Origin of the sequence: Amycolatopsis sp. cmx-4-61, from assembly GCF_046548775.1 — a bacterium.
Lineage (GTDB): Bacteria > Actinomycetota > Actinomycetes > Mycobacteriales > Pseudonocardiaceae > Amycolatopsis.
The window spans coordinates 1-57,671 of record NZ_JAEBEI010000001.1; the positions used below are offsets into that span (position 1 = coordinate 1).

51 protein-coding genes and 1 tRNA gene (1 of these 52 running past the window's edge) are annotated in these 57,671 nt (G+C 70.8%); 29 read left to right on the forward strand and 23 right to left on the reverse strand.

Annotated elements, in window-relative coordinates:
• Nucleotides 1-1,571, reverse strand: a 1,571-nt coding sequence (locus tag ACLJOU_RS00005; protein WP_410561664.1) for a diguanylate cyclase domain-containing protein, incomplete at its 3' end; no start/stop codon positions are given.
• Between the two features lie 286 nt (nt 1,572-1,857).
• On the opposite strand from ACLJOU_RS00005, the gene ACLJOU_RS00010 reads away from it, so the two are divergent.
• The 3 genes from ACLJOU_RS00010 to lon all read left to right on the forward strand — a co-directional run bounded on the left by ACLJOU_RS00010 (nt 1,858) and on the right by lon (nt 6,232).
• Complete coding sequence (locus tag ACLJOU_RS00010) at nt 1,858-2,805, forward strand: GNAT family N-acetyltransferase (protein ID WP_410561665.1); 948 nt, start codon at nt 1,858-1,860, stop codon at nt 2,803-2,805.
• A gap of 72 nt (nt 2,806-2,877) precedes the next feature.
• A complete protein-coding gene (locus ACLJOU_RS00015; protein WP_410561668.1) occupies nt 2,878-3,729 on the forward strand; it encodes an SAM-dependent methyltransferase in 852 nt (283 codons plus the stop codon).
• A gap of 100 nt (nt 3,730-3,829) precedes the next feature.
• Nucleotides 3,830-6,232, forward strand: coding sequence for an endopeptidase La (lon, locus tag ACLJOU_RS00020; RefSeq protein WP_410561671.1), 2,403 nt, complete (start codon nt 3,830-3,832; stop codon nt 6,230-6,232).
• 60 nt (nt 6,233-6,292) lie between these two features.
• Here lon and ACLJOU_RS00025 read toward each other — a convergent pair whose 3' ends face one another.
• A complete protein-coding gene (locus ACLJOU_RS00025; RefSeq protein ID WP_410561674.1) occupies nt 6,293-7,123 on the reverse strand; it encodes a class I SAM-dependent methyltransferase in 831 nt (276 codons plus the stop codon).
• A gap of 410 nt (nt 7,124-7,533) precedes the next feature.
• A tRNA-Tyr gene (locus ACLJOU_RS00030) sits at nt 7,534-7,615 on the reverse strand.
• 129 nt (nt 7,616-7,744) lie between these two features.
• On the opposite strand from ACLJOU_RS00030, the gene ACLJOU_RS00035 reads away from it, so the two are divergent.
• Nucleotides 7,745-8,236 (forward strand): YajQ family cyclic di-GMP-binding protein, encoded by a 492-nt coding sequence (locus tag ACLJOU_RS00035; RefSeq protein ID WP_176173343.1) that lies wholly within the window; start codon nt 7,745-7,747, stop codon nt 8,234-8,236.
• Nucleotides 8,237-8,270: 34 nt separating this feature from the next.
• Here ACLJOU_RS00035 and ACLJOU_RS00040 read toward each other — a convergent pair whose 3' ends face one another.
• Nucleotides 8,271-8,924, reverse strand: coding sequence for a hypothetical protein (locus tag ACLJOU_RS00040; RefSeq protein WP_410564630.1), 654 nt, complete (start codon nt 8,922-8,924; stop codon nt 8,271-8,273).
• 139 nt (nt 8,925-9,063) lie between these two features.
• Here ACLJOU_RS00040 and ACLJOU_RS00045 point away from each other — a divergent pair, with 139 nt between their 5' ends.
• Together ACLJOU_RS00045 and rfbA are read left to right on the forward strand one after the other, a co-directional pair.
• The gene (locus ACLJOU_RS00045) at nt 9,064-10,191 is read left to right on the forward strand and encodes an exo-alpha-sialidase (RefSeq protein ID WP_410564631.1); all 1,128 of its coding nucleotides are present in this window, start codon (nt 9,064-9,066) and stop codon (nt 10,189-10,191) included.
• Between the two features lie 54 nt (nt 10,192-10,245).
• Nucleotides 10,246-11,127, forward strand: a complete 882-nt coding sequence (gene rfbA, locus ACLJOU_RS00050; protein ID WP_410561676.1) for a glucose-1-phosphate thymidylyltransferase RfbA — start codon at nt 10,246-10,248, stop codon at nt 11,125-11,127.
• On the opposite strand, the gene htpX is transcribed toward rfbA, so the two are convergent.
• The gene (gene htpX / locus ACLJOU_RS00055; protein WP_410561679.1) at nt 11,124-11,975 is read right to left on the reverse strand and encodes a zinc metalloprotease HtpX; all 852 of its coding nucleotides are present in this window, start codon (nt 11,973-11,975) and stop codon (nt 11,124-11,126) included. The two genes, rfbA and htpX, sit on opposite strands and share 4 nt — an antisense overlap.
• A gap of 136 nt (nt 11,976-12,111) precedes the next feature.
• Between htpX and ACLJOU_RS00060 the strand changes: the two genes are divergently transcribed.
• Complete coding sequence (locus ACLJOU_RS00060; RefSeq protein WP_410561682.1) at nt 12,112-13,080, forward strand: YncE family protein; 969 nt, start codon at nt 12,112-12,114, stop codon at nt 13,078-13,080.
• Between the two features lie 33 nt (nt 13,081-13,113).
• Entirely contained in the window at nt 13,114-13,989 is an 876-nt protein-coding gene (locus ACLJOU_RS00065) for an LLM class F420-dependent oxidoreductase (RefSeq protein WP_410561684.1), read from the forward strand.
• 54 nt (nt 13,990-14,043) lie between these two features.
• Here ACLJOU_RS00065 and ACLJOU_RS00070 read toward each other — a convergent pair whose 3' ends face one another.
• Entirely contained in the window at nt 14,044-14,412 is a 369-nt protein-coding gene (locus tag ACLJOU_RS00070; RefSeq protein WP_410561687.1) for a YrdB family protein, read from the reverse strand.
• Nucleotides 14,413-14,610: 198 nt separating this feature from the next.
• On the opposite strand from ACLJOU_RS00070, the gene ACLJOU_RS00075 reads away from it, so the two are divergent.
• The 11 genes from ACLJOU_RS00075 (at nt 14,611) to ACLJOU_RS00125 (ending at nt 26,497) form a co-directional block, all read left to right on the forward strand.
• Entirely contained in the window at nt 14,611-15,843 is a 1,233-nt protein-coding gene (locus ACLJOU_RS00075) for a class I SAM-dependent methyltransferase (protein WP_410561688.1), read from the forward strand.
• A gap of 1 nt (nt 15,844) precedes the next feature.
• Nucleotides 15,845-16,639 (forward strand): glucose-1-phosphate cytidylyltransferase, encoded by a 795-nt coding sequence (locus ACLJOU_RS00080; protein ID WP_410561691.1) that lies wholly within the window; start codon nt 15,845-15,847, stop codon nt 16,637-16,639.
• The gene (locus tag ACLJOU_RS00085; RefSeq protein WP_410561693.1) at nt 16,636-17,283 is read left to right on the forward strand and encodes a PIG-L deacetylase family protein; all 648 of its coding nucleotides are present in this window, start codon (nt 16,636-16,638) and stop codon (nt 17,281-17,283) included. The genes ACLJOU_RS00080 and ACLJOU_RS00085 overlap by 4 nt, the downstream gene beginning before the upstream one ends.
• Nucleotides 17,284-17,288: 5 nt before the next feature.
• Nucleotides 17,289-18,308, forward strand: a complete 1,020-nt coding sequence (locus tag ACLJOU_RS00090; protein WP_410561695.1) for an NAD-dependent epimerase/dehydratase family protein — start codon at nt 17,289-17,291, stop codon at nt 18,306-18,308.
• A complete protein-coding gene (locus ACLJOU_RS00095) occupies nt 18,308-19,588 on the forward strand; it encodes a DUF4910 domain-containing protein (protein ID WP_410561698.1) in 1,281 nt (426 codons plus the stop codon). The genes ACLJOU_RS00090 and ACLJOU_RS00095 overlap by 1 nt, the downstream gene beginning before the upstream one ends.
• A 5-nt stretch (nt 19,589-19,593) precedes the next feature.
• Complete coding sequence (locus ACLJOU_RS00100; protein ID WP_410561701.1) at nt 19,594-20,919, forward strand: hypothetical protein; 1,326 nt, start codon at nt 19,594-19,596, stop codon at nt 20,917-20,919.
• A gap of 7 nt (nt 20,920-20,926) precedes the next feature.
• Complete coding sequence (locus ACLJOU_RS00105) at nt 20,927-21,871, forward strand: glycosyltransferase family 2 protein (protein ID WP_410561704.1); 945 nt, start codon at nt 20,927-20,929, stop codon at nt 21,869-21,871.
• On the forward strand, nt 21,868-23,052 hold the full coding sequence (locus tag ACLJOU_RS00110) for a polysaccharide pyruvyl transferase family protein (RefSeq protein ID WP_410561705.1): 1,185 nt from the start codon (nt 21,868-21,870) through the stop codon (nt 23,050-23,052). Before ACLJOU_RS00105 ends, ACLJOU_RS00110 begins: the two co-directional genes overlap by 4 nt.
• On the forward strand, nt 23,049-23,597 hold the full coding sequence (locus tag ACLJOU_RS00115) for a dTDP-4-dehydrorhamnose 3,5-epimerase family protein (RefSeq protein WP_410561707.1): 549 nt from the start codon (nt 23,049-23,051) through the stop codon (nt 23,595-23,597). The genes ACLJOU_RS00110 and ACLJOU_RS00115 overlap by 4 nt, the downstream gene beginning before the upstream one ends.
• A gap of 8 nt (nt 23,598-23,605) precedes the next feature.
• Nucleotides 23,606-24,922, forward strand: a complete 1,317-nt coding sequence (locus ACLJOU_RS00120; RefSeq protein WP_410561709.1) for a glutamate-1-semialdehyde 2,1-aminomutase — start codon at nt 23,606-23,608, stop codon at nt 24,920-24,922.
• 93 nt (nt 24,923-25,015) lie between these two features.
• A complete protein-coding gene (locus ACLJOU_RS00125) occupies nt 25,016-26,497 on the forward strand; it encodes a right-handed parallel beta-helix repeat-containing protein (RefSeq protein WP_410561712.1) in 1,482 nt (493 codons plus the stop codon).
• A 211-nt stretch (nt 26,498-26,708) separates the two neighbouring features.
• On the opposite strand, the gene ACLJOU_RS00130 is transcribed toward ACLJOU_RS00125, so the two are convergent.
• The 14 genes from ACLJOU_RS00130 to ACLJOU_RS00195 all read right to left on the reverse strand — a co-directional run bounded on the left by ACLJOU_RS00130 (nt 26,709) and on the right by ACLJOU_RS00195 (nt 45,998).
• Nucleotides 26,709-27,323: a maleylpyruvate isomerase family mycothiol-dependent enzyme gene (locus ACLJOU_RS00130; RefSeq protein WP_410561714.1), complete on the reverse strand. Its 615-nt coding sequence runs from the start codon at nt 27,321-27,323 to the stop codon at nt 26,709-26,711.
• A 259-nt stretch (nt 27,324-27,582) separates the two neighbouring features.
• A complete protein-coding gene (locus ACLJOU_RS00135) occupies nt 27,583-28,230 on the reverse strand; it encodes a phosphatase PAP2 family protein (protein WP_410561717.1) in 648 nt (215 codons plus the stop codon).
• On the reverse strand, nt 28,227-29,396 hold the full coding sequence (locus tag ACLJOU_RS00140; RefSeq protein ID WP_410561720.1) for a glycosyltransferase family 4 protein: 1,170 nt from the start codon (nt 29,394-29,396) through the stop codon (nt 28,227-28,229). The genes ACLJOU_RS00135 and ACLJOU_RS00140 overlap by 4 nt, the downstream gene beginning before the upstream one ends.
• A complete protein-coding gene (locus ACLJOU_RS00145; RefSeq protein ID WP_410561721.1) occupies nt 29,393-30,661 on the reverse strand; it encodes an O-antigen ligase domain-containing protein in 1,269 nt (422 codons plus the stop codon). Before ACLJOU_RS00145 ends, ACLJOU_RS00140 begins: the two co-directional genes overlap by 4 nt.
• Before the next feature lies 1 nt (nt 30,662).
• On the reverse strand, nt 30,663-32,189 hold the full coding sequence (locus ACLJOU_RS00150) for a right-handed parallel beta-helix repeat-containing protein (protein WP_410561723.1): 1,527 nt from the start codon (nt 32,187-32,189) through the stop codon (nt 30,663-30,665).
• A 9-nt stretch (nt 32,190-32,198) separates the two neighbouring features.
• Nucleotides 32,199-34,433 carry an alginate lyase family protein gene (locus tag ACLJOU_RS00155; RefSeq protein WP_410561726.1) on the reverse strand — a complete coding sequence of 745 codons (2,235 nt, stop codon included), beginning with the start codon at nt 34,431-34,433 and terminating at the stop codon, nt 32,199-32,201.
• Nucleotides 34,434-34,539: 106 nt separating this feature from the next.
• Complete coding sequence (locus ACLJOU_RS00160) at nt 34,540-36,717, reverse strand: bi-domain-containing oxidoreductase (RefSeq protein ID WP_410561728.1); 2,178 nt, start codon at nt 36,715-36,717, stop codon at nt 34,540-34,542.
• Entirely contained in the window at nt 36,714-38,624 is a 1,911-nt protein-coding gene (gene asnB, locus ACLJOU_RS00165; RefSeq protein ID WP_410561731.1) for an asparagine synthase (glutamine-hydrolyzing), read from the reverse strand. Before asnB ends, ACLJOU_RS00160 begins: the two co-directional genes overlap by 4 nt.
• A gap of 40 nt (nt 38,625-38,664) precedes the next feature.
• Nucleotides 38,665-40,527, reverse strand: coding sequence for a Wzz/FepE/Etk N-terminal domain-containing protein (locus ACLJOU_RS00170; RefSeq protein ID WP_410561733.1), 1,863 nt, complete (start codon nt 40,525-40,527; stop codon nt 38,665-38,667).
• On the reverse strand, nt 40,524-41,864 hold the full coding sequence (locus tag ACLJOU_RS00175; protein WP_410561735.1) for an exopolysaccharide biosynthesis protein: 1,341 nt from the start codon (nt 41,862-41,864) through the stop codon (nt 40,524-40,526). The genes ACLJOU_RS00170 and ACLJOU_RS00175 overlap by 4 nt, the downstream gene beginning before the upstream one ends.
• A 123-nt stretch (nt 41,865-41,987) precedes the next feature.
• Entirely contained in the window at nt 41,988-43,169 is a 1,182-nt protein-coding gene (locus ACLJOU_RS00180; protein ID WP_410561737.1) for a glycosyltransferase family 4 protein, read from the reverse strand.
• Entirely contained in the window at nt 43,159-44,475 is a 1,317-nt protein-coding gene (locus tag ACLJOU_RS00185; protein ID WP_410561740.1) for a nucleotide sugar dehydrogenase, read from the reverse strand. Before ACLJOU_RS00185 ends, ACLJOU_RS00180 begins: the two co-directional genes overlap by 11 nt.
• A 194-nt stretch (nt 44,476-44,669) precedes the next feature.
• On the reverse strand, nt 44,670-45,362 hold the full coding sequence (locus ACLJOU_RS00190) for a glycoside hydrolase family 75 protein (protein ID WP_410561743.1): 693 nt from the start codon (nt 45,360-45,362) through the stop codon (nt 44,670-44,672).
• A 189-nt stretch (nt 45,363-45,551) separates the two neighbouring features.
• Entirely contained in the window at nt 45,552-45,998 is a 447-nt protein-coding gene (locus tag ACLJOU_RS00195; protein ID WP_410564633.1) for an Lrp/AsnC family transcriptional regulator, read from the reverse strand.
• Nucleotides 45,999-46,081: 83 nt separating this feature from the next.
• Here ACLJOU_RS00195 and ddaH point away from each other — a divergent pair, with 83 nt between their 5' ends.
• Both ddaH and ACLJOU_RS00205 read left to right on the forward strand, forming a co-directional pair.
• Nucleotides 46,082-46,909, forward strand: a complete 828-nt coding sequence (gene ddaH, locus ACLJOU_RS00200; RefSeq protein ID WP_410564635.1) for a dimethylargininase — start codon at nt 46,082-46,084, stop codon at nt 46,907-46,909.
• Nucleotides 46,910-46,990: 81 nt separating this feature from the next.
• On the forward strand, nt 46,991-47,647 hold the full coding sequence (locus ACLJOU_RS00205) for a polysaccharide deacetylase family protein (RefSeq protein WP_410561746.1): 657 nt from the start codon (nt 46,991-46,993) through the stop codon (nt 47,645-47,647).
• Between the two features lie 26 nt (nt 47,648-47,673).
• Here the strand turns inward: ACLJOU_RS00205 and ACLJOU_RS00210 are convergent, their stop codons facing one another.
• Entirely contained in the window at nt 47,674-48,063 is a 390-nt protein-coding gene (locus ACLJOU_RS00210; protein WP_410561749.1) for a hypothetical protein, read from the reverse strand.
• A gap of 37 nt (nt 48,064-48,100) precedes the next feature.
• Here ACLJOU_RS00210 and ACLJOU_RS00215 point away from each other — a divergent pair, with 37 nt between their 5' ends.
• From ACLJOU_RS00215 to ACLJOU_RS00230, 4 genes are all read left to right on the forward strand, one after another.
• A complete protein-coding gene (locus ACLJOU_RS00215) occupies nt 48,101-48,865 on the forward strand; it encodes an enoyl-CoA hydratase (protein WP_410561750.1) in 765 nt (254 codons plus the stop codon).
• Nucleotides 48,866-49,123: 258 nt separating this feature from the next.
• Nucleotides 49,124-51,049: a 2-oxoacid:acceptor oxidoreductase subunit alpha gene (locus ACLJOU_RS00220; RefSeq protein ID WP_410561752.1), complete on the forward strand. Its 1,926-nt coding sequence runs from the start codon at nt 49,124-49,126 to the stop codon at nt 51,047-51,049.
• Nucleotides 51,046-52,110 carry a 2-oxoacid:ferredoxin oxidoreductase subunit beta gene (locus ACLJOU_RS00225; RefSeq protein WP_410561753.1) on the forward strand — a complete coding sequence of 355 codons (1,065 nt, stop codon included), beginning with the start codon at nt 51,046-51,048 and terminating at the stop codon, nt 52,108-52,110. The genes ACLJOU_RS00220 and ACLJOU_RS00225 overlap by 4 nt, the downstream gene beginning before the upstream one ends.
• 97 nt (nt 52,111-52,207) lie before the next feature.
• On the forward strand, nt 52,208-52,546 hold the full coding sequence (locus ACLJOU_RS00230; protein WP_410561756.1) for a VOC family protein: 339 nt from the start codon (nt 52,208-52,210) through the stop codon (nt 52,544-52,546).
• 53 nt (nt 52,547-52,599) lie between these two features.
• On the opposite strand, the gene ACLJOU_RS00235 is transcribed toward ACLJOU_RS00230, so the two are convergent.
• Complete coding sequence (locus tag ACLJOU_RS00235; RefSeq protein WP_410561758.1) at nt 52,600-53,838, reverse strand: hypothetical protein; 1,239 nt, start codon at nt 53,836-53,838, stop codon at nt 52,600-52,602.
• A 23-nt stretch (nt 53,839-53,861) separates the two neighbouring features.
• Complete coding sequence (locus ACLJOU_RS00240; RefSeq protein WP_410564636.1) at nt 53,862-54,914, reverse strand: polyprenyl synthetase family protein; 1,053 nt, start codon at nt 54,912-54,914, stop codon at nt 53,862-53,864.
• Between the two features lie 570 nt (nt 54,915-55,484).
• Between ACLJOU_RS00240 and ACLJOU_RS00245 the strand changes: the two genes are divergently transcribed.
• The 4 genes in view from ACLJOU_RS00245 to ACLJOU_RS00260 are tightly spaced (each overlapping or abutting the next) and all read left to right on the forward strand, a layout consistent with a single transcriptional unit that may run on beyond the window.
• Nucleotides 55,485-55,757, forward strand: coding sequence for a hypothetical protein (locus tag ACLJOU_RS00245; protein ID WP_410561760.1), 273 nt, complete (start codon nt 55,485-55,487; stop codon nt 55,755-55,757).
• Nucleotides 55,757-56,383, forward strand: coding sequence for a DUF3558 domain-containing protein (locus tag ACLJOU_RS00250; protein WP_410561762.1), 627 nt, complete (start codon nt 55,757-55,759; stop codon nt 56,381-56,383). The genes ACLJOU_RS00245 and ACLJOU_RS00250 overlap by 1 nt, the downstream gene beginning before the upstream one ends.
• Nucleotides 56,383-57,669: a hypothetical protein gene (locus tag ACLJOU_RS00255; RefSeq protein WP_410561764.1), complete on the forward strand. Its 1,287-nt coding sequence runs from the start codon at nt 56,383-56,385 to the stop codon at nt 57,667-57,669. The genes ACLJOU_RS00250 and ACLJOU_RS00255 overlap by 1 nt, the downstream gene beginning before the upstream one ends.
• Nucleotides 57,666-57,671 carry the start of an ESX secretion-associated protein EspG gene (locus ACLJOU_RS00260; protein WP_410561767.1) on the forward strand. It continues 663 nt past the right edge of the window, so 6 of the gene's 669 nt are visible here — the first part of the coding sequence; its start codon is at nt 57,666-57,668; its stop codon lies off the right edge, out of view. Before ACLJOU_RS00255 ends, ACLJOU_RS00260 begins: the two co-directional genes overlap by 4 nt.

The following is a 57,671-nucleotide window of genomic DNA, read 5'->3' on the forward strand; positions in this document are numbered from 1 at the left end:
AGCAGCGCCGCGAAGGACGCGCCTTCGAGCCGGGCGAGCGGGACGTCGGGGCCGAGCGCGTCGCGGATGCGGCGGCCGGCGGCGACGACCATCCGGTCGGCCCAGGCGTAGCCGAGCGCGTCGCTGACCGTCGAGAAGACGTCGAGGTCGATCCGCAGCACCACCGCGTTGGCGAAGTCCCGCAGCGGCTCCTTCGCCACCTGCCGGAAGCCCGGCCGGTTGAGGTGCCCGGTGAGCGGGTCGTGGTAGGCGTCGTGGCGCAGAGTGGCCAGCAGGCGCCGGTTGTCCAGTGACGTCGCGAGGTGGCTGGCCATCGTGCCGAGCAGCTGGACGTCGTACTTGCCGAAGCCGCGCCAGCGGGACAGCCGGTCGTGCGCCTCGACGACGCCGAGCAGCCGGTTCGCGCTGCGCAGCGGCACGACGAGCGCCTCCTGCGCGCCGCGGTCGAGCAGCGCCGCGCGGACGTCGGGGTTGGCCTCGGTGATCCGGAAGTGCCGGACGTGCGCGCCGGGCAGCCGCAGCAGCGGGTCGTCGGCGGCGGGATCCGCGACCGGCAGGTCGTCGCCGGCGACCACGACCCGCATGGTGTCCTTCGGTTCCAGCCGGAGTCTCAGCACGACGCGGCCGGCCGCGAGCTGGTCCTTGATGCGCTCGGCGATCGTGGCCCATTCGCGGACGTCGACGCCGCCGACGAGCTCGTCGGCACGGCTGGCCGGGCGGGCCGCGGCCTGCTGGCCCGAGCGGGCCACCATCAGGCTGACGTCCGAGAGCGCCTCCATGTCCCGCTGCTCGCGCAGCAGGTCGGAGTACGCCCAGTACAGCGCGGTGAGGCCGAGGAAGACGGCGAGCACCAGCGGCCACGCCTTGGGCGTGCTGGAGATGACGAGGTAGCCGGAGAGACCGACCGACGCGTTGACGAAGCCGACGACCAGGATCCGCCCGGTCAGCCGGACGGCGGTGCTGACCCGCATGCGGCGGCGCAGCACCCGGACCGCGGCCAGTGCGAGCAGCGTGCTCACCAGCGGCGCGGTCAGGGTGCCCGCCAGCGCCGCGACCCACGGGATCTTGTCGCCCGTGCCGACCAGGTGCTTCACCAGCCCGGCGACCGCGAAGGCGCCGGTGATCTCGAGCAGGAACGCGCCCGCGTTGTAGAGGACGCGGCCGGCGACCTTGCGCGCGAGCAGCGTGCCGATGCCGGCGACCAGGTGCGCGGCCAGCACCACCTCGAACGGCGCGATGAAGAACCCGATGACGAGCGGGATCTCGGTGAAGGAGATCGTCCACGAGATGCCGCTGCGGACGTCGACGTTGATGCCGAGCTGTTCGGCGAGCAGGAAGGCCACCGCGAGCACGGGCCCGATCCACAGCAGCCGGTCGTTCCACTCGAACGGCAGCCACGAGCCGACCGCGAACGCGGCGACGAGCCCGAGGCTCAGGACGGCGAAGGTGTAGACCCGGAACCGGCGTTCGTCGGTGCGGGCTTCAGCGGAGACGGGCGGTGTCCCGGAAGCGGCTCCCGGCCCGGGCTGCGCCTGCGCGACGGCGTCACCGTGGGCGTTGGTGTCCGGCATCCGACCTTCCCTCCCGGCTTGTCCACCGGTGCTGATCCGTGACTTCGGGTGTGGACAGGGGCCATACCGTACCCCGTAGGGCGTACCCGCGTCCCTTTCGAGACAGTAGGAGATCACCCCAGGGTTAACAATGCCTCGAACGCGCTGACCTGCGTGGACCAAGGGGTGAAACCGTGACACCCGGGGCTCCGCCCCGAGCCGGGGGCTCCGCCACCCGGACCCCCCGAAAGGGGAGGTGTCGTAACTAGCCCGGTTCCCTGCACACAGCGACGCGGGTAGCGCTTCAATGGGCCCCATGCACAGCGACGTGATTGCCACCGAACACGCGGCACGGCTCGCGGCGGTGGATCCCCTGCTCCCCGGTTCGACTCCCTTCGAGGCGGCGGAAAACGCCGTGGTCCTGGAGGTGGCGACGGGCGACTCGGCCGCGTCCGGGCTCGCGTCCCGCGTCCAGGTCGACCGCGACGCCCCCAACGCGCCGTGGCGGGCGCTGACCGAGCACCGGCTCGACCTCCAGCTGGCCGGGCCGCAGCCGGCGGCCGTCCTCGACGCCCTCCTCACCCGATGGGATGAACATCTGCGCGCGGTCGCTGAACCGGGTGACACGGAGACGGCGGCGATCGTGCCGCGCGCGAGCCGCGACGCGGCCGGCGGCCGCGAAATGCTGCACCACGGCTTCGCGCCGCTGCGGGTGATCGCGGTCCGGCCCGCCCAGCGGCTGGTCCCGGCGACCCCGCTCGGCACCCCGGGCGTCAAGATCCGCCGCGCCGAGCCCGGCGACCTGGAGACGGCGGTGGCGCTCGGCATGGAGCTGCACTCCTACGACGCCCAGTACGGCACGGTGAACTGGCGCACCGGCGTCGAGGACATCCTGGCCAAGGACCTCGCCGAGCAGCTGAAGCGGCCGGAGCCGCCGCTGTGGATCGCCGAGCTGTACGGCCGTCCGCTCGGCATGGTGAGCGTCCAGCACCCGGGCGAGACCGGCTGGATCAGCAGCCGCGTCGCCGCCGCGCGCGTCGGGTACCTGTCGTCACTGGCCGTGGCCGAGGCCGCCCGGTCGTCCGGCGTCGGCACGGCGCTGGCGACGCACGCCCACCAGGTCCTCGACGAGGAAGGCGCCGACGTCGTCCTGCTGCACCACGCGGCGGCGAACCCGCTGTCGACGCCGTTCTGGTACGCGCAGGGCTACCGCCCGCTGTGGACGTACTGGCAGCGTCGACCGGCTGTTCGGTGAACTACTGGTGGATTACCCGGGCCGGGCCCGGCTTATAGGCTGGCCCCCGCCGCCAGTGAGGGGAGCCCTGAAGTGACCGACCAGCGGGATTCCGCGCCGAGAGCGCCCGAGGGTGTCGACACCGAGAAGCCGTCCGCGGCCCGGATCTACGACTGGTACCTGGGCGGTACCCAGAACTGGGCCGTGGACCGCGAGTTCGGCCGGCGCATGGAGCAGCAGTGGCCGCTGGTGCGCCCGGGGTCCAAGCAGAACCGCGAGTTCATGAACCGCGCGGTCCGGGCGGCGCTGCGGGCCGGCATCCGGCAGTTCATCGACCTCGGTTCCGGCGTGCCGACGGCCGGCAACGTGCACGAAGTCGTCGAGGCGGAGCTGCCGGAGGACCACGACGCGAAGGTGGTCTACGTCGATTACGAGCCGGTCGCCGTCGCCCACGCGACGCTCATCCTCGAAGAGAGCGTGGCGACCGACTGGGCCGGCATCGTCCAGGCCGACATGCGGGACGCGAAGTCCGTGCTGCGCGCCGAAGAGACGCGGCGGCTGATCGACTTCTCGCAGCCGGTCTGCCTGATCATGGCGGCGGTGCTGCACTTCGTCGGCCCGGACGACGACCCGGAGGGGCTGCTGGCGGCGTACCGCGACGCGCTCGCCCCGGGCAGCTGGCTGGCGATCTCGCAGATGAGCGAAGGCGACGGCGACGGTCCCTACCTGGAGGGGCTGCGCTGGTTCGTCGAGCAGTACCGGAAGACGAGCAACCCGGTCTGGCTCCGCAACCGCGAGGAGATCGAGCCGCTCTTCGGGGACTGGCGGCTCCTCGAGCCCGGGATCGTGCACCTGCCGGACTGGCGGCCGGACCGGAAAATCAACGCCCTCGAGGCGGAGGCGCGTCCCTTCGCGTGGTGCGCCGTCGCGGAAAAACCCGCCTGACCTGCACCTTTGCCGATCGCTGTGGGCGAACGCACCATCGGAAACAAACGCACCCATCGGAGAGTTGAGCTAGGCAGACTCAACTACACGAGGAGTGCACATGTCCGACACCCGCCTCCTGCCCGTGCTCCCGCTCGATGACGACGTCGTGCTGCCGGGCATGGTCGTCCCGCTCGACCTGACCGACACCGAGACGCGGGCAGCGGTGGAGTCCGCCCAGGCCAAGACGCCCACCCCGGCGTCCTTCCCCGGAATCCGCTCTTCCGCGGCCCCGAAGGCCGAAGTCCTCATCGTCCCCCGCGTCCACGGCGAGTACGCCGAGCACGGCACCGTCGCCACGGTCGAGCGCATCGGCCGCGTGCCCGGCGGCAAGGCCGCCGTCCTGCTGCGCGGCACCGCCCGCGCGGTCGTCGGCCGGATCGCCGACGGCCCCGGCGCCGCCCGCTGGGTGCACGCCGAGGACGCCCCCGAGACCACGAACGACCAGACCGCCAAGCTCGCGGCCGAGTACAAGGCCGTCGTCATCTCGATCCTCCAGCAGCGCGGCGGCTGGCAGCTGATCGACGCCGTCCAGCAGGTCGAGGACGCCTCCGCGGTCGCCGACCTCTCCGGCAACGCGCCGTACCTGTCCACCGACCAGAAGCTCGAACTGCTGTCCACTTTGGACGTCACCGCGCGCCTGGAGAAGGCGCTCGAGTGGAGCAAGGAGCACCTGGCCGAGCTCGAGGTCACCGACACGATCCGCAAGGACGTCGCCGAGGGCATGGAGAAGCAGCAGAAGGAGTTCCTGCTGCGCCGCCAGCTCGAGGCCATCCGCAAGGAGCTCGGCGAGCTCGACGGCACCGCCGACGAGACGGACTACCGCGCCCGCGTCGAGGCCGCCGAACTGCCCGACGCCGTCAAGAAGGCCGCACTGGCCGAAGTGGACAAGCTGGACCGCACGTCCGAGCAGTCCCCCGAGGGCGGCTGGATCCGCACCTGGCTGGACACCGTCCTGGAGCTGCCCTGGAACGAGCGCACCGAGGACGTCTACGACATCGCGGCCGCGCGGGCCGTTTTGGACGCCGACCACGCGGGTCTGGACGACGTCAAGGAACGCATCATCGAGTACCTGGCCGTGCGCAAGCGCCGCGCGGAATCGGGCATGGGCCCGGTCGGCGGCCGTCGTTCGGGCGCCGTGCTCGCCCTCGCGGGCCCTCCCGGGGTCGGCAAGACGTCGCTGGGTGAGTCCGTCGCGAAGGCCATGGGCCGCAAGTTCGTCCGGGTCGCGCTGGGCGGCATCCGCGACGAGGCGGAGATCCGCGGGCACCGCCGCACCTACGTCGGCGCGCTGCCCGGCCGGATCGTCCGCGCCATCAAGGAAGCCGGCTCGATGAACCCGGTCGTGCTGCTCGACGAGATCGACAAGGTGGGTGCCGACTACCGCGGCGACCCGACCGCGGCACTGCTCGAAGTGCTGGACCCGGAGCAGAACCACACGTTCCGCGACCACTACCTCGAGGTCGAGCTCGACCTGTCCGACGTCGTGTTCCTGGCCACGGCCAACGCGCTGGAGACCATCCCCGGCCCGCTGCTGGACCGCATGGAGCTCGTCACGCTGGACGGCTACACCGAGCACGAGAAGGTGACCATCGCCCGCGACCACCTGCTCCCCCGCGAGCTGGAGCGCGCCGGCCTTGGCGCTTCGGACGTCGTGCTGACGGACGCCGCTTTCAGCCGGATCGCCGCCGAGTACACCCGCGAGGCGGGCGTGCGCGACGCGAACCGCACGATCGCCAAGGTGCTGCGGAAGGTCGCGACCAAGGTGGCGCTCGACGAGGTGTCGCTGCCGCTCGCGATCGACGCTGCGGACCTCGAGACCTACCTGGGCCGCCCGCGGCACATCCCGGAGTCGTCGCTCCCGGCGTCGACGCAGCGCACGGCGACCCCGGGCGTGGCGACGGGCCTGGCGGTGACCGGCGCCGGCGGTGACGTCCTCTACATCGAGGCGTCGCTGGCCGACGAGGAGTCCGGCGCGTCCGGACTGCAGCTGACCGGCCAGCTCGGCGACGTGATGAAGGAGTCGGTGCAGATCGCGCTGTCCTACCTGCGCTCGCACGGCGCGGAGCTGGAGCTGCCGGTGGGCGACCTGCGCAAGCGCGGTATCCACGTGCACGTCCCGGCGGGCGCGGTCCCGAAGGACGGGCCGTCGGCGGGCGTCACGATGACGACGGCGCTGGCGTCGCTGCTCTCCGGCCGCGTGGTCAAGGCGGACGTCGCGATGACCGGCGAGGTGTCCCTGACCGGGCGCGTCCTGCCGATCGGCGGCGTGAAGCAGAAGCTGCTGGCCGCGCACCGGGCGGGGATGAAGACGGTGATCATCCCGCAGCGCAACGAGCCGGACCTCGACGACGTCCCGGCCGAGGTGCTTTCGCAGCTCGACGTGCACGCGGTGGCGAACGTCCGCGAGGTCCTCGACCTCGCCCTGACCCCGGCTTCGACGCCGGTTTCCCAGGCGGCGTAACCCCGAGCGCCGCCATGGACGGCCGGTTTCCCTCTCCCCCAAGGGAAACCGGCCGTTCCCCTATGCGTCGAGCCGCCGGGAGGCGATGAGGTAGCCGGTGCCCAGCCACCGCTTCGCCCCGCGCGCGACCGTCGACTCCGGACGCTCCCGCCACGAGCGGTCCCGGCGCCGGACCAGCCGGTCGACCGGCGGCACGGACGCGGTGACGTCGTAGGCGACGACCTCCCCCGGCTGCAGGCCGGCGCGCCACAGCAGTTCCCGCAGGCGCCGCGGGGTGAGCGCGACGATCCCGGTGCGCCGGGCACCGTGCCGTCCGGACGGCGGAACGCCGACGAGGCGTTCCAGCGCGCCGAGGGTACGGCGCGCGGGCCAGAAAACGCCCCATTCGAAGAGCCGGTACGGGCTGCGCGGGTTGAGCATGGTCGTCACGACGAGGCCGCCGGGCCGCGTGACGCGGGCGACTTCGTGCAGGGCTTGGGCGGCATCGGCGTACTCGAGGACGCCCATGGCGAGGACGACGTCGAACTGCCGGTCGCCGAACGGCATCTCCTGGATGTCGCCCACGGCCAGCGTGACCCCGTCGCCCGCACGCGCGGCAACGGCCTCGATCATGGCGGGCGACTGGTCGCACGCGGTGATCCGGAAGTCGCCGGGCCGGCTGTCGAGCAGGTGGCGCACCATCATGCCCGGCCCGCACCCGACGTCGAGCAGGTCGCCGCCGGCACACCCGGCGAGCACCTGGTCGATGGCGTAGCGCCGCGAATGGTGGTACCGCGCGGTGGGTCCCCATCCGGCGTGGTCGTCCGCGTAGCCGGCAACGAGCGCGGGCTCGGCGTACTGCACCCGCACCAGCTCCTCGCGGACGGGCCGCGTCGTCACGGGAATGGACATGGTTGTGCCTCCAACGACTCGGTGGAATCCCCGGCAGCCCTGCACCCCGAGACTGGGGTCGAGTCGCTCAAGAAATGCGTTACGAGTGATTCCGGAAACCGATCGAAAGGCGCAGCGTCCGTTGCCCCGAACCGGCGAGCAGGGACCTCCGACGTGCGGCTTTGCCGGGATGACCCGGCGATAACGCCCATCCGGCACATAGCCGACCACCAGGCCTTATTCGGCCGTCCAGATTTCTGGAACCAATTCTCTTCGACCCAGAAAGGCGCGGCAAGGCAGAAGTGACCACGGCCGGGGGTCCAGGGGGCGGAGCCCCTTGGCGGGGGTTTGGGGGTTCGACCCCCAAAAGGCATAACGGGAGAGAGCCTCGACTGCGCTTTTCGCAGTCGAGGCTCTCTCCCGAACGAACGTGGCGGGTGAGGGATTCGAACCCCCGTAGGCAATGCCAACTGGTTTACAGCCAGTCCCCTTTGGCCACTCGGGTAACCCGCCCAGGCCGGTCGTCCCGGCCGGGGAGAAGCTTACCCAACACCCCCGAGCAGGGGTCAACCGGGATACCCGTCCCCCGGCAGGGGCTAGGCTGGGAGGCCCCTGACAAGCGAGTACGAGGTGTGAGGACACGTGGCGGATCCCTCTTTCGACGTCGTGAGCAAGGTCGACCGCCAGGAGGTGGACAACGCGCTCAACCAGGCGAGCAAGGAGCTGGGCACGCGGTTCGACTTCCGCGGCACCGGCACGACGATCAACTGGGCCGGCGAGGAAGCGCTCACGATCGAGTCCGAGACCGAGGAGCGCGCGCTCGCGGCGGTCGAGGTGTTCAAGGAGAAGCTGATCAAGCGCAGCATCTCCCTGAAGGCGTTCGAAGCGGGCGAGCCGGCCCTGTCGGGCAAGATCTACAAGATCTCCGGCAAGATCCTCCAGGGCATCGCCTCGGACAAGGCGAAGCAGATCGCCAAGTTCATCCGCGACGAAGGCCCCAAGGGCGTCCAGGCCCAGATCCAGGGCGACCAGCTGCGGGTGTCGGGCAAGAAGAAGGACCAGCTGCAGGAGGTCATCGCCCTGCTGAAGGGCAAGGACTTCGAGATCGCGCTGCAGTTCACCAACTACCGGTGACGCCGCCGCGGGCACCCGGTCGCCGGGTGCCCGCTCAGGACGGGGTCAGCGTCCAGCTCGCCTCGTAGCCCGCCACCTGCAGCAACGCCGGTCCGTGGACGTCCCGCTCCACCGCCAGGTCGCCGATCTGGTTGACGATCAGGTCGCGGGTCTCCGGCGACAGCACCCACAGCCCCACGTTGCCGCGCGTCCTGGCCGTGAACTTCACCCGCGTCACCCCCGCCGGGAGCTTCAGGACCGCGTCCCCCTTGCCCGGCGCCTCCTGGCCGCTCGCCGCCGTCGGGACGCTTCGGTGGTCCGCGATCGTCGCCGTCCAGGGGGCGTTCGCGTGGACCGTCACCCGCGTCACCGGGCGGCGGGGGTCCGTGTTGAACCACTTCGTGCCCTGGTACGCGCCGATCGCGTTCACCAGGCCGTGGTCGCCGCCGTCGGTGTCGATGATCACGTTGGACGTGCACTTCGGGCACTCGAACGTGAAGAAGCCCAGCTGGTCCGCCGGCCACGTCGTCGCGAACTCGCCGCTTTCCGTGCCCGTGTGCGTCTCGGACGGCACGTCGCGAGGGGCCGCGGGCGCCGTCGGGGGAGCCGCCGCCGCAGGGGACGTCGGATCCGCGACGATCGTCCCGTAGCCCGTCGCCGGCGCGCACGCCGACGCCCACACCAAGACCAGCAGCAACCCCAGCCGCATCTTCACTGTTCCCCCTCGACGGTCCCTCCGGTGACTTTCGGCCCCGACAGCGGCTTCGTTACCCGAACGCGTGAATGCGTCCCGTGCCCTCCGTCCGGCCGTGTTGTAATCGCGCGGTCACCGCGTGGAGGGGGTCTGGTTGCGCCGCTGGCTGGTCTTCGTGCTGACGCTCACCGCCGTCGCTTCGCTGCTGACGCCGGCGCGCGCCGCCGAGCGCAAGCAACTCGTCCCCGGTTTCGGCGCGTACCCGCGGCTGATCCGCCTCGAACACGGCCGCGGGCGGATCATTGCCACCCTGACCAGCGAAGACGCCGACGGCAAGTTCACCCCCGTCCTGGAGAGCACCGACGAGGGCGAGTCGTTCCACCGGATCGGCGCGATCCGCGACCCCGAGGGCCGGACCGGCATGTGCTGCGGCACCGTCTACGAACTGCCGGAGCGCGTCGGCAGGCTCCGCGCGGGCACGCTGCTGTGGGCCGCCTCCTACCGGCAGGACGCCGGCCCGCAGCGCCGCATCGGGATCCGCGTCTGGGCCAGCAAGGACGGCGGCCACTCCTGGAGCTTCCTGTCCGAGGCCGCGCGGTCGCACAACTTCGACGGCATGTGGGAACCCGAGTTCACCGTGGACGCCGGCGGCACCCTCTGGCTCCACTTCGCCGACGAGACGCAGGCGCCGAAGTACGCGCAGGTGCTCAACCGGGTCGCCTCGACCGACGGCGTCACGTGGGGCACCAAGCAGCTCACCGTGGCGATCCCGCCGGACCGCGTCCGCCCGGGCATGCCGATCATCCGGCGGCTGCCGGACGGCCGGTACTACTTCGCCTACGAGATCTGCAACTTCCGCGACCGCTACTGCGACCCGTACTTCAAGATCTCCGACGACGGCGCCAACTGGGGCGACCCCGCCGACCCCGGCACCCGGGTCGAAACCGCCACCGGCAACTACTTCCAGCACGCGCAGACGATCACCCTGTTCCCCGGCGGCCCGAACGGGGTGCGGATCGTCATGGTCGGGCAGATCTACACCGACGCGAAGGGGGTGCCGCAGCCCGGGAACGGCCAGGTGCTGCTGGCCAACGACGACTTCGGCAGCGGCCACTGGTACGAACTGCCCGCTCCCGTCCACATCAGCGGCGTCGCCAACTACTTCTGCCCCAACTACTCCTCGACGCTGCTGCCGGTCGACGACGGCCGGAACGTGCTCGAGATCGCCACCGAGGACGACTCCGGCTGCAAGGCCTACTTCGGTAAGGGATCCGTCCTCTAGGGGCGGCCCGTAGGGTGAGGAGGTCTCAAGCCACGCCGAAAAGGGAGGCCGTCCATGAAGGGCATCGTGCTGGCCGGAGGCAGCGGGACACGCCTGCACCCGATCACCCAGGCGGTGTCCAAACAGCTGCTGCCGGTCTACGACAAACCGATGGTCTACTACCCGATCTCGGTGCTGATGCTGGCCGGGATCCGCGAGATCCTCGTCATCTCCACCCCCACCGACCTGCCGATGTTCCGCAGGCTGCTGGGCAACGGCGACCAGTTCGGCGTCTCCTTCTCCTACGCCGAGCAGCCGAGCCCGAACGGGCTGGCCGAGGCCTTCGTGATCGGCGCGGACTTCATCGGCGACGACGACGTGGCGCTCGTCCTCGGCGACAACATCTTCTACGGCCAGGGCTTCTCCGGCCGCCTGCAGCAGGCCGTGCGCGAACTCGACGGCTGCGTCCTGTTCGGCTACCCGGTCAAGGACCCCGAGCGCTACGGCGTCGGCGAGGTCGACGCGGCGGGCAAGCTGCTCACCATCGAGGAAAAGCCGCTGAAGCCGCGCTCGAACAAGGCGATCACCGGGCTGTACTTCTACGACAACGAGGTCGTCGACATCGCCCGCGCGCTGAAGCCGTCGGCGCGCGGTGAGCTCGAGATCACCGACGTAAACCTGACCTACCTGCGCCGGGACCGCGCCACGCTCGTCGAGCTCAGCCGCGGGTTCGCCTGGCTCGACACCGGCACGCACGACTCGCTGCTCGAAGCCGGCCAGTTCGTGCAGGTGCTGGAGCACCGCACCGGCGTGCGCATCGCCTGTCTCGAGGAGATCGCCCTGCGGATGAACTTCATCGACGCCGACGAGTGCTACGCGCTGGGCGCGAAGCTGGCGAAGTCCGGCTACGGCGACTACGTGAAGGCCGTCGCCGTGGCGGCGGGCGCGTCGGCCTAGAACGGGCGCCGGGCCATCTCCTCGAGCCGCGCGATGCGGTCGGAGATCGGCGGGTGGGTCGAGAACAGCCTGCTCAGGCCCTCGCCGGGGCGGAACGGGTTCGCGATCATCAGGTGCGACTGCGACACCAGCTGGGGCTCGGCGACCAGCGGCCGCGCCCGCGTCCCGGCGTCCAGCTTCCGCAGCGCCGAGGCCAGGCCCAGGGGGTCGCCGGTCAGCTCGGCCCCGGACGCGTCGGCCTGGTACTCCCGCGACCGGCTCACGCCCATCCGGATGACGGCCGCCGCGATCGGCCCGACGAACACCAGCAGCAGGCTGAGCAGGGGGTTCCCGTCGCGGTTGTTGCCGCCGAAGAACAGCGCGATGTTCGCGAGCACGCTGATCAGGCTGGCCAATGCGCCGGCCACGCACGAGATCAGGATGTCGCGGTTGTAGACGTGCGACAGCTCGTGGCCGAGCACGGCCCGCAGCTCCCGCTCGTCGAGCAGGTCGAGGATGCCGGTGGTGCAGCACACCGCCGCGTGCCGGGGGCTGCGGCCGGTCGCGAACGCGTTGGGGGCGACGGTCGGGCTGATGTACAGCTGCGGCATCGGCTGCCGCGCCACCTGCGCGAGCTCGCGCACGATCCGGTACATCGCGGGCTGCTCGACCTCCGACACCGGCCGCGCCCGCATCGCGCGCAGCGCCAGCTTGTCGGAGTTGAAATAGGCGAACGCGTTCATCCCGAGGGCGACGACCAGCCCGATGACCAGTGCGCCGCGGCCGAACAGCCCGCTGATCGCGACGATGATCGCCGACAGCAGGCCGAGCAGCAATGCCGTCTTGAGTCCGTTCTGGTGCCCGTGCACGTGCGCTCGCCTCCGTCCGCTGTCCCGAGTGGGTTTACCCAGTGGAAACAACGCGATCGGGCGACGCGAAGTTCCTTCACGTGGGGCGGGCGACGGTTACGCTCGAACGGCGAAACGATCACGAGCGGAGGCGCCGATGGGAGCTCGCCGGCTACGTCGACGCACCCTGTTCGCGCTGGTCACGGCGGGTTTCGGCACCCTCGTCCTGCCCGGCGCGGCGCGGGCGGAGGGCGTCCGCTCGATCGACGTCGGCGGCAGCCCGGGCGGGATCGCGGTGAACCCGGTCACGGGCCTCGCGTACGTCACCGACGCCGAGGCCGGGACGGTGGCCGTGGTGGATCCGCGCAGCGCGTCGGTCGCCGACGTGATCGACGTCGGGGGCGAACCCGGCGACGTCGCGATCGACCCGAAGGCCGGCCGGGTCTACGTCGCCAACCCGCCGGCGGGCACGGTGGTGGTGCTCGACACGCGGACCCACGACCTGGTGAGCGTGATCGGCGCGGGGGCCGGCGCCTCGGCGCTCGCGGTCGACGAATCGGCCGACCGCGTCTACGCGGCCAGCGGCACCACCGGCACGCTCGCCGTGCTCGACGGCGTGAGCTGCACGCTCGCCGCGCTCGTCCCGGGCCCGAAGCCGGGGTTCGCCGGGATCGGCGTCGACCCCGGCCGCAAGCTGGCCTACTGCGCGAGCCCGGCCACCGATTCGGTCGAGGTGTTCTCGGCCGACAGCGGGACGTTCGTCGCTTCGGTGAAGGTCGGGCGCAGTCCCACCGACGTCGCGGTGCACCACGCGAGCGGAACGGTGTACGTCGCGAACTCCGGCATCCACCACATGTCCATTGTGGACTCCGCGACGCGCACCGAGCGCAAGACCGTGCTGCTGCGCAGCGAATCCTCCGCGCTGGCGGTGCACCAGGGCAGCAACACGGTTTACACCAACGGCGGCCAGAACGGGCTCACCCGCGTCGACGGGACGGCGGGCACGCTGAGCGGCGAGCTGTCGCTCGGCGTGAACCCCGGCGATGTCGCCGTCGACCAGCGAGCGCGCACGGTGTGGGTCACCGACCCCCTCCACGGCCGGGTCTTCTTCGTCCGCGATTTCTGACCCGGTGTCACTCCAGGTATACGGTCGGGAAGCATGAAACTCGGACTGCAGATCCCGGACTTCACCTGGCCGAACGGCGCTTCCGCGCTCGGCGCCGACCTCGCCGCCGTCGTCCGCGCGGGCGACCAGGCGGGCTTCGACTCCATCGCCGTGATGGACCACTTCTTCCAGATCGGCGCCGTCGGCCCGACCGAAAACGACATGCTCGAGGCGTACACCACCCTCGGCTTCATCGCCGCGCACACCGAGCGCGCCAAGCTGCTCACCGTCGTCACCGGTGTCCTCTACCGGCACCCCGGCCTGCTGGCCAAGGCGATCACGACGCTGGACGTGCTGTCCGGCGGCCGTGCGGTCCTCGGCATCGGCGCGGGCTGGAACGAGGAGGAGTCGCGCGGGCTCGGCTTCCCGTTCCCGTCCGTGGCCGAGCGGTTCGAACTGCTGGAGGAAAACCTCCAGTACGTGCTGCAGATGTGGGCCGAGGGCGACGCGCCGTTCAAGAGCAAGCACTTCGACGCCGAACGGCTGCTGAACGTGCCCCAAGCGCTGCAGAAGCCGCGTCCGCTCATCATGATCGGGGGCGGCGGCGAGAAGAAGACGCTGAAGCTCGTCGCGAAGTACGCCGACGCGTGCAACCTCTTCAACGGGCCGGACCTGGAGCGCAAGCTCGACGTGCTGCGGCAGCACTGCGAGAACGAGGGCCGCGACTACGACTCGATCGTCAAGACCGTCTACCACATCCTGGACGTCGGCGAGAACGGCGAAAAGGCCGGCGAGCTGGTGGCCGAACTGGAACGGCTGAACGGGCTCGGCATCCAGGTCGCGCTCGGGATGGTGCCGCACGTCCACCGGCCCGCGGTGCTGGAGAAGTTCGCCACCGAGGTCATCCCGGCGGCGGAGAAGATCGGCTGAACCCCCTTCGGAAGGAGCCCTCTCCGCTGTCCGGCGGGGAGGGCTCCCGTGCGTTCAGCCGTCCTTCGCGACCACCCGGGTCAGGGCCGCTACGCCGATTCCCACGACGGCGAGCGCGATGCCCGCGACCAACCAGCCCAGCAGCGCCAGCACCGCGCCCGCAACCGCGAAGAGCGCGAACTCCAGCAGGAAGCGGGCCGGTTCCGGGAGGCGACGGCGGGCTCGGGGCGCGATGAACAGGCCCCAGAGCGCGGCGGCCGCCACCGGCAGCAGCACCGCGTCCACCACCGCCAGCGCGACGCCGCTGCCGAGCTGGGTGCCCGCCAGGGCCAGGCCGCCGAGCAGCGCCAGCTCGGTCAGGAAGCGGACGGTCAGCACCACGCCCGCGAACCCGCCCAGGCGGGGAGCCGGATCCGGAGTCATCCCGCCAGCCTAGGAGGAGGTCCACTGTGGACGTTACGGGTTCGGCCGGGTACGGTTGGTGATCCCCGCCACAGTTGCTCCGTTCAGGTTGCGGTTCCGAATCGGTCCACTACCCGCTCCCGCGTCGCTGTAACGACCTCCCGGCGCCGGTCGACGTGTCAGGTGCACATCGCGACCGCGAGCCAAGGAGCCTGGTAGATGACCACATGTCGACTCTGCGGTTCGACAAACACGGCCAGTGTCGTGGACCTCGGCGCGACTCCCCCGTGTGAGCGATTTTTGACGGCGGAGCAGCTCGACGAACCGGAGGCCACCTTCCCGCTCCACCTGAAGGTGTGCACCGACTGCTGGCTCGCCCAGATCCCGCCGCTGATCGACCCCGACGACACCTTCACCGAGTACGCGTACTTCTCGTCCTTCTCGACGTCGTGGGTGGAGCACGCGAAGCGCTTCGTCGACGGCGCCGTCGAGCGGCTGGGGCTCGGCGAGAAGTCCTTCGTGGTCGAGGTCGCGAGCAACGACGGGTACCTGCTCAAGCACGTCGTCGGGCACGGCATCCGGTGTCTGGGCGTGGAACCTTCGGTGAACGTCGGGCAGGCGGCGCGCGACGCCGGGGTGCCCACCCTGACGGCCTTCCTCTCCGAGGAAACCGGCCTGAAGGTGCGCGAGGAGCACGGGCCGGCCGACCTCGTGGCCGCGAACAACGTCTACGCGCACATCCCGGACGTCCTCGGCTTCACCAAGGGCCTGCGTGCCCTGGTCGCCGACGACGGCTGGGTGTCCATCGAGGTCCAGCACCTGCTCACGCTGATCGAGAAGAACCAGTACGACACGATCTACCACGAGCACTTCCAGTACTACACGGTCGAATCCGCCCGCCGCGCGCTGGCGACCGGCGGGCTGACCGTGGTCGACGTCGAGCTGCTGCCGACGCACGGCGGATCGATCCGGCTGTGGGCGCGGCCCGCGGAGGTGGCGGGCGAGCCCAGCGAGCGGATGACCGACGTGCTGGAGCGCGAAAAGGCCGCCGGGCTGCACGAGCTGTCCGGCTACACCGAGTTCGCCGAGCGCGTCACCCGCGTGCGGCTGGACCTGCTGAAGTTCCTGATCGAGGCGCGGGGCGAAGGCAAGACCGTCGTCGGCTACGGCGCCCCGGGCAAGGGCAACACCCTGCTGAACCACTGCGGCATCCGGACGGACCTGCTGCAGTACACGGTCGACCGCAATCCGTACAAGCACGGCCGGTACACGCCGGGCACGCGCATCCCGGTGCTGCCGCCGGAACGGATCGAAGCGGACCGGCCCGACTACGTGCTCGTCCTCCCGTGGAACCTCCGGGAGGAACTGACCGGGCAGCTCTCCCACATCGGGTCGTGGGGCGGCAAGCTCGTGTTCCCGATTCCCCACTTGGAAATCGTCGAGGTGCAGTGACGTGAAGGTCGTTCTCTTCTGCGGTGGCTACGGGATGCGGATGCGCAACGGCGCGGCCGACGACGTCCCGAAGCCGATGGCGATGGTCGGTCCGAGACCGCTCATCTGGCACGTGATGCGCTACTACGCGCATTTCGGCCACACCGAGTTCATCCTGTGCCTCGGCTACGGCGCGGCGCACATCAAGAACTTCTTCCTGAACTACCAGGAAACCATTTCCAACGATTTCATCCTGCGCAACGGGCAGGCGGAGCTGCTGTCCACCGACATCGCGGACTGGACGATCACCTTCGTGCAGACCGGCATCGAGTCGCCGATCGGCGAGCGGCTGCGCCGCGTGCGCCCGTACCTCGAGGGCGAGGAAATGTTCCTCGCGAACTACGCCGACGTCCTGTCCGACGTCCCGCTGCCCGACATGATCGAGCGGTTCTCGAACTCGGACACGGGCGCGTCGATGATGGTCGTGCCGCCGCAGTCGTCGTTCCACTGCGTGGAAATGGACGAGGGCGGCAAGGTCGGCTCGATCACCGCGGTGAGCGAGATGCCGCTGTGGGAGAACGGCGGCTACTTCGTGCTGCGCCAGGAAGTCTTCGACCACATCCCCGAGAACGGTGACCTGGTCGCCGACGGCTGCGGCGAGCTGGCCAAGCGCGGCCGGCTGCTGGCCTACCCGTACCGCGGCTTCTGGAAGCCGACCGACACGGTCAAGGAGCGGGCGGCACTGGACTACGCCTACAGCCACGGCGAGCGGCCGTGGGCGCTGTGGGAGAAGCAGCCCGCGGCGAGCATCGCGTGATCGGGCTCCGACCGGGCCGGCTCGGCAGCGTCGTCGCCCTCGGCGCGCACTGCGACGACATCGCGATCGGCGCCGGCGGCACCCTGCTGACGCTGTGCGAGTCGCGGCCGGGCCTGCGGGTCGACGCCCTGGTCCTCTCCGGCGGCGGCACGCCCCGCGAGGACGAGGAGCGGGCGGCGCTGGCCGCGTTCTGCCCGGGCGCCGAGGTCGACGTCACGGTGCTGAAGCTGCCGGACGGGCGCTTCCCAGCCCACTGGGAAGAGGCCAAGAACGCCCTGGAAGAGCTGCGGCGGCGGACCGACCCGGACGTCATCCTGGCCCCGCGCACCGACGACGCGCACCAGGACCACCGCGGCCTCGCGAAGCTGGTCCCGACGGCGTTCCGCGACCACCTGGCGCTCGGCTACGAGATCGTCAAGTGGGACGGCGACCTCGGCAGCCCGGCGGTGTACCAGCCGCTGTCCGACGAGATCGCGGAAGCGAAGGTCCGGCTGCTGCAGGAGCACTACGCCTCGCAGCGGCACCGGCCCTGGTACGACCGCGAGGCCTTCCTCGGGCTGGCCCGCATCCGCGGGATCGAAGCCGCCGCGAAGTACGCCGAAGCGTTTTTCGTCAAGAAACTCACTCTCGATCTGAAGGGCTGAATCCGATGCGGGTGTTGCTGACGGGGCACAAGGGCTACCTGGGGACGGTGATGGCCCCGGTGCTCGCCGCCGCCGGCCACGAAGTCACCGGCCTGGACTCCGGGCTGTTCGAGGACTGCCTGCTCGGGCCCGCCCCCGCCGACCCGGCCGGGCACGCCGTCGACCTGCGGGACGTCACCGCCTCCCACGTCGAAGGCTTCGACGCGGTGATCCACCTGGCCGCGCTGTCGAACGACCCCCTGGGCTCGCTCGCGCCGGAGCTGACCTACGACATCAACCACCACGCGTCGGTGAAGCTCGCGAAGCTGGCGAAGGACGCCGGCGTGCAGCGGTACCTCTACGCGTCGACCTGCTCGGTGTACGGCGCGGGCGGCGACAACCTCGTCGACGAGGACGCCCCCCTGCGGCCGGTGACGCCGTACGCGGAGTCGAAGGTGCGTGTCGAGGCCGACGTCCACGAGCTCGCCGACGACGACTTCACGCCGGTGTACATGCGCAACGCGACGGCGTTCGGCTACTCGCCCCGCCTGCGCGGCGACATCGTGCTGAACAACCTGACCGCGCACGCCCACCTGTCCGGCGAGGTGCTGGTGCTGTCGGACGGCACGCCGTGGCGGCCGCTGGTGCACGCCCAGGACATCGCGCGCGCGTTCACGGCGGCCCTGACGGCGCCGAAGGAAGCCGTGCACAACAAGGCGTTCAACATCGGCACCGAGGACAACAACGTCACCGTGGCCGAGATCGCCCAGGAGGTCGTCGAGGCCGTGCCGGGCTCGACGCTGAACATCACCGGCGAAGCGGGCGCCGACCCGCGCTCCTACCGCGTCGACTTCTCGCGCTTCCGCGAGGCCGTCCCGGGCTTCGCCTGCGAGTGGTCGGTCAAGGACGGTGCCGTCGAGCTCATCGAGGCCTACCGCAGGTTCGGGCTCACCCGGGAGTCGTTCCAGCAGCTGTTCACCCGGCTGGCCTGGCTGAAGAGCGAGGGCGAAGCCGGCCGCGTCGACGACACCCTGCGGCGGCGGTAGTGGCGGCCCCGCAGCTGCGGACCGGGGCGGAACTGCACGCCCTGGTCGAGCGGCTGTACCCGATCTGCCGCAGCATCACCGGCGACGGCGTGCGGCAGACCCTGGACATCATCGGCGAGCACATCGCGCTCGAGCGGCACGAGGTCCCGACCGGGACGGCGGTGCTGGACTGGACCATCCCGCAGGAGTGGAACATCCGGGACGCCTACGTCGCCTCGCCGTCCGGTGAGCGCGTGATCGACTTCCAGGAGCTGAACCTGCACGTCGTCGGGTACAGCGTCCCGGTGTCGCGGCGGATGCCGCTTAGCGAGCTGCGGGAGCACCTGCACACGCTGCCCGACCAGCCGTCGTGGGTGCCCTACCGGACCAGCTACTACGCCCCGGCCTGGGGGTTCTGCCTCGCGCAGGAGAAGCTCGACGCGCTGCCCGACGGCGACTACGACGTCGTCATCGACTCGACCCTGGCCGACGGTTCGCTGACCTACGCCGAGCACGTCGTGCCCGGCCGCGTCACCGACGAGGTCATCGTGTCCTGCCACGTGTGCCACCCGTCGCTGGCGAACGACAACCTGGCCGGCATCGCGGTGGCCGTCTCGCTGGCCCAGCAGCTGGCCCAGACGCAGCCGCACTACACGTACCGGTTCCTGTTCATGCCGGGGACGATCGGCTCGATCACCTGGCTGGCCCGCAACGCTTCCCGGATCGGGAAGGTGCGGCACGGCCTGGTGCTGGCGTGCGCGGGCGACACGGGCGCGTTGACGTACAAGAAGTCCCGCCGGGACGACGCCGAGATCGACCGCGTGATGCAGCACGTGCTGCGCTCGCGGGAACATCGAGTCGTCGACTTCTCGCCGTACGGCTACGACGAGCGCCAGTTCTGCTCGCCGGGCTTCAACCTCGGCGTCGGCTCCCTGACGCGGACGCCGTACGCGGGCTACCCCGAGTACCACACCTCCGCCGACAACCCCGGTTTCGTGTCGCCCGCGGCCATGGAGGACACGCTCGGGACGCTTCTCGACGCCTTCGGCGTCCTGGACCGCAACCGCCGGTACGTCAACCTGAGCCCGTACGGCGAGCCACAGCTCGGCAAGCGCGGGCTGTACGACTCGCTCGGCGGCCGCAGCGACGCCAAGCAGGCCCAGATGGCGATGCTCTGGGTGCTCAACCTCTCCGACGGCTCGCACAGCCTGCTCGACATCGCCGAGCGCGCGGAGCTCCCGTTCGACATCGTCGACGTCGCGGCCCGGGCGCTCCTCGACGCCGGTCTGGTCAAGGAGTGAGCGACGTGGCCGAACATCGCCGTGCACCGCGCTCGATCCTCCGGTCGGGCGCGGTTCGCGCGATGGCCGGACGGCTGAGCTGGGGCCTCGGCGACCAGGCCGTGTCCAGCCTGACCAACTTCGCCGTCGGACTGTACGTGGCCCGCTCGCTCGGCACGTTCGCGTTCGGCATCTTCAGCCTCGCCTGGGTCACCTACGGGGTGGTGCTCAACGTCTCGCGCGGCCTCGCCACCGACCCGCTGATGGTCCGGTTCAGCGCCGTGCCGGAAGACCGGTGGCGCACGGGCGTGGCGAGCGCGTCCGGCACCGCGATCGGCGTCGGCTGCGCGACCGGGCTGATCAGTCTCGTGGCGGGCCTGGCCGCGGGCGGCCCGCTCGGCAACGCCTTCGTCGCCCTCGCCGTCGTCCTGCCGGGCCTGCTGCTGCAGGACGCCTGGCGCTTCGCGTTCTTCGCGCGCGGTCAGGGGAAGAAGGCGTTCCTCAACGACCTCGTGTGCGGCATCGCGCTGGTCCCGGCCCTGTTCGTCGCCGGCCGCGTCGGCACGGTCGTCGCGTTCGTGCTCGCCTGGGGCGTCGCGGCCGCGCTCGCCGCGGTCTACGGCTGGTTCCAGACCGGGATCCTGCCCCACCCGCGCGAACTGGCCGGCTGGCTGCGCTCCCAGCGCGATCTCAGCGTCCGGTACCTCGTCGAGAACGTCAGCAACAGCGGCGCGTCCCAGCTGCGGGCCTACGGCCTCGGCGCCATCACCGGGATCACCGCCGTCGGCGCGGTCCGCGGGGCCGAGCAGCTCCTCGGCCCGTTCCTGGCCCTGCTCATGGGGCTGTCCCTGGTCACCGTCGCCGAGGGCGCGCGGGTGCTCCAACGGGCGCCGCACCGGCTGAAGCACTTCTGCATCATCCTCGGCGGCGGCCAGGCGGGCGCCGCCCTGTGCTGGGGCCTCGGCCTGCTGCTCCTGGTGCCCGACCGCGCCGGCCGGTGGGTGATGGGCTCGGTGTGGGACTCGGCGTCCCCGCTGATCCTGCCGGTGACCCTCGCCGTGGTCGGCGCCAGCTTCGCGACCGGCGCGGCCGCCGGCCTCCGTGCGCTCGGTGCCGCACCGCGCAGCCTGCGTTCGCAGCTGATCGCCTCCCTGTTCTACGTCACCTTCGGCATCGCCGGCGCGTTCCTCGACGGCGCCGCCGGGTCCGCGTGGGGTGTCGCGACGGCGACCCTCAGCGGTTCCGTCGTCTGGTGGCTCCAGCTGCGGCTCGGGCTGCGCGACTACGTGCCGCCGGGTGCCGACGAGCCCACCGTGGTGTTCGAGCCGATCAAAGAGCCGATCAAGGAATGAGGACTCCATGACCACCGTCCCGCGGCTGAGCCTCGGCCTCCCGGTGTACAACGGCGAGGAGTACCTCGCCGAGTCGCTGGACGCCCTGCTCGGCCAGACCTTCGAGGACTTCGAGCTCATCATCTCGGACAACGCCTCGACCGACGGCACCGACGAGATCTGCCGGCGCTACGCCGACAAGGACTCGCGGATCCGCTACGTCCGCCAGCCGAGGAACATCGGCGCGACGCCGAACCACAACTTCGTGTTCGACGTGTCCCGCACCGAGCTCTTCAAGTGGGTCTCCCACGACGACCTGTACGCCCGCGACCTGCTCAAGCGCTGTGTCGAGGCCCTCGACGAGCGCCCGGACATCATCCTCGCCCACTGCGACCAGGCGATCATCGACGGCGACGGCCGCATCGTCCAGCCGCTCGAGTACACGCTGGACACCGGCTCCCGGCACGCGCCGGACCGGTTCCGCAGCATCCTGTTCGAGCCGGGCGGCGACGACTTCTACGGCGTCATCCGCGCCGACGTCCTCCGCCGCGTGAAGCCGCTCGACAGCTACCACCACGCCGACCGGACGTACTCGGCCGAGATGGCCCTGCACGGCCCGTTCTACCAGGTGCCCGAGCTGCTCTACTTCCGCCGCGACCACCCGGGCCGCGCGGAGCGGGCCAACCCGACCATCCGGAGCCGGTGCGCGAATCTTGACCCGCGGCGCGCGAACCGGCTCCGGAACCCCACCGTCCGCCTGCTCGGCGAGTACGTCTACGGGTTCGCGGACCTGATCCGCCGCGCGCCGATCTCGGCCGCCGACAAGCGCGAGTGCTTCGGCCACCTCGGCGCGTGGCTGACCAACCGGGCCCGCTCCGGCCACGGCGAGCGCGTCGAGGACCGCGCGCCGACCGCCTCGGACGTCGCCACGGTCAACGAGATCGTGGCCGGCCGGGAAGGCAGGCTCGCGTGAAGCGTGCGCCACGCGTCGGCGTCTTCGGCCTGCTCGGCTCGGGGAACCTCGGCAACGACGGTTCCCTCGAAGCCGTGCTCGGCTACCTGCGCACCGAGTACCCGGACGCGAAGCTGAGCGCCCTGGTCGGCGGCCCGGAGATCGTCCGCGAACGCTACGGCCTCGACGCGACGCCGCTGCACTGGAACCAGTCCGAGTACGAGACGGCCTCCGGCCTGCGCTCGGTCGCCCTCAAGGGCTTCGGCAAGCTCGTCGACATCGCCCGCACCGCGGCCTGGGTCCGCCAGCAGGACGTCGTCATCGTGCCCGGCATGGGCGTGCTCGAAGCGACGCTTCCGCTGCGTCCCTGGGGTTTCCCGTATTCGCTCTTCCTCCTCTCCGCCACCGGGCGCCTCTTCGGCACCAAGGTGGCGCTCGTCTGCGTCGGCGCCAACGAGATCAGCGCCCGGGCCACGCGGACTTTGGTCCGCTGGTCCGGCCGGCTCGCCACCTACCGCTCCTACCGCGACGACATCTCGCGCGACGCCATGCGCGCCATGGGCGTCGACACGAGTGCCGACCAGGTCTACCCCGACCTGGCGTTCTCCCTTCCCACCCCGGACGCCGACGGTGTGCCGGGCACCGTCGGGGTCGGCGTGATGGCCTACTACGGCGGCAACGACGACCGGGCCGACGCCGACCGCATCTACCGCCACTACGTGGACACGATGAACCGGTTCGTCGCTTGGCTCGTTGACCAGGGCAGACCCGTCCGGCTGTTCATCGGCGACCGGATCGACCGGCAGGTCGTCGGCGAAATCATCGAGAAAACCGCTTCCCCGCTGGTCACGGCGGCTTCGGCGGAGACCCTGGACGAGCTGATGCACGAGATGGCCGCGGTGGACAGCGTGGTGGCCACGCGCTACCACAACGTGCTCTGCGCCCTGAAGGTCGCGAAACCGACCGTCGCGATCGGGTACGCGCCGAAGAACGACGTGCTGATGGCGGAGATGGGCCTCGAGGGCTTCACCCAGCGGGCGAAGACCGTCGCCTTCGACCGGCTCGTCGAACAATTCACCGAACTCGAGAACCGTTCGGCAGAACTTCGCCAAACGCTCCTGGAACGGAACCGGATGAACACGCAACGTCTCAAGGACCAGTTCGCCGCCCTTTCGGCGGCCCTCTTCGGGGGTGGGCGATGAAGGCCCTTCCGGTGCCCGAGATCGACGGCGCGTATTTGTTCGAACCCACTCCGCACGCGGACCAGCGCGGTTTCTTCAGCCGCACGTTCGACCGCGACGTCGTCGCGTCGGTGGGCATCGACCCGGACGGCTTCGCCCAGGACAGCCTTTCCCGCTCCCGCAAGGGAGTCGTCCGCGGCATGCACCTGCGCGGCGGGGCCGGCGAGGCCAAGCTGGTGCGGTGTTCGCACGGCGCGATCTTCGACGTCGTCGTGGATCTCCGACCGGATTCGCCGACATACCGGAATGTGAAAACCTTCGAACTCTCCGGTGATACCCAGGTTTCCGTGTACATCCCCGCGGGGTGCGCGCACGGCTTCCAGTCACTCACCGATCCCTCGGACGTTTCGTACCGTATCGATCGGCCGCACGATCCTGAAGAAGACATTACGATCTCGTACAAAGACCCTGAATTGGACATTCCGTGGCCACTGTCGGTCACAATGGTCAGTGACCGAGACGAACGGGCGCCGTCTCTCCGAGAGGCGTTGAAACCAACGAGGTGAGCCAGGACATGGGAACCAACCTGCCCCGCTCCACGCAGGCGGACGAGCGGCTGCACCGGGCCATCCCCGGCGGTGCGCACACCTACGCCAAAGGCTCGGACCAGTATCCCGAAGGGATGGCCCCGGTCATCTCCCACGGCCGCGGCGGGCACGTCTGGGACGTGGACGGCAACGAGTACGTCGAGTACGGCGCCGGGCTGAGAGCGGTCAGCCTCGGCCACGCCCACCCGCGTGTCCTCGAAGCGGTGCGCGGCGAGCTGGAGAAGGGCAGCAACTTCATCCGCCCGTCGATCATCGAGGCGGAGGCCGCCGAGCGGTTCCTCGAGAACGTGCCGACGGCCGACATGGTGAAGTTCACCAAGAACGGCTCGGACGCGACGACCGCCGCGGTGCGGCTGGCCCGCGCCGCCACCGGCCGCAAGCTCGTCGCCAAGTGCGCCGACCACGCCTTCTTCTCGACCGACGACTGGTTCATCGGCACCACGCCGATGAACGCGGGCATCCCGGACGAGACGACGGAAGCGACGGTGTCCTTCCCGTACGGCGACCTGCCGGCCGCGGAGGAGCTGCTGCAGCGCCACGAGGGCGAGATCGCGTGCATGATCCTGGAGGCGGCCGCGGCGGTGGAACCGCCGCCGGGGTACCTGGAGGGCCTGCGCGAGCTCACCACCCGCCACGGCGTCGTTCTCGTTTTCGACGAGATGATCACCGGCTTCCGGTGGTCCGCCCACGGCGCGCAGGGCCTCTACGGCGTCACCCCCGACCTTTCGACGTTCGGCAAGGCGCTCGGCAACGGCTTCGCCGTCTCGGCGCTGGCGGGCAAGCGGGCGCTGATGGAGATCGGCGGCCTGCGCACCGACCGGGAGCGGGTGTTCCTGCTCTCGACCACGCACGGCGCGGAGACCCACTCGCTGGCCGCCGCGATGGCGGTGATGGACGTCTACCGCGACGAGGACGTCATCGGCCGCCTGCACGCCCTCGGCGACCGGCTCGCCGCCGGCGTCCGCGAGGTGGCGGCCGGGATCGGCGTCGCGGACCACGTGGTGGTCCGCGGCCGGGCCAGCAACCTGGTGTTCGGCACGCTCGACGAGCAGGGCCGCCCGTCGCAGCCGTACCGGACGCTGTTCCTGCGCGAACTGATCAGCGGCGGCGTGCTCGGACCGTCCTTCGTGGTCAGCGCGGCGCTCACCGAAGCGGACATCGACAAGACGATCGACGTCGTCGCCCAGGCCTGCACGGTGTACCGCAAGGCCCTCGACGCCAACGACCCGACGCCGTGGATGGGCGGGCGCCCGGTGCAGCCCGTGTTCCGCAAACACGCCTGATCCCTCCGCAGTCGGGCCGGATTCACCCGTTAGGTCCGACGAGGACACTTGAGGGTGACTGTTTTCCGGCCCGTTCGTGCGTAACTTCCTGCCATGGGCAGATCTCGTGTGGTAGTGGTCGCTGCTTGCTCGCTCCTCATCGCCGTGGCGTGCCCCGGGCTCGCGCGCGGCGCGGACGGGCCGGGGCCGGTGTGCGACCACCAACCCGCGGGGTACGAGTCCCCGCCGTCCGGAGCCGTCGCCGTCGATCCGGCCGTCGACGGCGACCTCTCGGCCAAGACGGCCGCGAACCCGGCCGGCACGACGTTCTGGCTCGGTCCCGGCACCCACACGCTCGGCAAAGACGAGTACGGCCAGGTCGTCCCCAAGGACGGCGACGTCTACCTCGGCGCGCCGGGCGCGGTCGTCGACGGCCGCGGCGTCAACCGCGCGGCCTTCACCCAGCAGGCGAGCAAGGTCGAGATCCGCGGACTCACCATCCGCGGGTTCGCCGCGCTGCAGGACCAGGGCGTGGTCAACCACGACTCGGGCAACGGCTGGCTCATCGAGAACACCACCATCGAGGACAACGCCGGCGCGGGGCTGATGGCCGGCGCGGGCCAGGTCGTGCGGCACAGCTGCCTGCGCGACAACGGCCAGTACGGGCTCAACGCCTACCAGGCGGGCGACGCCATCACCGGGCTCGTGCTCGAGGACAACGAGATCACCGGCAACAACACCGGTGACTGGGAGACCAAGGTGCCGGGCTGCGGGTGCAGCGGCGGCGCCAAGTTCTGGGCCGTCGACGGCGCCGACATCCGCGGCAACTGGGTCCACGGCAACCACGGCGCCGGGCTGTGGGCCGACACGAACAACAACGACTTCCTGGTCGAAGACAACCTGTTCGAGGCCAACGACGCGGAGGCGCTGTTCTACGAGACCAGCTACAACCTCGTGCTGCGCGGCAACACGTTCCGCCGCAACACGCTGGTGCAGGGCCGCGCGTTCGCGGCGCGCGGCGACAACTTCCCGGTGGCGACGGTGTACCTGTCGGAGTCGGGCGGCGATCCGCGCGTGCACGCCCGGACGTCGGCCGTCGACATCAGCGGCAACACCTTCGAAGACAACTGGGCCGGGATCACGTTGTGGGAGAACGCGGACCGCTTCTGCAACAGCCCGGCGAACACGTCGACGGGCTACTGCACCAAGGCGGCGGCCAAGTCTTCGTGCGCCGCGGGCACGATCGAGAAGGCCCCGGCGTACGACGACTGCCGGTGGAAGACGCAGCGGGTGGAGATCCACGGGAACACCTTCCGGTTCGACGCCGGCCGCGTCGGCTGCCAGAACTCGTGCGGGCGGATGGCCCTGCTGTCCAACTTCGGGACGTTCCCCGACTGGTCGCCCTACAAGGGAACGGTGATCGAAGAGGCCATCACCTTCCGCCAGTCGAACCGGTGGCACGACAACTCCTACTCCGGACCGTGGACTTTCGTGGTGCACGACACCTCCCAGACGGTCGACGCTGCGGGCTGGCGGGCAAAGCCGTACTCGCAGGACGAGTGTTCTTCGTTCGGCGGTGGGCCCGCCGGCTGCTGATCACGAGCTTGCCGACGGGGTCCGACAGTTTTCGGCGCACTCCGCACCGCGGTCCGCGATTTCCCCTGTATCACAAGGGAAAAGTCGCGAACGGAGAATTTCGGACGAGGACCGGATCACCCGGTTCAGCGATGGCGCTCGCACACATGTTCGGTACCGTCGAAGACATGATCGCTTCGACGAACCTCGCCGTCCACATCGGACGAATTGCTCAGGCCATGGTGAACCGCGTGCTCGGCGCACCTCGGAGACGCCCGGCGGGCAACCGCCGATTGCACAGGACGAGAAGGAGGTCCTGGGCCGCCCCGGTGAGCGGCGTACCGGTGCCGTACGACCAGTCGAGATCATCGGCACGCAGCGCCACACCGCTCAGCTCGGTCCCGAAGTACTTGACCTGTTTCGGCTTCATCGCGGCGAAGACGACTTCCAGGCGTTCGAGCGGCACCCGGCGATCCAGCTCCAGGGCGGTCGTGATGTCGAGACCGTGGATCACGTCGTGGCTCAGCGCGCCCTCGGCACCGCCACCCGGCGGCCGCCACGGGTGGTCGGCGTTGTCGCGCAGCGAGGCGATGAGCGCCTCGCGGGAGAGCTCGGCAGTCTCACGCCGGGCGACGCGGTCGGCCATGGCGTTGAAGCGCCCGCCCGACTTCGCCAGTTCCCGCACGAACCGCCCGGTGGAGAACCGGAACGGCATGGTCATGTGGGCCACGACTTCGGCCACCCGCCAGCCGGCGCACAGGGTCGGCGCGGTCCACGCGGCGGGCGGCAGGTCATCGAGCACCACGGCCAGCTCTCGCCGCTCGGCGGCGATCAGCTCCTGGATCATGGGGATCTCCTTCACAGGTAGGTCCCCCACCGACGAACGGAACCGACCCGCACCGACACCGCCCCGGAAGCAATCCCTCAGCCGGACCGGATCAGCAGCGAGCCCCAGCCTCCGAGCGGTCGGCGTTCCCTGGTCCGGACCGGCTCAGCGGGGACCCCAGGTCAGTCGCCGCCGCGACGCCGGCGCCCTCACGGCTGGGTCGGCGCCTCGGCCACCGTAGCGAGCAACCCCGCCGAAAGAGAGCGGGCCACCCGCCCGCTCAGAGCCGGTCGGCCACCCGGTCCAGCGTCCAGGCGGTCGCCGGAACCGCGGCCAGCGCGGCGCAGAACCCCCCGACAGCGTCCGTCGGGTAGTGCGCGCCCAACGCGACCTCCGCCCACCCCATCGCCACTCCGGCCACCAACGCCAACCCCAGCGCAAGCGAAACCGCGGCCGCGCGCCCCAGCGCCAGCCGCTCGGTGAGCAGGAAGGCGATGACCAGCGCGAGCGCCGTCGCCATAGCGGTGTGACCGCTCGGGTACGACAGGAACTCGCCGTGGATGGTGCGGCCGACCAGCGGCTTCAACCCCGTCGTCACCGCCACCGTCACGACGACGCCCAGCACCGTCAGCACGGCCGTCCGGACGCGGCGGAGCAACCAGCACACCCCCGAAAGGAGGGCGATCAGGGTCACCGACCCCACCGGCTCGCCGCCGAAGTCGAAGACCAGGGCGACGGACCGCCACGGCGGCCGGACCCCGTCGAGCGAAGGGAGGAGTGCCGCGTCGATGCCGGTCAGGCTCGCGTCACGGAAGTGCAGGATGCCGAGCGCGATCAGCACCGCCGTCGCCAGGGCAGCCGTCATCGCCAGCGGCGAGCGCACCACGGCCGGCAGGGCCGGGGGCGCCGTCCGGACCAGCTGCCTCACGCCCCGATCGCCGCCTCGTACCCGGCGATCAACCGGTCCAGGCCGACGGCCGGGGTGAAGTCCTTCTCGTACCGGACGCGGGCCGCCTCGCCCATGTCGCGGTTGCGGTCGCCGACGACCGCGCGGAGGCGGTCGGCAAGCGAAGCCTCGTCGTTCGGCACGTGCAGGAGGCCGGTGACCCCGTCGTCGACCAGCTCGGGGAACGCCCCGTGCGCGGCGGCGACCGTCGGCACCCCGGCGGCCATCGCCTCGACCACCACCAGGCCGAAGGCCTCCAGCCACGTCGACGGCGCGACCACCGCGACCGCGTCGGAGGTCAGCGCCCGGCACTCCGCCTTGTTCTGGAGACCCACGTACGAGACGTCGGGACGGCCCGCGGCCCAGGCCGCGACCTCGTCCTGCATCGGGCCGGTGCCCGCGATGACCAGCGGGACACCGAGGGCGCCGTCGAGACGCTCCCACGCCCGCATCAGCAGGCCGACGCCCTTCTCCTCGGTGACGCGGCCGAGGAACAGCACGTGCTTGCCGTCGCCGGTCCGCCGGACACCGGGGTCCGTGACGAAGTTGTGCTTCACCGCCATCCGCTCGCCGGGCATGCCGGCCGACACGAGGAGGTCACGTTGGGCCGCCGAAATGCAGAAGAACCGGGAAACGCCCGTCCACCACCGGCGCCGGTTCGCGACCATGCTCGCCGCCATCGGGAGCGTGGCCGCGCGCGAACCGCGGTAGCAGCCGTGCTGCACCGCCGGCAGCGGTGAGCCGCCGACGCACTCGGTGCAGATGCGGCCGTCGCGGTGGAGCGTGCCGGGTGGGCAGACCATCGTGTAGTTGTGCAGCGTCGCGACGGCGGGCACGCCCGCGTCCGCGCACGCGGCGACCACCGACGGCGACAGCAGCGGAAACGTGTTGTGGAGGTGCACGACGTCCGGACGCCATGTGCGCAGCCGGGCGGCGAGTTCCTTCCGCACCACCGGGTTCCACGGCACCATCAGCGGCACCGCGGCCTTGCGGGCCAGCGGCATCGCCGCGATGTCGTCGCTGCGGCGTTCGAACAACGACACCTGGTGACCGCCTTCAGCGAGCAGCGTCACCTCGGCGTCGACGACGTTGTTCTCGCCGCTCGGCTGCTCGGACCGGTAGCGGTTGTGCACCACGAGCACCTTCACGCGCCTGCACCTCGCACGTCTGCTCCCTTCGCCGGGATGAATGCTTGTTCGTCGGACTGCGGCACTCCGCGGGCCAACAGCGACGCGGCGACCGCCAGGTGCAGCAGGTACGGCGACGCGTCGCCGAGCCCCGCTTCGGTGTAGGACGCCGAAACGCAGTAGGTGATCAGGAAGATCGCGCACGCCCTCGCCAGCGAAGGCGGCCGCAGCAGGGCGACCACGATCAGCGTCAGAAGGAACGCGGCGACCAGCGTAATCCCCACGAAACCCTGCTCGTGGTAGATCGCGAGCCAGCTGTTGTCGATCGGGAGGCCGTTGTAGGACTTGTCCGTCAGCCCGACTCCGAAGATGTACTCCAACGTCGTGCGCGGCGCCTCCAGCAGCGCGTCCCACACTTTTGCGCGGCCGGTCAGGCTGGAGAAGTTGTCCGCGCTCTGCCCGCGGAGGAACCAGGTCTGCAGTGCACCGGCGAGGACCACGCCGGCGACCCCGCCGACGCCGACCGTCCACGCGAACACCCGCCGCGCGCGGGCGCTGGTCAGCACCATCGACAGGAAGGCCACCGCCAGGCCGGCGACGAGCCCGAGCGTGGCCGTGCGGGTGTGCGTGAGCATCAGCAGCCCCACCACCGGCACCACGATCGCCAGTGCGCTGCGCCAGGTCGTGCGGCGCCCGAACCAGAGGAGAAGCGTGAGCCCGGCGATGACAGCCGCGTACTGGCCGATCTGCGGCGGGGTCAGCGGCCAGACCACGCCCGACAGCCGTCCGCCGTAGATGTCCGGCATCGCGTTGCCAGGCGAGATCACCAGGCCGATCGCGACCGACGCGAGCACGACCGCGTACGTGCGGATGTGGTACCGGACGAAGCTGAAGCCGCCGTCCCACCAGCGGGTCAGCAACCAGAGCGTGGAGACGAACACCGTGAGCCGGAAGCACCGGAACAACGCGCCGAAGCCCTCTTGCAGGTCGGCGCTGGCGAGGATGCTGGCGCCGAGCAGCGCCGTCAGCAGCACCAGGTACGCGCTCGGGCGGATCCGCAGGTGCTTGTTCAGCGCCAACGCGATCACGAACGCCGTCATCAGCGAGCCCATGGTGACCAGCTGGCTGACCGACCTCGGCAGGGGGATGACCGTCTTCGCGCCGGTCGAGCCGAGCGTGTTGAGGATCAGCAGCGCCCACGCCACGCCCGCCCACTTCGGCGTCGAGGAGGCGGGTTCGGGGGCGGCGTCGCCGCGGATGCCGGCCGGTCCGGTGTGCGCGGCCATGTCAGCCGCCGCCCTGGGCGGTGAAGGTGCTCCCGCTGTCCTGCGAGTACGGCGCACCTTCCCACTCGCCGATTTCGAGGACGCGGTCGGCCGAGTACGCGATGAACGTCCACGGACCGGCGTAGCTGTTGTCGTGCCAGCGGTTGTCCTGCTTGAACGTGATCGCTTCCTGGACGTCGTCGCCGCGGTAGGGCGACCACTCCGGGTAGCTGCCGAAGTTCGACAGCAGGCCCATCCGGCCGCACGAGGCCTGGCAGCCCACGACCGCGGCGTCGAGGACGAACTTGTTGTCGTGGATGTCGACGTGCTGGGTCTTCCACCGGCAGTCGGACAGGAGCGCGCCGCTGGTGATCGCCGGAGCCGAGCACTGCTTGACGCCCGGCACCAGCCGGGTGCAGTCGCCCGAGGAGGTGTTGGCGGGGCTGTTGCAGAACCGGTCGGCGTTTTCCCAGAGCGTGATCCCGGACCAGTTGTTCTCCAGGTAGTTGCGGGAGATTTCGATCTTCGCGGTGCGGGCCTTGATTCGGGGCTCGCCACCGGACTCGGAGATGTAGACCGCCGACGTCGGGAAGTTGTCGCTCTTGTCGGCGTACCGGCGGCCGTCGGCCCAGTTGTTCTTGCGGATCGTGTTGTCGCGGATGACGGCGTTGTAGCTGATCTCGTAGATCAGCGCGGCGCTGTCGTTGTTCTCGATGAGGTTGCCCTCGATGAGGAAGTCGTTGTTGTTCGTGTCGGCCCACAGCCCGGTGCCGTGGTTGTCGTGCACCCAGTTGCCGCGGATGTCGGCGCCGTTGACGGCCCAGAACTTGACGCCGCCGCTGCAGCCGCAGCCTTCGATCTTCGCTTCCCAGTTGCCGGTGTTGTTGCCGGCGATCTCGTTGCCCTCGACGACGAGCGCGGTGATCGGCGTGGCGCCGGAGTAGGCGTTCATCCCGTACTGGCCGTTGCGGCGCAGGCAGTTGCCGCGCACCTGCTGGCGCGCGCCCGCCATGAGGCCGGCGCCGTCGTTGTCCTGGACGGTCGAGTGCTCGATCACCCAGCCGTCGCCGGAGTCGTGGTTGACCACGCCTTCGTCGTGCGGAGCCGCGAAGCCCTGGACGGTCAGGTAGGTGAGCTTGACGTTGGTGGCGTGGCCGGTGAAGGCGTACTGGTTGATCTTCCGGCCGTCGACGACCGCGCCGGGTGCGCCGATGTAGACGTCGCCGTCCTTGGGCGAGACCTGGTCGTACTTGTCGTCGCCGAGGATGTGCTTGCCGGGCTTGAGCCAGAACGTGGTGCCGGGGCCCGCCGAACGCGTCTTCGCCGCCAGGTCCCCCGGCACGGCGGGGTCGACGACGACGGCCCCCGCCGGCGCGGCGGCGGGGCCGGCGGGCTGCTTGTCGCACACGGCGGCGACCGACCCGCTGGCGGCCGGGGTCGCCTGGGCGGCCCCGCCGCCGGTGTCCGGCCCGGTCGAGCACGCCGCGACCGTGAGGAGGACGCCGAGCAACGGAACGGATCGGCGAAGTCGGAAGCGGCGGGCTGTCACTGGCGGGTCCTAACTGAAGCGGAGCAGGGTGGTGAGGTGTCCGGGCGTCCCGGAGCCGACGAGGGTGGTGGCGGGTTCCTTGCGCCCGAATCCCGCGGAGTACCAGCCCAGCGGCGGCTCGGTTTCACCGCGGTGCACGCTCCACGAGAGCCCGGCCGGCAACTCCATGACGGCGGTGCGCACGGCACCGGCCAGCGAACCGGAAACGCGCCCGACGAGCGGATCGGCGGCGGAACCGCCCGCACGCCCGCTGCCGGCGGCGAGATCGGAGAGGGCCGCCCCTCCGGCGCCGGCGGAACCAGCCGCGGCGGCGAGATTCGCGTGACCAGCCCCATCGACGCCAGCGGAACCGGCGCGTCCCGCCCCATCGACGCCAGGGAAACCAGCCATATGCTCACCGTCGGCCGTGAGACCGGGCCGACCCGCCCCCTCCGCAACAGCGGAGCCCTCCGCCGCGACGGCGGGACTGTCGCCGACGGCCGGCGGTTCGAGAGCGGCCGGCCAGCGGAGGCGGGCCGTCGTTCCGTCGAGCATCACCGTCACCGCCGGGCCGAAGTGGAACGCCAAGCGGGCCTCGCCCGACGTCTCCTCGCCCAGCACCTCGTCGACGATCTTCAGCACCGCGCCGTCCAGCTCGACCGTGCGGCGGTGGACCGCCGGGGCGTAGCCGTCGTGGGCGGCCGACCAGCGCGCGGGGCCTTCTTCCGGGGTGTGCACCTCCAGGACCTTCGTCACCGCGTGGCGGGTCCACAGGAACGGGCCACCCGACACCGACTGGTCGCGGCCGGCCAGCTCGAGCGTGTTGTGCCCCCGCGTCGAGCGGAAGTACGACCGCCACTGCGGCTCGCCGTGGTAGCAGAACGTGCCCGGGTCGGCCAGCACGTCGACGCCGTCGTGGCGGACCTCCAGCGAAAGCGCGTCCGCGTGGGCGTGCGCCGCGATCGACAGGAACCCGTGGGGACCCCCGTCGCAGCGGACCCACACCGGGCCCGAACGCAGGATCGTCATGCCCGCGTCACGCAGGTGTGCCGGGCGGCGGCCGGGGCGGACGCCCGACGAACGCGGGGTGCGCGACACCAAGGCCGCCAGCAGCGGGGTCCGCACGTCGTCGCCGGGGACCGGCGGCCACCAGTCCAGGCGGCCGAACAGCGCCTCGCCCGACGCCAGCAGGGACGCCCAGCGGTCGGTCGAAGTGCCGTCGACGATCAGGCCGAAGCCGTCGTCGGCGTCGCCCTGGCGGGGCGGGCGCAGCCGGTGGTCCACAATGGACGCCAACGCGTCGGTCATCCGGAGCAGGACGTCCCACGTCGTGTCCGGCACCGGCGTGCCGGCCGCGTCGGCCTCGATCGCCGCCGCCAGGCCGAGTTCCAGCACCAGGCCGTGGTACTCGGACGCCAGTTCCGCGTTGAGGCCGCTCGCGAACGTGTTGCGTCCGAGCTGGACGTCCAGCGAACGCGTCGCCGCCGCTCGCCAGCCCGCCGACTCCGGGAACCAGCCGAACGCGCACGCCGCAGCCAGCAGCCCGGCGTCCTCGGCGATCACGTGGTTGTTCGCCGACGAACCGTGGCTGCGCAGGGTCGCGAGCCAGTTCTGGTGGTGCCACAGCTGGAGCTGGAAGTCCGGGTTTTCCTCGAACAGCTCCGCCGCACCCGGCCAGCCGTCGAGCAGCCGGCGCGTCCAGACCCACGACAGGAGCCGGATGCCCAGCTCGATGCCGCTCACCCAGTGCGGCCCGCGCAACGGCGGGTTCGCCGCCCACCACGACCGCAGGTGCTCGGCGACGCGCTCGGCGTAGGCCGAAGAGCCGGTCACCGCGTAGGCCGCCGCCAGCACGGTGAGGTGCTGGTGGCGCGACGGCTCCCAGATCTGCTTGATGTCGCCGACCGTGTCCTCCGACCGGTACGGGACGTCGAACGCGTACACGTCCGAGGGCGCCCGGCGCCCGGTCTTCGGGTCGAGGAACCAGTCGGGCGCCGCGAAATCCGTGCGCTCGACCCCGAAGAACTCCGCGCGGCCGGCCAGCAGCTCGTCGGCCGTGGCGAGGAGCCGCGAAACCGCCTCGCCGGACACCTTGCCCAGCACGCCGGCGGGCAGCGTCGCGGTGAAGCGCGGGTGCGCGGGCCAGTCCGGCGGCGTCGGCAGCGCGGACCGCCACTGCCGCTGCACGACGGCGTGCCGCGCACGCCCGACGACCTCCGCCGGCCCCATCCGGGACAGCCGGCGCAGGTACCAGCCGGGCCCCATCACGGCCGGCCTCCTGCCGACGACAGCAGCTGCGGCCGACTGGGGGCGGCGCTCGGCACCGCCGAGCGCCGCAGCAACGCCGGGACCCCCGGCGCAAGCACGCTCGTCATGCCGGGGAACCCGCCTTCTGCGGCAGCTCGATCCGCACCGGGGCCGCGTTCGCGACACTCGCCTGCGCGGCCAGCGTGGCCAGCGTCGTCGCGGCCAGCGAGGCGATCGAGATCGGCATCGGCGAGCCCGTCCGCACCGCCGACAGGAACGCGTCGACCTCCGCCGCCTGGCCCTTGTCGCGGCCCTTCGGGATGCGCGAACTCGCCCACTTCTTGCGGGAGTACACCGACGCCCGGACGAAGTCGTCGAACTTCAGGACCTTGCCGTCGGCCACGAGGTCCAGGGTTTCCTTCGGGAAGCCGGACGAGCCCGTCTCGGTGTAGGTGATCACCGCCGTCGAGCCGTCCGCGTAGCCCAGGGTCGCCTGGAGGTCGCCGGTCGCGAACACCGACACCGGGTCCGCGTCGAGCAGCCAGCTCACCGTGTCGATGAAGTGCCCGCCCTCGCCGACGAACCGGGACCCCTCGGAAGCGGTCTGGTTGTACCAGCTGCCGTGGTCGAGCCGGCCGGCGTTGACCAGGTACCGCACGCTCGCCGGGCCGACGCGCGGGCCGAACTGCTCGCGGGCCTCGTGCAGCAGCGGGGCGAACCGGCGGTTGAAGCCGACCTGCAGCCGGTCGTTGCCGGACTCTTCGATCGCGTCCAGGACCTTCTGCAGTTCCGACTCGGACAGCGCCAGGGGCTTCTCGACGAACACCGTCTTGCCCGCCAGCAGCGCCTGGCGGGTCAGCTCGGCGTGCGAGCTGTGCCGCGTCACGACGAACACCGCGTCGATCGCCGAGTCGCCGAGGACGTCGTCGATGTCCGTCGACGCCGCCGCGAAGCCGAACTTGCGCTTCGCGTTCGCGCCGGACAGCGCCGACGTCGTCGCAACGTGCTTGAGCTGTACGTCCGCGCGCTCCACCAGGTGCGGCAGCAGCATCGACGACGCGTAGTTGCCCGCCCCGATGAAGCCCAGGCGCACCGGCTGTCCCGCGGGCAGCGCCGCGGCCGGAGCAGACGCCACCGAGACCCGCGCCGACGTCACGACCGGCTCGGTCCGGGCGACCGCGTCCGGGTAGCGGAACAGCACCGCCACCGCCTTGAGCGACCCCTCGTTCAGTGACTTGTACGTGTCGACCGCGGAAGAGAAGTCCGAGACGTGCGTGATCAGCGGCTCGACGTCCAGGCGGTCACGCGCGATCAGGTCGAGGACGCACTCGAGGTTGCGGCGCTCGGTCCAGCGGACCTGGCCGATCGGGTAGTCGCGGCCTTCGAGCTCGTACGACGGGTCGTAGCGGCCCGGCCCGTACGACCGCGAGAACCGGACGTCCAGTTCCTTCTCGTAGTAGGCGTTCCACGGCAGGTCGAGCTTGCACTTGCCGATGTCGATCACGCGGCCGCGGTCGCGCGAGAGCTTCGCGGCCAGCTCCACCGGGTCGTTTGTGTTGCCGCCGGCGGCGAGGTACGTCTGGTCGACGCCGGCGCCGTGCGTCAGTTCGTCCACGGCCGTGTCGACGATGCCGGACGCCGGGTGCGCGCAGGTAAGCGCACCGAGGCTCTCGGCGAGCTTGCAACGCTCGGGGTCCGGGTCCACACCGACGACGCGCACGCCGGACGACGTCAGCAGCTGCACGACCAGCTGGCCGATCAGGCCGAGGCCGATGACCAGGGCGACGTCGCCGATCTGCGGTTCGCCGCGGCGGACGCCCTGCATCGCGATCGACCCGACGGTGCCGAACGCCGCGTGCCGCGGGTCGACGCCGGCGGGCACCGGCGAGTAGAGGTTCTTCGGCACCCAGTTCAGCTCGGCGTGCAGCGCGTGCTCGTTGCCCGCGCAGGCCACGAGGTCGCCCACCGCCACGTCGGTGATGCCCTCGCCGACCTGCTCGACGACGCCGCACAGCGAGTAGCCCAGCGGGGTGTAGGAGTCCAGTTTGGACGTCACCTTGCGGTAGGTGGCCGACAGGCCGTTGGTGGCCACGCTCTGCATGACCTTCGCGACCTGGTCGGGCCGGGCCTTCGCCTTGCCCACCAGCGACAGGCTGGCCTCGGACACCTTCATCATCTCGGTGCCGGTCGAGATCAGCGAGTACACCGTCCGCACCAGCACACCGCCGGGCTTGCAGGCCGGCTCGGGCACGTCGAGGAGCGCCAGCTCACCGCTCTTGTAGTTCTGGACTACCTGCTTCACTTCGCTCCCGCTCCAGACATCGCGTTCCGGTACCAGTATTCGAGGGTCAGGACGTGCCAGAGGTGCTTGCCGCGGTCTTCCTGGCCGGCCGCGTCCTCGGCGACCATCCGCTGCAACGCCTCACGCTGCAGGAAGCCGGACGAAACGAGCACCCCTTCGTTGACGACTTCGCGCACCAGCGGCGCCAGGTCGCGGCTCATCCAGGCCCGCAGCGGCGCGCTGAACAGGCCCTTCGGCCGGTGCACGATCTCGCTGGGCAGGATGTTCAGCGCCGCGTTCTTCAGCGCCATCTTCCCGGCGCGGCCGACGATCTTCTTGTCACCCGGGATCTTGAACGCCGCCCGCACGACCTCGACGTCGACGAACGGCGTCCGCACCTCGGTGGACGCCGCCATCGTCGAGCGGTCGGTGTAGGTCAGGTTCAGCCCCGGCAGGAACATCCGCGAATCGGCCAGGCACATGCGGTTGACGAAGTCGTCGAGCGCCTGGTCGTGGTAGGTGTCCGCGTGCTCGGTCAAAACCGAATCCACGTCAGCCGCCAGGTCCGGGTTCACCAAACCCAGCAGCTCCGCGCGGTCGTACATCGTGTAGCTGCGCCGGAACGCCGTCTCCTCGGGCAGGCCCGCGAAGGACAGGAACCGCTTCGCGAACCGCACCGACCGGTACCCGCGCTTGGCCGACGCCACCGGCAGCCGGTCCACAATGGCCTCGACCGGGCGGCGGACCGCGCCCGGCACCTTGTGGTAGCGCACCGCGATCAGGTTCGCGAGGTGCTTGCGGTACCCGGCGAACAGCTCGTCGGCGCCCATCCCGGACAGCATCACCTTGACGCCGGCCTCGCGCGCGGCCGAGCAGATGAGGAACGAGTTGATCGCCGCCGGGTCGCCGATCGGCTCGTCGAGGTGGTAGGTCATCTTCGGCAGCAGGTCGAGCACCTGCGGCGCGATCTCGATCTCGTGCAGGTCGACGCCGAACTGCTGCGCGACGATCCGGGCGTAGCGCAGGTCGTCCGGCATGGCCTCGAACTTGGCGTCCTCGGCCCGGAACCCGATGGTGTAGGCCGAAATCCCGGGCTGGGACCGCGCGGCCAGCGCCGTCAGGTAGCTGGAGTCCAGCCCGCCCGAAAGGAACGTCGCCACCGGGACGTCCGAGAGCAGGTGCTTGGCCGTCGACTCCGCGATGACGGAGTGCAGGTCGACCTCGCCGTCGAAGGCCGCGCCCTCCTCGGCCACCTCCCGCAGCGACCAGAACCGGCCGCGGTCGACCCGGCCGTCCGGACGGCAGCGCAGCCACGTACCCGGCTGCAGCTTCTCCGCGCCCTGATAGGCGCACCGGCTGTCCGGCACCCAGTAGTAGAGCAGCGACGCGATCAGGGCCGCGTTGTCGACCTCCAGCGATCCGCCGAGCTCACCGGCGAGCGCCTTGAGTTCGGAGGCGAACGCGACCCCGCCGTTCCGCTGGACGAAGAACAGCGGCTTGATGCCCAGCTGGTCGCGGACCAGGAACAGCTCGCCGGTGCCCTCCTCGAACAGCGCGAAGGCGAACATCCCGCGCAGCTTCGGCAGGCAGTCGGTGCCCCAGCGCCGCCAGGCCTGCAGCAGCACCTCGGTGTCGGACGTGCCGCGGAAGCGCACGCCGGCCGCGGAGAGCTCGGCCCGCAGCTCGGGCGCGTTGTAGAGCTCGCCGTTGTAGCTCAGCGCGAGCCCGTCGAGGGCCATCGGCTGGGCGCCGGTCTCGGACAGGTCGATGATCGAAAGCCGCCGGTGCCCCAGGTGGACTTCACCGGAACCGGCGCGGTGCTCGTACCGGCCGGAGCCGTCCGGGCCGCGGTGGGCCAGCGTCTTGGTCAGCCGGTCGGTGAGCGGCCCGCCGTCCGGCCAGAGGTAGGTGCCTGCGATGCCGCACATGGAGTGCGTTCCCCTTCGGTCGCGGCGCGGGTCAGGAGACTCACGCACTCTTTTCGGGGGTCTGGGTGGCGGAGCCCCCGGTTCGGGGCAAAGCCCCGGTTGTCACAGCACTCTTTTCGGGGGTCTGGGTGGCGGAGCCCCCGGCTCGGGGCAAAGCCCCGGTTGTCACAGTGCTCTTGTCGGGCTTGAGGTCGGCGTCGAGTTCGCCCTGGTGGCTCGGTTCGGCGTGGTCGCGCTTGAACGGCGTCGGCCGCTTCGGCGCCTTGACCGGGGCGAATTTCTTCGTCGGTGCGTTGAGGTGGTCCGGAACGCTCACGCTGCCGGGTGGCGGGAGGGGTGACGCCGGGGGCCGCGGAGTGGCGAGCGCGGGCGGGAGCACCGGCCGGACCGGGGTGAACCGGCGCGTCGGCTGCTCGGTGGCGACGCGCTCGGCGACGCGGGCGACCAGCTCGTCCAGGTGGTCTTCGCGCTCGGCCGGGGCCGGCGGCGCCGGGCGGCCGCGCAACGCCGTGTGCAGGCCGTCCCACAGCGTGCCGTCGGACTTGTCCCGCGGGTCCGGGTCGACCACCACGATGCCGATGACCGGGATCTCCTGCTCGGCCAGCTGCCGCGCAACCGTGTGCAGCCACAGCGTGTTCGCGTGCCCGGCCTTCACGACCAGCACGGTCTCCTTGCCGAGGTGCTCCAGATCGGTCCACGCCGTCCCCGGCGACACCGTGCCGACGCCGACCCGGCGTTCCCCGGCCTTCGCGGGCGGATCGCCGGCACCGGCCACGGGGACGTCGCTCTGGGTTTCCTGCGCCAGCCTGCGGACGTTCTCGCCCGGCAGGTCGTCGAGGACGCTCGCGGCGCCCAGCTCTTCGGCGATGTCCAGGACGAGGGCGGCGGCGACGTCCGCGGCGCCGAGCTCCAGCAGGGAAACCCCGCGCGGATCCTGCTTGATCAGGCGGACCAGCGTCGTGGCGACGCGCCGGCGTTCGGACACCGCGCGGGAGCGCCGCCACAGCCGCGCGGGGCCGCGCAGCTTCGACGGCAGCTGGGCGATGACGGACGCGCCGAGGTGCGTCGAGATCTCGCGGCGCAGCACCGGCCGGTCCCGCGAGACCGCGCCGACGGCGACGAACGCGAGCCCGAGGGCCAGGCCGAGCGCGAACCCGATGCCGGCGTTGGTCGCGGCGGTCTTGAGGACCGCCCTGGGCAGCACGCGGGCCGCGTCGACGACCTGGGTTCCCGCGGCGACCTGCGGGCTGCCGATGCCGGCCTGCTGGGCGCGCGAGGTGAAGTCGGAGATCTGCGCGGTGAGCGCGGCCCGGCGGCTGTAGAGGTTCTCCAGCGCGGGCTGGCTGGCCTGGCGGCCCTTGCCTTCCTCGTCGACGATCTGCTGCTCGACCTTGCTCAGTTCGTCCTGGGCGTTCTTGCGCTGGTCGAGGATGGCCTGCGACTGGGCGGCCGCGGCCGCCTGGCTGCGCTTGACGTGGTCGGCGATGAACGTCTCGGCCAGCGCCTGCGCCCGCGCCACGGCGTCCTGGTCGGTCTTGGCCTTGACGGTGATCTGCAGGACGTTGTTCGTCAGCCCGAGCCCCGCGTAGTTCTTCATGAAGTCTTCGGGCGAGTCGGTGCTGCCCACCTTCTTCAGCGCGGCTTCGGCGATCTGCGTCGTCTGCAGCACGGCGACGTCGGTGCGCATCAGCGTGCCGCTGTCGGTCGGCGAGTCGTCCTGGTGGACCACGATGACCTTCGCGACGGCGGTCGGCGGGGCCGGCAGCACGAACGCGAGCGCCGCACCCACGATGAGCCCGAGCAGGCCGGTGGCCAGCCAGACGCGCTTGCGGCGGCGGATCGCGACGAACAGCCGGTGCAGGTCGACGAGGGGCGCGGCCGGGGTTTCGGGGGAAGTCGTCACGCCGAACCTGCCAGGGCTTTCTCGGGGGCTTCCGCCGCGGGTCCGGGTTTCTCCGGCGCCGGCCGGACGGGGTGGGTGAGCACCGCGCCGACGATCTCCTGCTTGCCGTCGGCGCAGGCTTCGGCCAGCCGGACGAGCTGCCACGCGGTGCGCGTGCCGGCGCCGAGCACGACCAGGACGCCGGAGCTCGCCGTGGCGTCCGGCACCGTCGGCCGGTCGGCCGAGTACTCGAAGATCCGCAGCGGCACGGACAGCCGGTCGGCCAGCTCGGCGAGCTGGCCGGCGGCCAGGCGGCCGGTCTCGTCGTCGTCGGCCACCAGCAGCAGCACGTCGGCGGGGCCGGTGGCCAGCCGGGCCAGCACCCGGCGGTAGCGGATGTCGCGGTTGACCGCGTCGGCCGAGGTCGCGATCGGCGGCAGCACCCACGGCCGGTCGCCGCCGAGCAGGCGCCGCACCTTGCCGAGGAAGCCGGTGGCCGGGGCGCGGTCGCCCTGCGGGCTGGTGACGTCGACGCCGGCGAGGATCGGCGCGCCGAGCGCGGAGGCGATCTCCGGCTCGCCCCGCAGCCGCCGGTCGGTGCGGGCGCTGAACAGGTGGCCGAACACGCCGGCGAGGAAGAACAGCACCGCGCCCCCGGCGACGAAGTGCGTCATCGTCGGCGCGGCCGGCGACGTCGGGCGCGGGGACGGCCCGAGCACCACGGTGTTGCCGACGCCGGTGGCCAGGTCGGCCTGGTTCAGGTCGTTGATCGCCTGCTCCAGCGACGTCTTCAGGCCTTCGAGCTGGGTCCGGACCTGCACGCTCTCCACGGTCAGGCCGCCGCCGACGTTCTTGGCGAGGTCACTGATCTTGTCCGTGGTCAGCTTGACCTGCTGGCGCAGCGACTCGCGCTGTTCCTGGGCGAGCTGCACGGACGCGTCGGCGGAGTTGCTCGCCAGCTGCGTGGAGTACTTGACGTACTGCTGCGCGACCTGGTCGGCGAGCTGCTGGGCGTGTTCGGCGGTGTCGGCGGAGACGGTGATCGTCACGACGTTGCTCTGCGCCACCGACGCGCTGACCTGCTTCTTCAGGTCGGCGCCGCTGGGGTGCCACGGCAGCACGGCCGCGGCGCGGTCGAGGACGACCGACGCGGTCGCGATCTCGGCCTGGGTCAGCAGTTCGTCGGCCTGGCGCGGGCCCTGGAGCAGGACACCGGAGGTCGTCTTGTAGCCGGGCGAGAACAGGATCGACGCTCCGGCGCCGACCAGCGCACCCAGGACGGCGAGGGCGGCCAGCAGCCGCCATCGCCTTCGCAGGACCTGCCCGACCAGGGCCAGGCGCACCGTGTCGTCAGTCAACGGCGGGTCTCCATTCCTGAGCCGGGTACGCCGAACGGGTTCAGTTGATCGGCCGGTTACCCCAACCGTCGTAAGACCGGGAGCATTGGTTACACGTTCGGTGCGTTTTTGACCGAACGGCGATCATGACTTCACAGCGTGCTCATAAGCAGCGAGCAGAGCCTTCGCCGAGTTCTCCCACGAGAGCGGTCCGGCGACCCGGGCTTGGCCGAGCTTGCCCATCCGGATCCGCTCTTCGGGGTCGTCGAGCAGCTGCGCGACGAGCTTCGCGAACGCCGATTCGTCGTTCGCCGGGGCGTAGACGGCCGCGTCACCGGCGGAGACCCGGGCCTCCCGCAGCTCGAACGAGACGATCGGCTTGCTCATCGCCATGTACTCCATGACCTTGTTCATCGTGGAGACGTCGTTGAGCGGGTTGAGCGGGTCCGGCGACAGGCAGACGTCGGCGGTGGACAGGTAGCGGACCAGGTCCTCGTCGGAGATCCGGCCGGTGAACTCGACCTGGTTGGCCAGCCCGAGCTTCGCCGACAGCGCCACCATGTCGTCGAACGCGTCGCCGGAGCCGACGAACACCGCGTGCCAGTCGGTGCGGCCGACCTCGTCACGCAGCTTCGCGAGCGCGCGCAGGGCGTAGTCGACGCCGTCCTGCGGACCCATCACGCCGAGGTAGGCGAGCAGGTACGGCTTGCCCTTCTTCAGTTCGGGCTCGGCCGGCACCTCGTGGAACCGCTCGACGACGGGGGCGCTGCGCACCACGAAGACGTCTTCGGGCCGCTTGCCGCCGCGGATCCGGGCGACCTGCTTGTAGCTCTCGTTCGTCGAGATCACGACGTCGGCGGCGCGGTAGGTGGCGCGTTCGAGCGCGCAGACCCCGCGGTAAAGCAGGTCCTGCCCGCGGTCGAACCGCGAGAGGTACAGCTCGGGGCACAGGTCGTGCTGGTCGAAGACGAACTTCGCGCCCTGGCGCTTCAGGTACTTCGCGACCAGGTACAGCAGGTCCGGGGGGTTACAGGCGTGCACGACGTCGACCGGCCCGACCTTCCGGGCCAGCCGGAGCGTGTGCCACAGCGCGCTGCCGTACTCCTGCAGGTAGCCGGCGGGCCCGCCGGTCGCCGCCTTGAGCGGGTAGCGGTGGATGTGGACACCGTCGACGACCGCTTCGGCCTCGGTGTCGCGTTTCGTGCCCTGCGGGCAGATCACGTGGACTTCCCACCCGGCGTCGCGCAGGGTCGTGGACTCCTGCCAGACCCGCCGGTCGAAGGGAACGGAGAGGTTCTCGACGAGGATGAGCGCTTTACCAGGCAAGACCGGCGTATCCCTCTTCAAGGCGACGCTCGGCGGCGTCGGGCAGGCGGACGAGGTCGACGATCACCCGGTCGCCGCCGTGCGGCAGGGCCGCCAGCACGTCCGGGTCTTTGGTGCCCACGAGCAGGACGTCGGCGTGGTTCACGACTTCTTCGACGGACCCGGCGAGCAGCTGGCCCAGGTGCGGCAGCCGGCTCTCGATGTACTCGCGGTTGGCGCCCATCAGCCGGGAGAGGCTGACGTTGGCGTCGTGGATCTTGAGGTCGTAGCCCTTGCCGAGCAGCTTCTCGGCCAGCTCGACCAGCGGGGACTCGCGCAGGTCGTCGGTGCCCGGCTTGAACGACAGCCCGAACAGCCCGACCTTGCGCTTGCCGGTGCGCGCGACCAGGTCGAACGCCCGCTGCAGGTGGTCGTCGTTCGACGCGAGCACGTGCGACAGGATCGGCACGCTCACGTCGGCGCGGTGCGCGGCGTAGACCAGCCCGCGCAGGTCCTTCGGCAGGCACGAGCCGCCGAAGGCGAAGCCGGGCTTGAGGTAGGCGGGGCTGATGTTGAGCTTCGTGTCGGCGAGGAAGACGTCGATCACCTCGTGCGAGTCCAGGCCGAGCGCCCGGCAGATCGCGCCGAGCTCGTTGGCGAACCCGATCTTCAGGCCGTGGAAGGAGTTGTCGGCGTACTTCGTCATCTCCGCGACCGGGATCGGCACGCGGAACACCGGGCCGGGCAGCCCCTCGTACAGCCCGGCGACGGCGTCCCCGCTCGCGGTGTCGATCTCGCCGATCACCGTCTTCGGCGGGTCGAAGAAGTCGCGGACGCTGGTGCCCTCGCGCAGGAACTCGGGGTTCACCGCGACGCCGAAGTCGACCCCGGCGGTGCGGCCCGAGGACTTCTCCAGGATCGGGACCAGCAGGTCGAGGCACGTGCCGGGCAGCATGGTGCTGCGGAAGACGACGGTGTGCCGCTCGCTCTTCTTCGCGAGCGCCTCGCCGATTTCCTCGGCCACGCGCTCGAGGTAGACGGTGGAGAGGCTGCCGTTCGGCGCCGACGGCGTCCCGACGCAGACCAGCGAGATCTCACTGTCGGCGACGGCTTCGGCGACGTCGGTCGTGGCTCTCAGCGCGCCGCTCGCGACGACCTCGGCGGTCAGCTCGCCGATCCGCTCCTCCACCACCGGGGCCTTGCCCTGGGTGATGAGGTCGATCTTCACCGGGTTGACGTCCACGCCGACCACCCGGTGCCCCTGCCCCGCCAGGCACGCGGCGGAGACACAGCCGACGTAACCGAGCCCGAAGACACTGATCTCCACGCCAAAACCTCCGCTATTCCGCGCGACCCTCAAGTTGGTCGGCGGGCGCCCCTGGATCGTTACCGCGGGCCTGGCGAACGGGGGACAGCGTGAAACGGCCGTGAGACGCAAGGGATCCTGGTGAAAATCGCGTCTCGATCCGGCGGCGGGCCGTGGACGAGAACCACGGTCCGCCGCCGGGTCGAAAAAAGGTGTCAGTTGTTGTTCACGAACGTGCTGGCGAGGCTTTCCCCCTTGCTCACCGCGTTGGCGTGGTTCTCGATCGGCGAAACGGTCGAGTTCTTGAAGCAGATGTACGTGACGCCGGAGTCCGTGCCGCCGTTGGACGGGTCGGGGTTGATGCCGAGGTCCTTCGCCGTCGCGTAGGAGGCTTCGCCGATGATCTGCGACGGCCCGGTGTCCCCGATGACCGCGTACTCGACCTTGCCGTTGTAGATCACCGCGCAGGAGCCGCCGCCCTTGAGGCCGGACGAGGAGTACTTCCAGATGCTGCTGGAGCTCGGCACGACGATGTAGGGCAGCTTCGCGGCGTTGAGGGGCTTGCCGTCGGACTGGTGGAACGCGGTGTCGTCCTGGTAGCAGCAGTCGGTGTTCTCGTTGCACTGCGTGCTGCGCTGGCCGTCGCAGTCGATGTCCATGTCGGCCTTCCAGAACACCGCGCCGTTGGCGTCGCAGATCGCGACCGTTTTGCTCGAAACGTCTTCGTCGGTCTTGTACTTGCCGTTCGAGATCTGCTGGCAGCTCGACGTCTTCGCGAGCAACTGGGCCGCGGTCGGGGCGGCTTCGACGGTGGCCGGTGTGGCCGGGGCGGGCGAAGCCGACGCGAGGGCCGACGGCATCACGGCCGCGGCCAGCGCGAGCGTCGCGAGCAGGATCAGTTTCCGCATTCCTGGTGCTCCCTTTAGTTAGGAAACTTTCCTTACGGCGGCGGGGCACCAGGATGCACCCGGGCCCGGGCGCGTTCAAGACCCCGGGTCGGGGAATTTCCCATCAGCCGGCCGGAGTTGACGAAAAGGCTGCTCACCGGTCCGGGCGGCCCGAAACCGGTTCGGGCGGTGTCCCGTTCGCCGGGACGCTCACTGCTCCGGGGTAGGCGGCCGCTCCAGCAACCGCGAGAGCACCACGGTCGACACCGTCCGGTCCACGATCTCCAGCCCGCGCAGCCGCTCCAGCGCCGTCTCGAGGTGGTGGATGTCCGCCGCCCGGAGGTGGACGATCGCGTCGGCCGCACCCGAGACCGTGTACGCGGCCACCACCTCCGGCAGCGGCTCGAGCCGGGCGCGGATGCGAGCCGGCGTGATGTTGCCCTGGCACGTGACCTCGACGAACGCCTCCGTTCCCCAGCCGAGGGCCTCCGGGTCGACCACCGCCGTGAAGCCGCGGAGGATGCCCGTTTCGAGCAGCCGGTCGACCCGCCGCTTCACCGCCGGCGCGGACAGGCCGACGACCTTGCCGATCTCCGCGTAGCTCGCTCGTGCGTTAGCCACGAGACACGAAACGATTCGCTGGTCGATGGTGTTCACACGCAACATTTAGCACAGATACGCGCAGCGAACAGCGATTGATTGCGGAATTAGGCGCCCCTTACCCTGCTCTCATGCAGGCGATGCGCGTACCGACCACCCGTCGATACCTCATGTGCCCCCCGCGCTTCTTCGCGGTGGACTACGTGATCAACCCCTGGATGGACCCGACCCAGCCGGTCAGCGCGGACGTCGCCGTCGCGCAGTGGACCGAGCTGCGCGACACCTACCGCCGCCTCGGCCACACCGTCGAGGAAATCGAGCCCCAGCCCGGCCTGCCCGACATGGTCTTCGCCGCCAACTCCGGCACCGTCGTCGACGGCCGCGTGCTCGGCTCGCGGTTCCGCGCCCCGCAGCGCGCCGCCGAGGCCGAGCACTTCCGCCGCTGGTTCGTCGAGCACGGCTACCGCGACATCACCATGCCGGAGAAGATCAACGAGGCCGAGGGCGACTTCGCCTGGACCGGCTCCCTGCTGCTGGCCGGCACCGGGTTCCGCACCGATCCGGCCGCGCACGCCGAGGCCCAGGAGGTCCTCGGCGTTCCGGTCGTCTCGCTGCAGCTGGTCGACCCGCGCTACTACCACCTCGATACGGCCCTGTTCGTCCTCGCCGAGGCGACGGACTCGACGCGGGCGCAGATCGTCTACTACCCGGAAGCGTTTTCGGCCGGTTCGCGCCGCGTGCTGGAGCGGATTTTCCCGGACGCGGTGCTCGCGACGAAGGAAGACGCCGAATGTTTCGGCCTCAACGGCGTTTCCGACGGCCGCAACGTCGTCCTGCCCGTCGAGGCCACCCGACTGGGTGAACTTGTTGCCGCCCGGGGGTACGAGCCGGTCTACGTCGACGTCTCTGAGCTGCGCAAAGCCGGCGGCGGCCCGAAGTGCTGCACGCTGGAAATCCGCAAAGGCTAACTGACGGCAAAATCGTGTAACTCACCCGTTTGCCACCGCGATTAATCGAAGTAACAAATCGACTACTCGCGGTGGCAGGCGGTGGGAGTGGTGACGGTGATCCTCGCCATGCACGGGGTCGGCCGACCGGCGCGCCAGCTCGACCCCGGTGAAGACGAGCGTTGGCTGACCGTCGAGCAGTTCGAGCGCGTCCTCGACGTCGCCGCGGAGCACGAAGACGTCCGCCTCACCTTCGACGACGGCAACGACTCCGACGTCGAGATCGTGCTGCCCCGGCTGGCCGACCGCGGCTTGACGGCGGAGTTCTTCCCGCTGGCCGGCCGCCTCGGCCAGCGCGGCTACCTCGACCGCGACGGGCTGCGCGAGCTCGTGCGCGCGGGCATGGAGATCGGCTCCCACGGCTGGGAGCCGCGCGACTGGCGGCGGCTCGACGACCTGCACGCCGACCGCGAGCTCCGGGACGCCCCGCAGCTGCTCGGCGACCTGTGCGGCCGGCCGGTCCGCCGGTATTCACTGCCGTTCGGCGCGTACGACCGGCGGGTGCTGGCCCGGCTGCGGCAGGCGGGCGCCACGAGGGTGTATTCGAGCGACGGCGGCGAGGCCCGCCGCGACGGCTGGCTGCAGGCCCGCACGGAGCTCCCCCACGACCTCGACGGCGACTGGCTGGACAGCGTGCTGGCCGGGTCGAAACGGGCTGCGCACTGGGCGAACCGGCTGTTCCGCCGCGCGGCCCGGTAGGCGGGGGTCGCAGGGGGCCGGCGGCCTCAGCCGCCGAGGGCGCGCAGCACCGCCGGGGCCTCGTCCGGGTGCAGGCGCAGCTCCGTCCGGCCGCCCGCCGCGTGGAACGTCACCGCCTGGCGATCCACCGCCTGCATCGTCAGCTCGCCCGGGTCGAACAGCGCCGGCTCCTCGCGCAGCGACCGCCACCGCACCGGGCCGTCGCCGACCACCAGCCGGCCGCGCCGCTCGCGGCCCGCCGTAAGCTCGGCGTCCCGCAGCACGCACGGGTACTCCACGCGCTCGCCGCGAGCCGAGGCCGCCGCGCGGGCCCGCCGGCGGCGGGCGCCGAGCAGTTCGGCCGTGTCGATCATCGTCAGGAGGTTGCCCACCACCACGACGATGCCCTTGACCACGATCCCGACCAGTTCCCCCATGTCCCCACTCCTACCGCAGCGTGCCACCCTGAGCCGCATGACCGACAGCATCGTCAGCGAGCACGACGGCGGCATCGCCGTCCTCACCGTCGACGCGCCCGGCAGCCGGAACGCGCTGACCCTCGACCTCTCCGCGCAGCTCGCGGCCGCCGTCGACGCCGCGGAACGGGACGAGTCCGTGCACGCCGTCGTCGTCACCGGGACGCCGCCCGCTTTCTGCGCCGGGGCCGACCTTTCGGCCCTCGCCGAGGCCGACGAAGCCGGCCTGCGGGCCATCTACGCGGGCTTCCTCGCCGTGGCGCGGTGCGCGCTGCCGACCATCGCGGCCGTCGGCGGGGCGGCCGTCGGGGCGGGGCTGAACCTCGCGCTCGCCGCCGATGTCCGGCTGGCCGGGCCGCGGGCGAAGTTCGTCGCGCGGTTCCTCGAACTCGGGCTGCACCCGGGCGGCGGGATGACGTGGATGACGCAGCGGCTGGCCGGCCCGCAGCAGGCCGCCGCGATGACGTTGTTCGGCCAACCCCTCGACGCCGAGGCGGCCGTGCGCGCCGGGCTCGCCCTGCGTGTGGTCGACGGCGGCCATGACGAACTGCTGACCGCCGCGCGTGAGCTCGCTCACCCCGCCGTCGGCGCGCCGCGCGAGGCGCTGATCGCCACCAAACGCAGCCTTCGCACCACCGCGGGCCTGGCCGAACACCGGGACGCCGTCGACGTCGAGATCACCCCGCAGCTGGCCTCGCTGGCGTCCCCGGAATTCGCCGAGCGGCTTTCCTTGATGCGGGACCGAATTCGTTCTCAGCCGTGACTCAAGCGGACGGCCCTACCCTCCGGGAGACACGCATCACAACGCGGTTCGACGGCTACCCGTTACCATCAGTAACACATATCCGGCGTACCTGCGGAGAACCGAACAAGAGCACCGATGAAGTCGCCCAGCACCCGGGACACTACCAACATCGGTGTTGAGGGCGAGCTAACCTCGGGAGTAGACCTGGTGAGCGCAGCCGCGGCACCGGCAGGCGAACGGAAGCCGTACCGTCGGGAGAGAGGGAATCCCTGACCCATGAGCACGAGTGCGAACGGCAACGGCGCTGGTCACGGCTCGCTCGCCGCAACCAGGCCGACCGAGGTCAGCAAGCTGGACCGGGTGGTCATCCGGTTCGCGGGCGACTCGGGTGACGGCATGCAGCTGACCGGCGACCGCTTCACGTCCGAAGCCGCCGCGTTCGGCAACGACCTGTCGACGATGCCGAACTTCCCCGCTGAGATCCGTGCGCCGCAGGGCACCATCCCCGGCGTCTCGAGCTTCCAGGTGCACTTCGCCGACTACGACATCCTCACCCCCGGCGACCGGCCGGACGTGCTGGTCGCGATGAACCCGGCCGCGCTCAAGGCGAACCTCGGTGACGTCCCGCACGGCGGCACGATCATCCTCAACACCGACGAGTTCATCAAGCGCAACCTGACCAAGGTCGGCTACGCGACGGACCCGCTGGACGACGACACGCTCGCGCCGTACCAGGTGCACCGGGTCGCCATGTCGACGCTGACCCAGGGCGCGCTCGCCGACACCGGCCTCGGCAAGAAGGACGCCGAGCGCTGCAAGAACATGTTCGCGCTCGGCCTGCTGTCGTGGATGTACCACCGGCCGACCGAGGGCACCGAGCGGTTCCTGCGGGAGAAGTTCGCGAAGAAGCCGGACATCGCCGAGGCGAACATCCTGGCCTTCCGCGCGGGCTGGAACTACGGCGAGACGACCGAGTCGTTCGCGACGACGTTCCAGGTCGCGCCGGCGAAGCTGGCCCGGGGCACCTACCGGCAGATCACCGGCAACACCGCGCTGGCGTACGGGATCGTCGCCGCCGGGCAGCGCTCGGGCCTGCAGATCCTGCTCGGCACGTACCCGATCACCCCGGCGTCGGACATCCTCCACGAGCTGTCCAAGCACAAGCACTTCGGCATCATCACCTTCCAGGCCGAGGACGAGATCGCCGGCATCGGCGCCGCGCTCGGCGCCTCCTACGGCGGCGCGCTCGGTGTCACGTCGACGTCCGGGCCGGGTGTCGCGCTGAAGTCCGAAGCCGTCGGCCTCGGCGTGATGGTGGAGCTGCCGCTGGTCGTCATCGACGTCCAGCGCGGCGGCCCGTCCACCGGCCTGCCGACCAAGACCGAGCAGGCCGACCTGCTGCAGGCGATGTTCGGCCGCAACGGCGAATCGCCGGTCCCGATCGTCGCGCCGCTGTCGCCGGCGGACTGCTTCGACGCGGCCGTCGAGGCCACCCGGATCGCGCTGAAGTACCGCACGCCGGTGCTGCTGCTCTCGGACGGCGCGATCGCGAACGGCTCCGAGCCGTGGCTGGTCCCGGACGTCGAAACGCTGCCCGACCTGCGGGTCGAGTTCGCGACCGAGCCCAACGCGGACAACGACTCCGGCGAGTTCTGGCCGTACGTCCGCGACCCCGAGACCCTCGCCCGCGCGTGGGCGATCCCCGGCACCCCGGGGCTGCAGCACCGCATCGGCGGGCTGGAGAAGGCCGACAAGACCGGCCACATCTCCTACGACCCGGCCAACCACGACAAGATGGTCCGGCTGCGGCAGGCGAAGATCGACGGCATCGACGTCCCGGACCTCGTCGTCGACGACCCGAGCGGCGGCAAGGCCCGCGTGCTCGCGCTCGGCTGGGGCAGCTCGTTCGGCCCGATCGGCGCGGCCTGCCGCCGGGTGCGCAAGCTCGGCCTGCCGATCGCGCAGGCGCACCTGCGGCACCTCAACCCGCTGCCGGCCAACCTCGGCGACATCCTGCGCAGCTACGACAAGGTCGTGGTGCCGGAGATGAACCTGGGCCAGCTGGCACTGCTGCTGCGGGCGAAGTACCTGGTGGACGTCCACTCGCACACCAAGGTCGCCGGGATGGCGTTCAAGGCCGAAGAGCTGCAGAACCTGTTCTCGGAGATCATCACCAGCGTTGCTACGGAGGCGGCGAAGTGACCGCAATCGACATCGGGCTCCCCACCGCCGGCGGCCTGGACCTCGTGCCGACGACCGACGAGCCGCAGAAGGCCAAGGACTACAAGTCCGACCAGGAAGTCCGCTGGTGCCCCGGCTGCGGCGACTACGTCGTGCTGAACGCGGTGCAGTCGTTCCTGCCGACGCTCGGCCTCAAGCGCGAGAACATCGTGTTCATCTCGGGCATCGGCTGCTCGTCGCGGTTCCCGTACTACCTCAACACCTACGGCATGCACTCGATCCACGGCCGCGCGCCGTCGATCGCGACCGGCCTGGCCACCACCCGCCCGGACCTGTCGGTGTGGGTCGTCACCGGCGACGGCGACGCGCTGTCCATCGGCGGCAACCACCTGATCCACGCGCTGCGCCGCAACGTGAACATCAAGATCCTGCTGTTCAACAACCGGATCTACGGGCTGACCAAGGGCCAGTACTCCCCGACGTCCGGGCAGGGCATGGTCACCAAGTCGACGCCGATGGGTTCGGTGGACACGCCGTTCAACCCGCTGTCGCTGGCCATCGGCGCCGAGGCGTCGTTCGTGGGCCGGGCGCTGGACTCCGACCGCAAGGGGCTGACCGAGGTCCTGCAGGCGGCCGCGCAGCACCGCGGTTCGGCGCTGGTGGAGATCTACCAGAACTGCCCGATCTTCAACGACGGCGCCTTCGAAGTGCTGAAGGACGCCGACGAGGCCGCGACGCGCTTGATCCCGCTGCGCGCGGGCGAGCCGATCCGGTTCGGCCCGAACCAGGAGTTCGGCGTCAAGCGCGGCGACTGGGGCGGCCTGGACGTCGCCAAGGTCGCGGACATCGGTGAAGACAACATCGTCGTGCACGACCCGTCGATCGCGGACACGTCGTACGCGTTCGCGCTGTCGCGCCTGGGCGACCAGAACCTCAACCACGTCCCGACGGGCATCCTCCGCCAGGTCGAGCGCCCGACGTACGACGACGGCGCCCGCGCCCAGGTCGAGGAGGCCCGCGCGGCCCGCAAGCCGGACCTGCAGGCCCTACTGCGCGGCAAGGACACCTGGACGGTCGCGTAACCGCTGGTTCTTCCCGAAGGCCGCCACGCCCCGTGCATGGCGGCCTTCGGCGTTCCGGGGTTGCCTTCGTTGGGACACATGTCCTAAGTTTCAGGTCATGCGACCTGAAACACCTTTCGTGTTCTTCGACGTCCGCACCGCCGACGCCGCCGGCAGCAGGCGGTTCTTCGCCGAGCTGCTGGGCTGGGAGGCGACCGGCACGCTCCTGACGAGCGGCGGCGCGCCCTGGGGCGGCCTCACCGAGCTCGCCCCGGGCGACGACCGGACACCGCAGTGGCTCCCCTACGCGCCGGTGTCCGATGTGGACGCCGCCGCGGCGAAAGCCCTGGAGCTGGGCGGAACGCTGGTGCGCGAGCGCACCGATCTGCCGTTCGGCTCGCTGGTCGTGGTGACCGACCCCGGCGGCGCGGCCCTGGTGCTGTTCCAGGCCGCCTGAATGCCACGAGGGGCACCTTCACCGTCGTGAAGGTGCCCCTCGTGGCGGGAAATTCAGCTGAGCGGGCGGAACCCGACGCGCTCGGCGTCCTCGGCCGTCCGGAACCACACCTCGGCCACCATCTTCGGGAACTGGGCGGATTCCTCGGTGCAGTACCGCAAAGCCGTGACGCTGGCCTTCACGGCGAAGCTGTCGCTGGGCGCCCCGCCGCCCGGGCGCGGCATCGCCGAACCGGGGCCGAACGGACCCGGCGGCACCGAGTCGCCCGCGGCCTGGCGAGCCGGGGGCGGTTCCGGCGCCGCGATGCCGGTGGCCGCCTGGTGCGGCTGCACCGACGGCTCGAACAGCGAACCGCTGTGCGCGCCGGACAGTTCGGGTTCGCGGCGCTCGACCGTGCGCATCGACGGCTGGATCGGCTGGGGCGCGTCGAAACCGCCGCGCACCGCCTCCCGCGGCTGCCGCTTCGGCAGCACCTGCGTCGCTTCGGCGGGGGTCTCCGGGGGCACGTCCAGCTCGCTTTCGGCGATGTCGCCGCCGAACGCGTACTGCGGCGCCTCGTCGTCGTCCTCGTCGTCGTCCTGGTCCGGCTCGTCGTCGCGCACGGAACCGGGGTGGGCGCTGATGAAGCGCGTGCGCTCCACCGGCTCTTCGAACGCCGACCGCTCGGACGGCAACTCGTCGTCGAACCAGTCCGGCGGGGGCGCCGCCTCGGCGGACGGCGGCTGGAAGAGCGAACCCGCCGCATCGACGTCGGGCTTCTCCTGGTGCCGCGGCAGCGACTCGAGCTCCGCGTCTTCGTCGAAGGAGTCCCCGACCGGGGCCAGGTACTGCGTCGTGGCCGCACGGTCCGGCTCGTCTTCCGGCGTCAGGAACTGGGCCGCCGCGCTCCGGTACGGGCCGTCTTCCTCGGGCTCCGGCTCCGGCGCCCGGACGGGTTCCGGCTCCGGCGGCATCCGCGACGGCACCTGGGCGTCCAGCTCGGCGAAGTCCTCGTCGATGTCGTCGTGGACGTCGTCGCGGTGGATCGGCGGCGCGGCGACCAGCGTGCCGGGGTAGGAGGTCTCCTGGCGCGACGGCTCCGGCTCGGGCTCGGGCCGGCGGAACGCGTCACCGCCGCCGACCGCGGCCGCATTGGCGGGGGTGCGCGCGGCGTCGGCGTGGGCCTGCGCCAGCGAGCTCTCCAGCCGGCGGACGCTCTTGCGGAGCGGCAGCACGAGCACCAGCCAGGTCAGGAGGACCCCGACGAAGAACGCGGCCAGGCTCCACAGCCACACCTGTCCGAATATGGACATCTTTCCCTGCCCCTGTTAAGTGCTTAGCGCGTGCGCGCGACCAGGTAGTCGGCGACCGACTCGCACGCGTCCCGGGCGGGTGACGCGGGCAGCGCGGTGAGCTCGGTTCGCGCGCGCTGAGCGTAGTCGGAAAGGGTGGCGCGTGCTCGATCGAGTCCGCTACTGACCCGCAGCAGCTCGAGCGCCTCCTGCACGAGGGCGTCGTCGGCGAGCGGGCCGGACAGCAGCTCGAGGAGCCGCGGGTCGGTCCCGGGGTCGGCCAGCGCGTACAGCATGGGCAGCGTCCGGACGCCTTCGCGCAGGTCGGTGCCCTGCGCCTTGCCGAGCTCGTCGGACGGCGAGGCGATGTCGATGATGTCGTCGGAGATCTGGAACGCGGTGCCGATGATGTCGCCGAACCGGCGCAGCGCCTCGACGTGCTCCTCGGCGGCGCCGGACATCATGCCGCCGAACCGGCCCGAGGTGGCGATCAGCGAGCCGGTCTTCTGGGCGATCACGGTGAGGTAGTGCGCGACGGCGTCGTCACCCGGGCCGGGGCCGACGGTCTCGCGCATCTGGCCGGTGACCAGCTCCCCGAAGGTCTCGGCGATGATCCGCGCGGCGTCCGTGCCCAGGTCGGCGACCAGGCGCGAAGCGTGCGCGAAGAGGAAGTCGCCGGTGAGGATGGCGATGGTGTTGTCCCAGCGCGCGTTGACGCTCTCGGCACCGCGGCGCATGTCGGCCTCGTCCATGACGTCGTCGTGGTAGAGCGTCGCGAGGTGCACCAGCTCGACCGCGGCGGCGGCGATGATGACGTGGTCGTCCTGCTTCGGCCCGAACTGCGCGGAGAGCAGGGTGAACAGCGGACGGAAGCGTTTGCCCCCGGCCTCGACCAGGTGCAGCGCGGCGTCGTTGACGGCCTGGACGTCGCTGCGGACGACCTCGCGCAGCAGCTTCTCGACCTCGGTGAGCCCGCCGGCGATGGAGCGCAGCAGGGTTTCGTCGGCGATCTGCAGCCCGACCGACGCCCGCAGGTCGTCGAGGGCGCCGCCCGGCGCAGCGGGGAGGGATCCCGCCCCGGGGGCTGGGGAAGGCACAGACACGTCGGCTCCGCTCTACTCGTGCACCGGTCGGTTCCCCTTGAGCGTAGTGGCTGCACCGCGCGGTCGTTTACCCGCTGTCCAGCGGAAACGGTGACGAACATGACACCGCCCCGGGTGGTTCCCGCTCCTCGAAAGGGTGACCGCAGCTTCCAGGCGCAACCGACCTCCCCGGCGGGCGGACATCGAGGCGGGGAACGGTCCTGTTGCCCGTAGCCGGAGGACCTCGGGCGGGCTGTTAGCCCGGCCGCATGAACGTCACGAGGGCCGCGGCCTGGAGGGATGGCCGCGGCGCTCGTGACCTGGGTTTGGGGTGCGGGAACCCTGGTAGGGTGCGATGCGTCGGATACGCAGGGTGCTCGGGGTGGAGCACACTGCAAGCTAGGGGAGAGCTGATGACGACGGTCGTGGGTTGTGTCTGAGGGTCCGGTTTACGACCCGGGTGGGGATTGGGAACTGCCGGGGCCGAAGGGTGTCCCCCTCGCTGGGTCGTATGGGGCGGCGGGGTCGGGGTCGGGTTCCGGCTCCGGCGGGTTCGAGTACGACGAGGCGACGCTTCGTGAGCTGATGCACGAATGGAACGACCTGGCGAACGAGTTCAAACACGACCAGGATCAAGCACTGACGCTCACCCGCGTAAAAGGCCCAGGGCTCGAGTACGCGAGTGGCGGCAACGCGGAAAAAATTCATCAATCCGGCGAAGCTCTGCTGTCGACACTTGCCGCTCGGGAAGAATACTGCCGCAACATGGCCGCCAGGTTCGAAGCCGCCTTGGGTAAGTACGCGCGCGCCGAGGATGCTCACACCACGGGAATCACGCAAACCGGAGGCAGTCTCTGATGCGCCGTACTGTCTTGATGTTCAGCGCGTTGCTGCTCGTGGCGGCAGGGTGCTCCACCACCAATCCGGGCACTCCGTCGGCTGTCAGCTCTGCCTCAGGCACGGTCTCACCGTCCGAAAGCACCAGCGCGGTTCCGGGGCCAGGTGTTCCCAAGGTGACGCATCCGATTGACGTAGCGCGCTTCAAACAGGAGCCGTGTGGCGCACTGACCGGCAGTCAAGTTGCCGCGCTTCTCGGGTCCGGCGTGTCAGGCAAGCCGGACCTACACGCACCCGCTGGGCCGACTTGCTCATGGGATTCAGCCGAAGTTTCCCAAGCGGGGATCGGAGTCATCTTCGTAAACGCCGATCACCTCGGGCTGACGAGCGTCTATCAGGCGAAGGATACGAAGTATCATTTCTTCCAGCCCATGGAATCGGTCGACGGCTTCCCGCTCGTCGCCTATGGCGTGAGCGACGAACGAGCGACTCGTGGGCGGTGCGCGGTGGCGATCGGAGTGAGCGATACCCAGGCCGTCGACCTGCACATCGCACAGTCCGAGAAGAACATCGGCAAGAAGGATCCCTGTGGGGCGGCCCACGACATCGCCGCACAGGTTCTGGGCAACCTCCGCGGGGGGAACTGATGGCGACCGAGGGGCCGCTGACAGCGGCGGAGATCTACGAGCAGATCACCGGAGGCGAGGGCGTCGACTCGCTGGCTGATGCCCAGGATGGGGCCGCCCAGTTGACCGATCGGATGGTGGAACGCGCCCAGCGGATCAGTGCTCTCCGGGCCAAGACCATGGCCGGCTGGCGGGGTGATGGTGGGGATGCTGCCGCCGATGCCACTCGGCCTCTTGTTCAGGCCGCTGCTGATGATGCCGTTCGCCTGCGGAATGCCCAGACCGCCGTCGCGGCTCAGATGGATGCCTTCGGGACCGCCAAGCATTCCGTGAAGCCCGTTGCTGCTCAGCCGCCGGAATTGGGGGCTGATGATGTTCTGCATGTGCTCACCGGGCAAGGGTGGGATTCCTACAACACCAAAGTGGCCGGGTGGCAGGCCGACAGCCAGGCCAACATCGACGCCTTCAGTGCCTACCACTCCGCCAGCACCGCCAACGGCGGCCAGATGCCCTCCCAGTACGCCCAGCTCACCGATTCCGGCGCCCCCGTCTCCATGACGACCTCCGCCCGCACCCCCGGCCCCACCGACACCGGGGACTGGCCGCTGAATCCGCGGCAAACCCGCGTTCCCGCCCAGGATCGGCAGAGCGCTCGGCCCGGGCAGGACCACGTCACCGGTGGGAACCTCGACCCGAACCAGATACCGAACCAGCCGAATCAGCCGAACCAACAAGTCCAGCAGAACCGGCCCATCCCGCAGAACCAGGTCCGGCCGCCCGGAACGACCCCCTCCGACGCCACCCACGCCAACAGCTACGTCCCCCGGCCCGTCCTCCCCGCCGCTCAGGGTGGGTATGAGTTCGGGCCCACCGGGCAGCCCGTCAGCAACCTCACCGGTACCAACTGGCCCGACGGGTTCGGCCCCGGCACCGGAACCTACGGCGGGTACCAAACCGGCACGGGCACTGGCACCGGACCGGGAACGCCGGGCACACCAGGAACCAACACCGGCACAGGGAACCGCCCCGGCATGCGGTCCCCAGGCACCCCAGGCGGCAGCAGCGGCGCCCGCCTTCCCGAAGAACGCTTCCCCGGCACCTCCCCCGCCCGCGGCTCCGCCGGCCCCCGCGGCGCCAACGGGCTCCCCATGGGCGCCCCCGCCAATGGGCGCGGGGGCAAAGAAGAAGACCGCGAAAAGAAGACCGCGCCCTACCTGCGCAACCCCGATCCCGACGAAACCTTCGGCGGCTTCATCGAGAAACCCATGCCACCGGTCATCGGCGAAAACCGGAACAAGAACCGATGACC

Bases quoted from the DNA above. Each gene is read 5' to 3' on its own strand.
- ACLJOU_RS00190 (WP_410561743.1), bottom strand. From the start codon at position 45,362: ATGCGGAAACTGATCCTGCTCGCGACGCTCGCGCTGGCCGCGGCCGTG.
- ACLJOU_RS00115 (WP_410561707.1), top strand. From the start codon at position 23,049: ATGAAGGCCCTTCCGGTGCCCGAGATCGACGGCGCGTATTTGTTCGAA.
- ACLJOU_RS00245 (WP_410561760.1), top strand. From the start codon at position 55,485: ATGCACGAATGGAACGACCTGGCGAACGAGTTCAAACACGACCAGGAT.
- rfbA (WP_410561676.1), top strand. From the start codon at position 10,246: ATGAAGGGCATCGTGCTGGCCGGAGGCAGCGGGACACGCCTGCACCCG.
- ACLJOU_RS00155 (WP_410561726.1), bottom strand. From the start codon at position 34,433: ATGGGGCCCGGCTGGTACCTGCGCCGGCTGTCCCGGATGGGGCCGGCG.
- ACLJOU_RS00060 (WP_410561682.1), top strand. From the start codon at position 12,112: ATGGGAGCTCGCCGGCTACGTCGACGCACCCTGTTCGCGCTGGTCACG.
- ACLJOU_RS00215 (WP_410561750.1), top strand. From the start codon at position 48,101: ATGACCGACAGCATCGTCAGCGAGCACGACGGCGGCATCGCCGTCCTC.
- ACLJOU_RS00040 (WP_410564630.1), bottom strand. From the start codon at position 8,924: ATGCGGCTGGGGTTGCTGCTGGTCTTGGTGTGGGCGTCGGCGTGCGCG.
- lon (WP_410561671.1), top strand. From the start codon at position 3,830: ATGTCCGACACCCGCCTCCTGCCCGTGCTCCCGCTCGATGACGACGTC.
- ACLJOU_RS00010 (WP_410561665.1), top strand. From the start codon at position 1,858: ATGGGCCCCATGCACAGCGACGTGATTGCCACCGAACACGCGGCACGG.
- ACLJOU_RS00090 (WP_410561695.1), top strand. From the start codon at position 17,289: ATGCGGGTGTTGCTGACGGGGCACAAGGGCTACCTGGGGACGGTGATG.
- ACLJOU_RS00065 (WP_410561684.1), top strand. From the start codon at position 13,114: ATGAAACTCGGACTGCAGATCCCGGACTTCACCTGGCCGAACGGCGCT.
- ACLJOU_RS00230 (WP_410561756.1), top strand. From the start codon at position 52,208: ATGCGACCTGAAACACCTTTCGTGTTCTTCGACGTCCGCACCGCCGAC.
- ACLJOU_RS00210 (WP_410561749.1), bottom strand. From the start codon at position 48,063: ATGGGGGAACTGGTCGGGATCGTGGTCAAGGGCATCGTCGTGGTGGTG.
- ddaH (WP_410564635.1), top strand. From the start codon at position 46,082: ATGCGCGTACCGACCACCCGTCGATACCTCATGTGCCCCCCGCGCTTC.
- ACLJOU_RS00130 (WP_410561714.1), bottom strand. From the start codon at position 27,323: ATGATCCAGGAGCTGATCGCCGCCGAGCGGCGAGAGCTGGCCGTGGTG.
- ACLJOU_RS00220 (WP_410561752.1), top strand. From the start codon at position 49,124: ATGAGCACGAGTGCGAACGGCAACGGCGCTGGTCACGGCTCGCTCGCC.
- ACLJOU_RS00235 (WP_410561758.1), bottom strand. From the start codon at position 53,838: ATGTCCATATTCGGACAGGTGTGGCTGTGGAGCCTGGCCGCGTTCTTC.
- ACLJOU_RS00120 (WP_410561709.1), top strand. From the start codon at position 23,606: ATGGGAACCAACCTGCCCCGCTCCACGCAGGCGGACGAGCGGCTGCAC.
- ACLJOU_RS00070 (WP_410561687.1), bottom strand. From the start codon at position 14,412: ATGACTCCGGATCCGGCTCCCCGCCTGGGCGGGTTCGCGGGCGTGGTG.
- ACLJOU_RS00125 (WP_410561712.1), top strand. From the start codon at position 25,016: ATGGGCAGATCTCGTGTGGTAGTGGTCGCTGCTTGCTCGCTCCTCATC.
- ACLJOU_RS00145 (WP_410561721.1), bottom strand. From the start codon at position 30,661: ATGGCCGCGCACACCGGACCGGCCGGCATCCGCGGCGACGCCGCCCCC.
- ACLJOU_RS00105 (WP_410561704.1), top strand. From the start codon at position 20,927: ATGACCACCGTCCCGCGGCTGAGCCTCGGCCTCCCGGTGTACAACGGC.
- ACLJOU_RS00250 (WP_410561762.1), top strand. From the start codon at position 55,757: ATGCGCCGTACTGTCTTGATGTTCAGCGCGTTGCTGCTCGTGGCGGCA.
- asnB (WP_410561731.1), bottom strand. From the start codon at position 38,624: ATGTGCGGCATCGCAGGCACCTACCTCTGGCCGGACGGCGGGCCGCTC.
- ACLJOU_RS00025 (WP_410561674.1), bottom strand. From the start codon at position 7,123: ATGTCCATTCCCGTGACGACGCGGCCCGTCCGCGAGGAGCTGGTGCGG.
- ACLJOU_RS00255 (WP_410561764.1), top strand. From the start codon at position 56,383: ATGGCGACCGAGGGGCCGCTGACAGCGGCGGAGATCTACGAGCAGATC.
- ACLJOU_RS00075 (WP_410561688.1), top strand. From the start codon at position 14,611: ATGACCACATGTCGACTCTGCGGTTCGACAAACACGGCCAGTGTCGTG.